This window comes from Streptomyces sp. NPDC093261 (assembly GCF_044753645.1).
GTDB lineage: Bacteria > Actinomycetota > Actinomycetes > Streptomycetales > Streptomycetaceae > Streptomyces.
The window spans coordinates 185,436-226,127 of record NZ_JBIVNO010000012.1; the positions used below are offsets into that span (position 1 = coordinate 185,436).

The 40,692-nt window shown below is 70.3% G+C and carries 43 protein-coding genes and 1 pseudogene (1 of these 44 cut by a window edge); 18 read left to right on the forward strand and 26 right to left on the reverse strand.

Annotated elements, in window-relative coordinates; translation table 11 throughout:
* Window positions 1-39 carry the start of an LLM class F420-dependent oxidoreductase gene (locus ACIP94_RS24800; protein WP_402429565.1) on the reverse strand. 918 nt of this gene lie to the left of the window's left edge, so 39 of the gene's 957 nt are visible here — the first part of the coding sequence; the start codon lies at window positions 37-39; its stop codon lies off the left edge, out of view.
* 29 nt (window positions 40-68) lie between these two features.
* On the opposite strand from ACIP94_RS24800, the gene ACIP94_RS24805 reads away from it, so the two are divergent.
* Window positions 69-275, forward strand: coding sequence for a hypothetical protein (locus ACIP94_RS24805; protein WP_402429568.1), 207 nt, complete (start codon window positions 69-71; stop codon window positions 273-275).
* Window positions 276-370: 95 nt separating this feature from the next.
* Here the strand turns inward: ACIP94_RS24805 and ACIP94_RS24810 are convergent, their stop codons facing one another.
* On the reverse strand, window positions 371-730 hold the full coding sequence (locus ACIP94_RS24810) for a hypothetical protein (protein WP_402429571.1): 360 nt from the start codon (window positions 728-730) through the stop codon (window positions 371-373).
* Window positions 731-776: 46 nt separating this feature from the next.
* Here ACIP94_RS24810 and ACIP94_RS24815 point away from each other — a divergent pair, with 46 nt between their 5' ends.
* Together ACIP94_RS24815 and ACIP94_RS24820 are read left to right on the forward strand one after the other, a co-directional pair.
* On the forward strand, window positions 777-1,553 hold the full coding sequence (locus ACIP94_RS24815) for a polysaccharide lyase family 7 protein (RefSeq protein WP_402429574.1): 777 nt from the start codon (window positions 777-779) through the stop codon (window positions 1,551-1,553).
* Between the two features lie 285 nt (window positions 1,554-1,838).
* Window positions 1,839-2,369 carry an MFS transporter gene (locus ACIP94_RS24820; RefSeq protein ID WP_402429577.1) on the forward strand — a complete coding sequence of 177 codons (531 nt, stop codon included), beginning with the start codon at window positions 1,839-1,841 and terminating at the stop codon, window positions 2,367-2,369.
* A gap of 502 nt (window positions 2,370-2,871) precedes the next feature.
* Here ACIP94_RS24820 and ACIP94_RS24825 read toward each other — a convergent pair.
* Together ACIP94_RS24825 and ACIP94_RS24830 are read right to left on the reverse strand one after the other, a co-directional pair.
* Window positions 2,872-4,749: a protein kinase gene (locus tag ACIP94_RS24825; RefSeq protein WP_402429579.1), complete on the reverse strand. Its 1,878-nt coding sequence runs from the start codon at window positions 4,747-4,749 to the stop codon at window positions 2,872-2,874.
* Between the two features lie 203 nt (window positions 4,750-4,952).
* Window positions 4,953-5,545: pseudogene (locus ACIP94_RS24830) on the reverse strand (alpha/beta fold hydrolase); the annotation flags it as partial.
* Window positions 5,546-5,761: 216 nt separating this feature from the next.
* On the opposite strand from ACIP94_RS24830, the gene ACIP94_RS24835 reads away from it, so the two are divergent.
* The gene (locus ACIP94_RS24835) at window positions 5,762-6,820 is read left to right on the forward strand and encodes an ABC transporter permease (protein WP_402429582.1); all 1,059 of its coding nucleotides are present in this window, start codon (window positions 5,762-5,764) and stop codon (window positions 6,818-6,820) included.
* A gap of 167 nt (window positions 6,821-6,987) precedes the next feature.
* On the opposite strand, the gene ACIP94_RS24840 is transcribed toward ACIP94_RS24835, so the two are convergent.
* From ACIP94_RS24840 to ACIP94_RS24870, 7 genes are all read right to left on the reverse strand, one after another.
* Window positions 6,988-7,668, reverse strand: a complete 681-nt coding sequence (locus ACIP94_RS24840; RefSeq protein WP_402429585.1) for a class I SAM-dependent methyltransferase — start codon at window positions 7,666-7,668, stop codon at window positions 6,988-6,990.
* A gap of 283 nt (window positions 7,669-7,951) precedes the next feature.
* Window positions 7,952-8,692 carry a DUF4142 domain-containing protein gene (locus tag ACIP94_RS24845; RefSeq protein ID WP_402429588.1) on the reverse strand — a complete coding sequence of 247 codons (741 nt, stop codon included), beginning with the start codon at window positions 8,690-8,692 and terminating at the stop codon, window positions 7,952-7,954.
* Window positions 8,693-9,122: 430 nt separating this feature from the next.
* Window positions 9,123-9,740 carry an NAD(P)H:quinone oxidoreductase gene (gene wrbA / locus ACIP94_RS24850; protein WP_402429709.1) on the reverse strand — a complete coding sequence of 206 codons (618 nt, stop codon included), beginning with the start codon at window positions 9,738-9,740 and terminating at the stop codon, window positions 9,123-9,125.
* A gap of 219 nt (window positions 9,741-9,959) precedes the next feature.
* Window positions 9,960-10,460, reverse strand: a complete 501-nt coding sequence (locus ACIP94_RS24855; RefSeq protein WP_402429712.1) for a YbfB/YjiJ family MFS transporter — start codon at window positions 10,458-10,460, stop codon at window positions 9,960-9,962.
* Between the two features lie 281 nt (window positions 10,461-10,741).
* The gene (locus ACIP94_RS24860; RefSeq protein ID WP_402429591.1) at window positions 10,742-11,125 is read right to left on the reverse strand and encodes a hypothetical protein; all 384 of its coding nucleotides are present in this window, start codon (window positions 11,123-11,125) and stop codon (window positions 10,742-10,744) included.
* A 311-nt stretch (window positions 11,126-11,436) separates the two neighbouring features.
* A complete protein-coding gene (locus ACIP94_RS24865; RefSeq protein ID WP_402429594.1) occupies window positions 11,437-11,745 on the reverse strand; it encodes a hypothetical protein in 309 nt (102 codons plus the stop codon).
* 288 nt (window positions 11,746-12,033) lie between these two features.
* Window positions 12,034-12,849, reverse strand: a complete 816-nt coding sequence (locus ACIP94_RS24870) for a TetR/AcrR family transcriptional regulator (protein WP_402429596.1) — start codon at window positions 12,847-12,849, stop codon at window positions 12,034-12,036.
* A 122-nt stretch (window positions 12,850-12,971) separates the two neighbouring features.
* Between ACIP94_RS24870 and ACIP94_RS24875 the strand changes: the two genes are divergently transcribed.
* Window positions 12,972-13,391, forward strand: coding sequence for a VOC family protein (locus ACIP94_RS24875; RefSeq protein WP_402429599.1), 420 nt, complete (start codon window positions 12,972-12,974; stop codon window positions 13,389-13,391).
* Between the two features lie 160 nt (window positions 13,392-13,551).
* Here ACIP94_RS24875 and ACIP94_RS24880 read toward each other — a convergent pair whose 3' ends face one another.
* Window positions 13,552-13,869 carry a hypothetical protein gene (locus ACIP94_RS24880; RefSeq protein WP_402429602.1) on the reverse strand — a complete coding sequence of 106 codons (318 nt, stop codon included), beginning with the start codon at window positions 13,867-13,869 and terminating at the stop codon, window positions 13,552-13,554.
* 86 nt (window positions 13,870-13,955) lie between these two features.
* The gene (locus ACIP94_RS24885; RefSeq protein ID WP_402429605.1) at window positions 13,956-15,434 is read right to left on the reverse strand and encodes a protein kinase; all 1,479 of its coding nucleotides are present in this window, start codon (window positions 15,432-15,434) and stop codon (window positions 13,956-13,958) included.
* A gap of 373 nt (window positions 15,435-15,807) precedes the next feature.
* Here ACIP94_RS24885 and ACIP94_RS24890 point away from each other — a divergent pair, with 373 nt between their 5' ends.
* Window positions 15,808-16,104 carry a hypothetical protein gene (locus tag ACIP94_RS24890; protein ID WP_402429608.1) on the forward strand — a complete coding sequence of 99 codons (297 nt, stop codon included), beginning with the start codon at window positions 15,808-15,810 and terminating at the stop codon, window positions 16,102-16,104.
* A gap of 157 nt (window positions 16,105-16,261) precedes the next feature.
* Here ACIP94_RS24890 and ACIP94_RS24895 read toward each other — a convergent pair whose 3' ends face one another.
* The 3 genes from ACIP94_RS24895 to ACIP94_RS24905 form a co-directional block, all read right to left on the reverse strand.
* Window positions 16,262-16,510, reverse strand: a complete 249-nt coding sequence (locus tag ACIP94_RS24895) for a hypothetical protein (protein ID WP_402429611.1) — start codon at window positions 16,508-16,510, stop codon at window positions 16,262-16,264.
* Complete coding sequence (locus ACIP94_RS24900) at window positions 16,497-16,811, reverse strand: DUF6400 family protein (RefSeq protein WP_402429614.1); 315 nt, start codon at window positions 16,809-16,811, stop codon at window positions 16,497-16,499. The genes ACIP94_RS24895 and ACIP94_RS24900 overlap by 14 nt, the downstream gene beginning before the upstream one ends.
* A 454-nt stretch (window positions 16,812-17,265) precedes the next feature.
* Entirely contained in the window at window positions 17,266-17,928 is a 663-nt protein-coding gene (locus ACIP94_RS24905; protein ID WP_402429617.1) for a hypothetical protein, read from the reverse strand.
* Window positions 17,929-18,169: 241 nt separating this feature from the next.
* Between ACIP94_RS24905 and ACIP94_RS24910 the strand changes: the two genes are divergently transcribed.
* The gene (locus ACIP94_RS24910; RefSeq protein ID WP_402429620.1) at window positions 18,170-18,676 is read left to right on the forward strand and encodes a methylated-DNA--[protein]-cysteine S-methyltransferase; all 507 of its coding nucleotides are present in this window, start codon (window positions 18,170-18,172) and stop codon (window positions 18,674-18,676) included.
* Between the two features lie 174 nt (window positions 18,677-18,850).
* On the forward strand, window positions 18,851-19,582 hold the full coding sequence (locus tag ACIP94_RS24915; RefSeq protein WP_402429623.1) for a 2OG-Fe(II) oxygenase: 732 nt from the start codon (window positions 18,851-18,853) through the stop codon (window positions 19,580-19,582).
* 83 nt (window positions 19,583-19,665) lie between these two features.
* Here ACIP94_RS24915 and ACIP94_RS24920 read toward each other — a convergent pair whose 3' ends face one another.
* The 5 genes from ACIP94_RS24920 to ACIP94_RS24940 form a co-directional block, all read right to left on the reverse strand.
* On the reverse strand, window positions 19,666-21,036 hold the full coding sequence (locus ACIP94_RS24920; RefSeq protein WP_402429626.1) for a VWA domain-containing protein: 1,371 nt from the start codon (window positions 21,034-21,036) through the stop codon (window positions 19,666-19,668).
* Complete coding sequence (locus ACIP94_RS24925) at window positions 21,033-21,890, reverse strand: AAA family ATPase (RefSeq protein ID WP_402429714.1); 858 nt, start codon at window positions 21,888-21,890, stop codon at window positions 21,033-21,035. The genes ACIP94_RS24920 and ACIP94_RS24925 overlap by 4 nt, the downstream gene beginning before the upstream one ends.
* Window positions 21,891-22,267: 377 nt before the next feature.
* Entirely contained in the window at window positions 22,268-23,446 is a 1,179-nt protein-coding gene (locus tag ACIP94_RS24930) for an anhydro-N-acetylmuramic acid kinase (RefSeq protein ID WP_402429629.1), read from the reverse strand.
* A 229-nt stretch (window positions 23,447-23,675) separates the two neighbouring features.
* Complete coding sequence (locus tag ACIP94_RS24935) at window positions 23,676-25,253, reverse strand: sodium:solute symporter (protein WP_402429632.1); 1,578 nt, start codon at window positions 25,251-25,253, stop codon at window positions 23,676-23,678.
* A gap of 2 nt (window positions 25,254-25,255) precedes the next feature.
* Window positions 25,256-26,260, reverse strand: a complete 1,005-nt coding sequence (locus ACIP94_RS24940) for an N-acetylglucosamine kinase (RefSeq protein WP_402429635.1) — start codon at window positions 26,258-26,260, stop codon at window positions 25,256-25,258.
* Window positions 26,261-26,473: 213 nt separating this feature from the next.
* On the opposite strand from ACIP94_RS24940, the gene ACIP94_RS24945 reads away from it, so the two are divergent.
* From ACIP94_RS24945 to ACIP94_RS24965, 5 genes are all read left to right on the forward strand, one after another.
* Complete coding sequence (locus ACIP94_RS24945) at window positions 26,474-27,421, forward strand: MurR/RpiR family transcriptional regulator (protein WP_402429638.1); 948 nt, start codon at window positions 26,474-26,476, stop codon at window positions 27,419-27,421.
* Window positions 27,422-27,477: 56 nt separating this feature from the next.
* Window positions 27,478-28,374 (forward strand): N-acetylmuramic acid 6-phosphate etherase, encoded by an 897-nt coding sequence (gene murQ, locus ACIP94_RS24950; RefSeq protein ID WP_402429641.1) that lies wholly within the window; start codon window positions 27,478-27,480, stop codon window positions 28,372-28,374.
* Window positions 28,375-28,627: 253 nt separating this feature from the next.
* Window positions 28,628-28,837: a ferredoxin gene (locus tag ACIP94_RS24955; protein ID WP_402429644.1), complete on the forward strand. Its 210-nt coding sequence runs from the start codon at window positions 28,628-28,630 to the stop codon at window positions 28,835-28,837.
* Entirely contained in the window at window positions 28,827-30,194 is a 1,368-nt protein-coding gene (locus tag ACIP94_RS24960) for an NAD(P)/FAD-dependent oxidoreductase (protein WP_402429647.1), read from the forward strand. The genes ACIP94_RS24955 and ACIP94_RS24960 overlap by 11 nt, the downstream gene beginning before the upstream one ends.
* 59 nt (window positions 30,195-30,253) lie before the next feature.
* The gene (locus tag ACIP94_RS24965; protein ID WP_402429650.1) at window positions 30,254-31,459 is read left to right on the forward strand and encodes a cytochrome P450; all 1,206 of its coding nucleotides are present in this window, start codon (window positions 30,254-30,256) and stop codon (window positions 31,457-31,459) included.
* Between the two features lie 294 nt (window positions 31,460-31,753).
* Here the strand turns inward: ACIP94_RS24965 and ACIP94_RS24970 are convergent, their stop codons facing one another.
* Window positions 31,754-32,362, reverse strand: coding sequence for a CGNR zinc finger domain-containing protein (locus ACIP94_RS24970; protein ID WP_402429653.1), 609 nt, complete (start codon window positions 32,360-32,362; stop codon window positions 31,754-31,756).
* Between the two features lie 86 nt (window positions 32,363-32,448).
* Here ACIP94_RS24970 and ACIP94_RS24975 point away from each other — a divergent pair, with 86 nt between their 5' ends.
* Both ACIP94_RS24975 and ACIP94_RS24980 read left to right on the forward strand, forming a co-directional pair.
* On the forward strand, window positions 32,449-33,246 hold the full coding sequence (locus tag ACIP94_RS24975; RefSeq protein WP_402429655.1) for an MBL fold metallo-hydrolase: 798 nt from the start codon (window positions 32,449-32,451) through the stop codon (window positions 33,244-33,246).
* A gap of 104 nt (window positions 33,247-33,350) precedes the next feature.
* Window positions 33,351-33,698, forward strand: coding sequence for a hypothetical protein (locus ACIP94_RS24980; RefSeq protein WP_402429658.1), 348 nt, complete (start codon window positions 33,351-33,353; stop codon window positions 33,696-33,698).
* Here ACIP94_RS24980 and ACIP94_RS24985 read toward each other — a convergent pair.
* Together ACIP94_RS24985 and ACIP94_RS24990 are read right to left on the reverse strand one after the other, a co-directional pair.
* Window positions 33,658-34,260 (reverse strand): TetR/AcrR family transcriptional regulator, encoded by a 603-nt coding sequence (locus ACIP94_RS24985; RefSeq protein ID WP_402429661.1) that lies wholly within the window; start codon window positions 34,258-34,260, stop codon window positions 33,658-33,660. The genes ACIP94_RS24980 and ACIP94_RS24985 overlap by 41 nt on opposite strands.
* 199 nt (window positions 34,261-34,459) lie before the next feature.
* The gene (locus tag ACIP94_RS24990; protein WP_402429664.1) at window positions 34,460-34,684 is read right to left on the reverse strand and encodes a hypothetical protein; all 225 of its coding nucleotides are present in this window, start codon (window positions 34,682-34,684) and stop codon (window positions 34,460-34,462) included.
* A 204-nt stretch (window positions 34,685-34,888) separates the two neighbouring features.
* Between ACIP94_RS24990 and msrA the strand changes: the two genes are divergently transcribed.
* The gene (gene msrA / locus ACIP94_RS24995; protein WP_402429667.1) at window positions 34,889-35,401 is read left to right on the forward strand and encodes a peptide-methionine (S)-S-oxide reductase MsrA; all 513 of its coding nucleotides are present in this window, start codon (window positions 34,889-34,891) and stop codon (window positions 35,399-35,401) included.
* Window positions 35,402-35,734: 333 nt separating this feature from the next.
* Here the strand turns inward: msrA and ACIP94_RS25000 are convergent, their stop codons facing one another.
* Window positions 35,735-36,286: a YciI family protein gene (locus ACIP94_RS25000; RefSeq protein WP_402429670.1), complete on the reverse strand. Its 552-nt coding sequence runs from the start codon at window positions 36,284-36,286 to the stop codon at window positions 35,735-35,737.
* Between the two features lie 98 nt (window positions 36,287-36,384).
* Here ACIP94_RS25000 and ACIP94_RS25005 point away from each other — a divergent pair, with 98 nt between their 5' ends.
* Together ACIP94_RS25005 and ACIP94_RS25010 are read left to right on the forward strand one after the other, a co-directional pair.
* The gene (locus ACIP94_RS25005; protein ID WP_402429673.1) at window positions 36,385-37,146 is read left to right on the forward strand and encodes a class I SAM-dependent methyltransferase; all 762 of its coding nucleotides are present in this window, start codon (window positions 36,385-36,387) and stop codon (window positions 37,144-37,146) included.
* A 330-nt stretch (window positions 37,147-37,476) separates the two neighbouring features.
* Window positions 37,477-39,057, forward strand: coding sequence for a carboxypeptidase-like regulatory domain-containing protein (locus ACIP94_RS25010; protein ID WP_402429676.1), 1,581 nt, complete (start codon window positions 37,477-37,479; stop codon window positions 39,055-39,057).
* A gap of 406 nt (window positions 39,058-39,463) precedes the next feature.
* Here the strand turns inward: ACIP94_RS25010 and ACIP94_RS25015 are convergent, their stop codons facing one another.
* Window positions 39,464-39,916 (reverse strand): winged helix-turn-helix domain-containing protein, encoded by a 453-nt coding sequence (locus ACIP94_RS25015; protein WP_402429679.1) that lies wholly within the window; start codon window positions 39,914-39,916, stop codon window positions 39,464-39,466.
* Between the last annotated feature and the right edge of the window lie 776 nt (window positions 39,917-40,692).

Below are 40,692 nucleotides of genomic sequence, written 5' to 3' on the forward strand. Positions count from 1 at the left end.
GTGTTCCTCGCATGACAGAAAGTATCCGAAGTCAGCCATTGCCCCTCCTGGTGGGCCGTGTCTCCAGCTTGGACCAGACGGCCGAGTACCCGCTGGGGGCCGGGATGTGCATGGTGTTGCCGACGGGTGGTGGGGTGCGTCTGCGGGGCGCCACCGTACGCGAACTGCCCTGGCAGGCGTGCGTACGGCTCTGCGCCGCCCGGCACCGTATCGACCTGCGCCCGGTGGTGGCGTCCTTCCGTGCGCTGGTGCTCGGCGGTGGGGTGGCGGGCTGAGCCCGCGTTCCGGCGTCCGCTTCCAGGAGGTGATCGTCCTCCTCGCGCGGGCCCGGAGCCTGTGCTGCGCCTCTTGACGTGTCTGGTTCAGACCTTTAAGTTCTCAGGTCAGTCAGCGATCCAAGAATGCGGCTGACATTCAGCCTATTGAACTCGAACGCCACGGCCACCTCCACCGTCATCGCGCGCGAAAGGCTGGAAAACGCCATGGCTGAGCGACCCTTCCACATCTCCGGGCGCTTCGCCGACGCCCGTGGGCTGCTACGGCTGTTCATCATGCTGACCGCGCTGCTGGGCCTGGCCTGGCGACTTCCCCCTACCACTTCGTCGCCCGCCACAGCGGCAAGTGCCTCAGCGCCGCGGCCACCCCCGACAACAGCATCCAGCTGACCCAACAGCATCCAGCTGACCCGGCGACGCTGCGACGGGTCCGGCGTGCAGAGCTTCCAGCTCACCGCGCAGTAATCCCCGACTCCTCCCACACCCCACGGAGGCCCCCACATGACGCGTTCCAGGCTCCTCGCGACCGCGACCGTCGCGGCTCTCGTCGGCACACTCGCAGCGCTCGGTACCGGCAGCGCGAACGCCGCGAACCCGAACGTCGCACCCGGCGGCAACTTCGACCTGTCGATATGGCAGCTCCAGGAGCCGGTCGGCTCCCCGGGATCGCCGACCACCATCCCCTCGTCCCGGCTCCAGGGTGCCAACGGCTATCAGGACGCGTACTTCTACACCGACACCCGCGACGGTGCCATGACCTTCTGGGCACCCGAGAAGGGCGTCACCACGCCCAACTCCAACTACGCCCGCTCGGAACTGCGGGAGATGAACCGCGACGGCAGCGCCGCGAACTGGTCGCTCAGCGGCACCCACCGCCTGAGCGCGACCCTGCGCGTGGTGTCCGTGACGTCCAACGTGTGCGTGGGGCAGATCCACCTCGGCACCGGGGGGTCGTCCACCAAGCCGCTTCTGGAGCTGTACTACCACGCCAACGGCGACATCCTCCTCGGCACCGAGAACTCGCCGTCCGGCGGTCAGACCCTGCACACGGTGGGGCATGTGTCGATCGGGAAGACCTGGAGTTACACCATCGGGGTCTCCGGAGGCAACACCATCGACCTGACCATCAACGGCAGCACCACCCACTACTCCATCCCCTCGTCCTTCAAGCCGTACAAGCAGTACTTCAAGGCCGGCTCCTACAACCAGTCCTCGTCGGACAGCACCACCAAGGGAGCCCGGGTCGCCTTCTACGGGCTGACCGTCTTCCACAGCTGATCCGGCACACGCACCGGCAGCAGGGCCGGCTCACCTGGAGGCGGAGCCTGCTGCCGGGCCCGACGCCCCACCGGCGACGGAATCTCCGTGGTGAGGAGGCCGTAGGCTCGGGGAGGTGCAGCATGTGGAACGCCGGCCGGCACTGACGCGGGGCACCGGCTGTGCGGCCCTCGTTCGGCGCGCGCGATCGGTCCGGAGCAGGTGTGCTGGTAGCGGGCATCATATTCCGGCGACCGCGCTTCGCCGCGGCGGTGCTGGGCGCCGTGGCGGTGTTCGTCGCGCTGAATGCGAGTCTTCTGCTCACAACCCTCCATCTCCAGCACGCCCGACGCCGCTCGCGGCGGGCATGGCGACCCTGCCCATGGCGCTGGGGCCACCGTGTGTGCGCCGTGGTCCGGAAATCTGGTGGGGCGCCTCGGACCACGACGCCCGCTGGTTCTCGCGGGCGGGTTCACCGCCGTCGGCGGTCTCTGCATGGCGAGTCCCGGGCGGCACACCAGCGTTCCGCTGCTCCTGGTGGCCTATCTGCTCCTCGGTATCGGCTTCGGCTTCGCCAACGCGCCGATCACCAACACCGCCGTCAGCGGCTGCCGCCTCCCGGGCCGGTGTGGGCGGGGCCATCACCTCAACGGCACGCCAGGTCGGCTCGGCGGTCGGTATCGCCATCGCGGGGGGCCTGGCCGCGGGCGTCGACCCCGCAGGACTCGCCGGGCGTCCCACCCCGGGTGGCTGCTGATGACCGCCTGCGGACTGTTTCCCTTCGCCGTGGCGCGCACCTCCGAGGCAACGACCCAACGGACCCGGAAGTCGGCCTGACGCACAGAACACAGACGCACGGCTCCACAAGCGGACGCACCGGTCAGCAGACAGACGCACCGATCAACAGACGAACGCACCACTCTCCGCCATGGCACGTCATCGAGCCATCGAGCACTGCACAACCCGCCCGATCGCGTACGCCCTCGCGGAGACGATCCTGTTTCCCGGCGGCTGCCGGGCCCTCGCGGCGAGCGCACTCGCCGTCGCCGCGACGGCCGCCATCCTGCTTCTGGTGCCCCCGGCGGCAGCCGCGCCGCCCACGGGCCGAGTTCAAGTCAGCCGCCCAGACGGCCACGACCACGGACCTGACCTCGTTCCGGACCCAGCACCGTATCGACGGCTGAACACGACGTCCTCTGGCTCCGTCCACAACAGCCGCTACTGTGACCTGAGTTGACCTGCGATCCAGCCAGGAGCCGGTGAAGAAGGAGGCCGGGTCGCCGCCTGCAACCGGCGGCGACCCGGATCAGCCCGTGTCGGCCTTCGTCGGGGCGGTCGCTCAGGAACGGTCCGCCGAGAACGTGGTGCAGTTCGGACCGTAGATCCGGCCGTCGAGGTGGTTCGGTGTGGACGTGTCGTAGGAGCCCTGGAGGTCCACCGTCAGATAGCCCGGCGGCTGGTTGATCCAGTGCGTCGCCCGCAGCGTCAGTACACCGTTCTGAACGGTACCCGCCATCGCGAACGAGCCACGCGGCACCTGGGGGTTGGAAGGAGCCGGATAGAACGCGAACACGGCCTCCGCGGTTCCGTCGTCGTGCTGCTCGATGGTGAGCACCAGGCCGGTGATGCCCTGGTTGCACACGTAGCTGCCGCTCCACTGCCCCGACAGGCCGACCACGTTCGCGGCGGGTGAGGACGGCGTGTCGTCGGGTGGACTGGTGGTGGGCGGGGACGGGGTGTCGTCGGGCGACGTGCCGGCGGGGGAGGACGGACTGTCCAACGGAGTCGGGGTGTCCTGGTACGGCGAGACATACGGCGACGAACCCGAGGACGAGTTCCCCGAATCCGAGCCGGACCCGCCACTGCCGAACAGGGCATCCGCCTGCCACGCCACGAGTCCGATCGCCAGCACAGCGGCGAGAACGGAGCCGATCACCGCCACCCGACGTCTCCGGGAGGAGCCCTCGAACGGTCCGGGCCTCCCTGGCACCGGCGTGGGCAGCATGCCGGGGAGTGGAGTTCCGGGCGGAGGGGCGTCGGCTCCCGCGCCGCTCGCCGCCATGTCCGGCACCAACGCGGTGGGCGTATAGGCCGGTGGCGGGGTCGGCGGAACCGGCCCGCGCATGGTGGGCGCCTGGTGGGCCGGAACGGAGCAGGCGCCGGATCCCGGAGATGACGGCGTACCGGCAGGCGGATGTCCGTCGTCCCCGGCCCCCGGCGACGGTAGAGGCCCGTCGGCCCCGGCCCCCGGCGTTTCGGGTGCGGTCGCCATGCCCCGGACCGGGGGTGACTTCGGCAGCGTCGCCGCTTCCCCTCCCGCCCCGTCCCGTGCCTCCCGGACCGTCGAGGCCACCGTCGGAGGAAGCCAGGACGCGTTGGTGAACAAGAGCGTCGTTCGGGCCGCGCCGGCCGCGTCCGTGAGTTCCGCGAGGAGCGCGCCGACGGGCGGCCGGGCCTCGGGGCGCTTGGCCAGGCAGCGCGCGACCAGCCCGCGTATCGTCTCGGGGACCGCGTCCAGGTCGGGATCGCCGTGGACGATGCGGTACATCAGTCCCTGGGCCGACCCGGTGCCGAAGGGCCCGGAGCCCGACGCGGTGAACGCGAGGACCGCGCCCAGCGCGAACACATCGCTCGCCGGCCCGACGGGTTCGCCGGTGAGCTGCTCCGGCGACATGAACCCGGGTGTCCCGATCACCACTCCGGTACGGGTGATCGCGCTCGCCTCGGTCGCCGTCGAGATGCCGAAGTCGATGACACGGGGGCCGTCGGCGGCGAGCAGCACGTTCGACGGCTTCAGATCACGGTGCACGAGCCCCGCCGCGTGGATCGCCTCCAGTGCCTCCGCGAGCCCCGCAGCCAAGGTCGTCACCGGACCGGCCTCCCAGGCCCCGTGCCGGGCGACGGCGGTGTCCAGCGAGATGCCCGGCACATACGCGGTGGCCAGCCATGGCGGGTCCGCCTCCGGATCGGCGTCCACCACGCCCGCCGTGAACACCCCGTTCACCCGGCGGGCGGCGGCGACCTCGCGCGCGAACCGCTGCCGGAACTCGCGGTCCTCGGCGAGCTCGGGCCGTACGACCTTCACGGCGACCGCCCGGCCGCCCTTGGACCGGGCCAGATAGACCCGCCCCATGCCGCCGGCCCCCAGCCGGCCCACCAGCCGGTAGGGCCCGACCCGGTCGGGATCCCCCACTCCCAGCGCGCGCAAAGCCTCCATACACAACCCCCCAAGGTCTCCTGCGTCTCCCCACGCAGGGTTCACATGATGGCGTCAGCAAGCGCTTGCGAGGCTTCGGCTTTCAACAGACCCGGGGGATACGCGGGAACTCGGTGACAGTCGAGTGGAGTTGCGGTAACCCGGACAGAGCCGAGCGGAGCGCATCCCACCAGCCTTCAGGTAGGAAACAAAAACAGTGCGAGTCACTCACAGCCTTCGGTGGCGAGGAACGGTCGCAGGAGGGCCAGCAGGGCGTCGGGACGGTCCGGCGGGATGATGTGCCCGCAGTCCTCAATGAGATGGCCGGTCAGATGCTCGGCGTACGGGCGCGGTTGACGTTCCAGTGCGCGTCCCACCGGGTTGGCTCCGATGGTGAGCGTGGGCACGTTCGGCCTGGCCGAGTCCACGGCGGACCGGGTCTGGCGGGCGGTGGACGGCAGCGCCCGGTAGGGGCCGAACGCACCCCGCAGCGCGTCGACTCCTTCGTAGGCTGCGACGATGGAGTCGTATACGTCCTGCCGCACCCCACGTCCGCGTGTGCCGCGGTCGAGAAACCATCTGACGTATGTCTCCTCATGACCCCCGAGCACGAATTCCGCCAAGTCGGGGGTTCGCCCTGAAAGCCGAACCACCACGGAGGACCGTCGGAGAGGAACTCCTCGGCACCGGGCAGGCGGCCCAAGAGCGACTCCATGACCACAAGGCGGCTCACGAGGTCGGATCTGCGCATGGCCGGCAGGAATGCGGGCGGGGTACCGACATCGATGCCCACGACCGCCGCGGAGGTCACGCCGAGCAAGGCGACGCCCTGGGGGCGTCGACGGCCATGCGGCGGTCGCCATGAGTCATCGAGTTGTGGCGCCGCCGCGGGCGGCGGGTCCGGCAGGGTCTACGGGAGGTGGCGTCGCCGTCGGCGCCGGCCGGCAGTGCAGACCATTCGGGCCTCGTTCGGGCAGTCCCGTACCCACGAGAATGAGAGGGGAGTTGTGGTGAATGACCTAGTCTATGCGCCATGTCCGAATTTCCGCATGGTGTGCATGGCTGGCCGCCCACCCGAGCGGCCCGCTGGGCCGCTTTTCGGGAATCCCCCTTCTTGCCCGCGACCGTGCTGGTGCTGATCGTCGCGGCCGTGGCCGGGCTGTTCGCCGGTTCCTACACCTATGCGATGGCCAACCCGACCCCGCACAGCATTCCCACCGCGGCCGTCGGCGCGTGGGACCAGGGCCAGGGCCGACGTTTCCTCGCCGGTATGGAGAAAATGCTGGCCACGTCCCTGAAACTGCACCCCTATGACAGCTATGGAGCGGCGAGGGAGGCCATGGACGACCAGAGGGTGTTCGCCGTGGTCGACGTCCCTTCCGCTGGCAACGCCCTCACTCTGGATGTGTCCAGCGCGTCCGGAGCATCCGTCGCTCAGGTGCTGGCGGAAACGGCGGTGCACGTCGGCAAGGCCACCGGAGTGCGGGTCACGGTTCGCGACGTCAAACCGCTGCAGCGAGGCGATCCACGGGGACTGGCGATCTTCTACATTTCCATCGCGGCCGTGATCATCGGTTTTGTGGGCGCCATCCAGTTGAATGTCCACGCGGGTGCGCTCAATCCACCGGAGCGCATCGCCTTCATCCTTGCCTACGCCCTGCTCGGCGGATTCGCGATCGCCGCGGTGGTGGACTGGCTGTTGGGCGCCCTGAAGCTGCCTTTCCTCGAGTCCTGGTCGATCCTGGCGCTGACGATGTTCGTGTCCGGCACGGTCTTCACGATGTTCAACACGCTGTGCGGGCGTTGGGCCATGCTGCCGACGTGGGGGCTGATGGTCGTGCTCGGCAACCCCTCCTCGGGAGGTGCCGTCTCCTGGCCGCTGCTGCCGTCTCCCCTCGGTGCCATCGGCCGTTGGCTGCCGCCCGGGGCCTCGGTGAACGCCCAGCACAACGCCGTCTACTTCGCCGGCCACCAGCACGCCTTCCCTTTTCTGGTGCTGGCCGGCTGGGCGGTTCTCTCCTGCACCGTCTTCTATGTCTGGCGGCACCGCCACCCCGGTGGCCGTCCAGCCCCGTCCCGTGCGGCGCCTTGATTGGTTCCGGTGGCTTGGCGAGGCCGGTTTCAGGCTTTGCCTGCTCGCGGGAACGCACCGGAGGCCACGGTCTCCTGACCATCGGGGATCCTGTTCCGAGTGCCTGTGATCAGGCCAGGGCACGGCCCGCAGCCGCGACCGGATCGTCCGCTCTTGCCCGGGCCGCCTCAGGGCGCGGGAACCGCGCGCACCCATGTCCGGTCGTCCGTCAGGTACTTGTCCACCATCAGGCCCACCCCTGCCAGCGCTTCCTCGAACTCTTCCTTGGTCAGTGGCCGGGAGAGGAACGTCTGTGTCCATGTGGCGTCCGGGAACTCATACTCCGCACGCACGGAGCGCACTCCGTCACCGACCGGCTCCGAGGACACAATCCGCACGGTGAGGCCGCTGGGGTCGACGCGTTCGCGAGGCAGGTTCGTATGCCTGTCCTCGCCCTCGCGCTGAATCAGTACACAGCCGCCTGGAGCGACATGCCGCCGACAGGCCCGCAGGAGTGCTCGCCGCACCGCGATGTCACCGGCGTGCACGAGGAACGACGCCAGCATCACCACGTCGAACGTCTCACCCAGATCGAGGTCCTCGATCGGACTGCGCACCGTGCGCGCCCCGCGGACACGCTCCAGCATCTCCGGCGACTCGTCCACCGCGGTGACCGTGAAACCCCGCTCCAGGAGTGGGTGGGTAACCCGGCCCACACCGCAGCCCAGCTCCAGAATGTGCGCACCTGGCGGCACCGCCGAGACGATGACATCCGGCTCGGGCCCGACCGGAAGCCGCGCATACAGCTCGACCGCGCAGCCGTCGGGGGTGATCGCGCCAGGTCCCGTCCCGTTGTGTCCTGCTCGCATCTTCAGGCCCATGCCGGTCCAACGAGTTGGATCCTACGACCGTTCCTGCCACACCGATCATGGACAGGTGTCTGAGCCAGTGGATTGACGCCCGCGCATCTGCAGCCCGCGGGAATGTGCCCTCCGCATCAGCGACTTCCTGCCGGTCCGCCCCTTGCCCCACCGCCTTCGAAACGCTGCGACACTCGACCGGAACCGACGGCGAGCAGGGCAAGGGCCTGGGGCGGTCCGCTCAACGGCCGGCGCGACGCTGCCTGGAGAGAGGGACAGCTCCCTGCGCCGATCAGCCGACCGCCGGACTGGGCGCCGGGGAGGCGGTGTTCACGTTCAGGTCCGGGCGGGGCGTGAGGACGACCATCGGTGCGCCCGGCTGAGGCGCGGGCGGGGTGAGCTGGTCCTTGGGCAGCTTCGGCGGGGTGCTCTGCTGGAAGAGGACCTGGTCGAAGTTGACCGTGCCGGTCTTCTCCAGCACCGTGATGTGGTCGAGGACCGTGTCGTTCGCCAGGTCCGCGAGCTGGCGGACCATGGTGTTCTTGGTGGTGGCGCGGATCTTCGCGATGACCGGGAAGATCTGGCCGTGGGTGACCCGCATGATGTTCGCGGCCGTGTTGTCGAACTCCTTGCCGTTCGCCGCCGCCGAGGTCGCCACGAACTGCTGCTGCTGCGGGGTCGCCTGGTTCGGCAGGGTGATGCCCAGGTCCGGGGCGATCTTGCGGCACATCTCGTCGAGTCCCGCGTGGCCGACGATCAGATGCTTGCCGGCCTCCCTCATCTCCGGCGTGGATCCCTTCTTCAACGCGATCTCACCCAGCGGGTACTCCCACAGCCCGGCGGAGCGCACCTTGACCACGAAGTCCCGGTCCGCTTCGGTCAGCGGGCCGTAACGGGTGTTGGCGATGACGCGGTCCGGGGAACCGGACGTCGTCTGGACGCCGAGCATGGCGGGGTAGGCGAGGGCGGTGAGGGTCAGACCCAGCGCACCCGCCACGAAGACGGTTCCTGCCATGTTCCGGGAGATGGGCATGCTGCCTCCAGGCGTGAGCGGCTTGCTACGCCAGGAAGTACGTACGGACTCGGCGGATGGATCACCGCTCCGAGCAAAACGTGCGGGCTGCTGCCGGCGACTCTATGTGGGCAGGCCGGCCCGGCGCCGGGAGGCGTCCGCGACGGCCGCCCAGGGGGGCATGAACGCCTACGGTTCTCGGGGCGATCGGGGCGGGAGCCGTGCTGGGCGCCGTAGTGCTGCCACGGGTCCGCCGACGCTGATCGAGCAGTCTGGCGCCGACCGTTGGAGGGATCCTCTTCGCGGCCGTGCCGACCGTGCTCGCGCTGGTGCGCATTCCGTGGGTCGTCGTGGTCGTCCTGGTGCTGTCCGGTGTCGCCCGGGTCGCGGTGCTGTCCACGCGCCGACAGGAAGGTGTTCCTGTCGGCGCGGATTCGGTGCGGAGGGCGGATCAGGCGGAGAGACCGGCCTTGAGGGCTGCGGCGATCTGGATGACGCGCTCGGCCTGGTGGCGGGCGGCGTTGCGGGTGTCGTCACCGATCGGGTTGTTGCCCTGGGCGTCCACGTGGGAGGTGCCGTAGGGGTTGCCGTCGACGAACTTCACCGGGTCGGTGTAACCGGGCGAGACGATGATGCCGCCGAAGTGGTGGATGGAGTTGTACAGCGCGAGCAGCGTGGACTCCTGGCCGCCGTGGGCGGTGGCGGTGGTGGCGAAGCCGCTGTAGACCTTGTTGGCGAGCTTGCCCTGGGCCCACAGGCCGCCGAGGGTGTCGATGAACTGCTTGAGCTGCGAGGCGATGTTGCCGAAGCGGGTCGGGGAACCGAAGATCACGGCGTCGGCCCACTCGACGTCGGCGGGGGTGGCCACCGGGATGCCGGCGCTGGCGGCGGCGTGCGCGGCCCACGCCTCGTTGGAGGCGATGGCCGCCTCGGGGGCCAGCTCCGCCGCCTTCAGCAGCCGCACCTCCGCGCCGGCCTTCTCTGCCGCCGCGCTGATCTCCTTGGCGATCTCGGCGCTGAAACCGGTCGAGGAGTAGTAGATGACCGCGAGCTTGACGGGGGAAGTCACGGGGGTGGTCTCCAATTCAGCAGTGGTGTCGGTGTTGCGACGGAAAAAGCCCATGGTGCTTGGGTAGCTTTCGTTTGAGCTGTACATCCCAGAACTCAAGAGGATGCGGTGTGCGCTTGCGGCGCATGGTTGAAGGCTAAACCACTCTCCCGAGTGGTGCAACATTCAACTGAATCGCAACTCGGTCATCCTTGAGGCCCAGGAGCGTGGAGGTCGCCGTCACCGACACCCCGAAGCCGCGCGGTCGGTGGTCGCGCAGCTGGAGGGCCAGGTGCTGTTCGCCAAGCTGTACAACGACACGGACCGGCTCGGCCTCCTGTGGGCCGACTGCCTGGCCCTGCTCGGCGGGCAGCCGAAGAGGCAGGGCGTGCCGGAGGCGTCTGGTGTACGACCGGCATCGCGTGGGGGAAATCGACGCCGAGCACGGCGGCGGCGCCCGCGGCGGCCAGGACCAGGGCCTGGTGGTAGCCGTGGTGGGGCAGGGGGGACCCCCGGTCCGGACACAGCGATGCCGGCGCCCACGCCACCGAAGGCCCAGCCGGTCAGATGGGCGGAGTGCTGCCTGAGGTGACCGAGGAGAGAGCTGACCGCGATGACGAAGATCAGGGCGCTGGTGACTCCGGCCGGCAGCCGGAGACCGAGCCACGCGGCGGCGCTGTCTACGGCGGGCATCCCCGCCGGAGTGGCGGTCGCTACGACGAGGCAGATGCGCAGGAGCATGGGGGAGCGGACCAGCGCGGGGACCAAGATGCCCTCACCCGCGCTGAGAGCCGTGGCATCCCAGGCAGTCACTCCTGAGGTCGGAATCGACGTCGGTCAGGACGTCACGGTCCACCGCGGTCGGCCCGGCCTTGGGATGGTCGAGGTGACAGCGGGCCTGCCGGGTCGGGATCGGCCTCGTATCGGGCTGTCTGCGGGCCGCGATGCGGTGGTTCCCCGCTGCCTGTCAGCGGGGAACCACGCGTGGTGTCGGGTCGGTTGAGGCGTGGTGTCGAGTCGGTTCAGGCCTGGGCGCAGATTGCGTACACGGTGATGCCGACGCTGGAGTAGTTGTTCTGCCGGCCCAGGCCGATCCAGCCGCTTCCACTGTCGGTCGGGAAGCTGCCGACCAGGATCGCGTCGTTGCCCTGGGCCTCGGCGCCACCGCCGATGGCCTTCTTGCCCGGCGGGCAGAAGACCGTGCGGCGCTGGAAGTTGGGCACATTGGCGACGGGGAGTCTGACGATCTGGTAGCCGTCCACGGCAGCGGCCCGTGCCGGCTGTGCCTTGCTTGCCGCAGCCTGGCCGGTGGCGGTCTCGCTGGTGGTGGCCTGGGCGGCCCATCCGGCTCCGGATGCCAGGGCCAGGACCAGTACGCCCGCGCCGATCGCCTGCTTGCCTCGCATGGGTGTCCTTTCGTCGCGTGGGGTTCCCGGAAGTGGAGCCCCTTCGCTGACGATCGTCGCGGCGTCAACAGGCCGTTGGGCGGCCAATCGCCCCAAACGCACCTATGGAGCGAATGAGAGGCAAAACGGCGTAGATGGGCGGACGTATGGCGAGGTGAGCGCGCGGCAATGGAGAGCGTGCGCTATGTGCGGTCCGTCATCCGCATCGCGGGTGGTGCGGGTGGTGCGGGTGGTGCGGGTGGTGCGGGTGGCGACTGTGGCGCCACTGGCGCCGGTTACGCGCCGACTGCGCCGCCAAACCGTTGGCGCGCCTACGGCCCTGTGGGTGCGAACAGCGCCAGCTGGTCCGCGATCCAGGGATCGGGTGCCGTCGGCCGCTTCGCAGCCGTGGGCCCGAAGAGCGCCAGTTGATCCGCGATCCAGGGATCGACGGGCCGGTGGCCGGCGCAGTGCTCGGCGGAGTGGTGGCTGGTGTGGGCTGTGGTGGTGGTCAGGGCGGAGGTGTGCCCGACCGTCTGAGGAGTGGCTGCCGTCGCGGATCCGCCGGTGGCCAAGAGAGTGCCTCCGACGGCTAGGCAGGCGATGCCAGTGGTAGCGATACGCCATGTCAGCTTCTTCATGATCTCCTCCTCGCGTAGCCCAGCTCGCTCAGTGGAGCGAGTCGCTCGAACGGCCGGGAAGGCAATGGCCCCGGTCGCCGTCTCGTAGAACCGGGTCGGACGGTACGCCTGCCCCACACTTCACATCTCACACACGGGCAGCGAAGGTGAGCGAACCCAAGCGTCGAGCGGCGGGCCTCCATGGCTCCGGCCATGGAGGTGCATGGCGTGACGCAGGAGGCGCGTGGGGCAGGGGTCGCGCGGGGCAGGGGGAGCGGGGCGGGGGGCGGGGCCAAATAAGGTTCTGGCCTATGGGGCACCGGTGCCCTGCCCCCTGCGTGATGGAACGGCTCCCTCCGCACCTCGGCGCTGGTCGATGAGCGCGGTGAGGGCGTCGAGGACGCGTTGCAGGCCGAAGGCGTAGGCGTGCTCGGGGTCGTAGGCACTGCCGTGTGCGGCGCCTGCCGCCGCTCCGACGCGCACGGCTGTGGGGTAGGCGTTCGCGTCGAGGACCTGCGCCAATAGCGGGGCGTTCGCCTCCCACCACTGTTGGTCGTTCATGGCACTGTCGTGCTGGGCGGCGCGGGCGTCGGCGGCTGCGCGGGCGCATGCCTGTACGAAGGTGAGGAGATAGGTCAGGCAGTCATCCATCTCGACGTCACTGAGCCCCAGGCCATCGAGCGCGGACAACTCGTGCTCGTACTTGGCCATCAGGCCCGGTCCGAGCGGAGGCCTGGCGGTGGAGACGGTCGCGGCCCAGGGGTGCCGTTCGAAGAGGGCCTTGTTCTCCTCGGCGACGGCGGTGACACGTTGGTGCCACGCCTGTCCGGTGGTGTCCGTACGGGGCATGCGGGCATAGGCGGCGTCGAGCATGAGGTCGAGCAGTTCGGCCTTGCCGGGGACGTAGGTGTACAGCGTCATCGGCACCACGCCGAGTTCCTGGGCCACTCGGCGCATGGTCACCGAGTCCAGGCCTTCTGCGTCGGCGATAGCGGTGGCCGCCTCGACCACCGCGTCCACGCTCAGCCCGCGTCGTGGGCCTCGGCGGCGGTCGGCGCTGGACTGGCGCCACAGCAGCTGCAGGGTACGGGCGGGGTCGCCCGCGCTGGTTCGTTCCGTCGGCACGGGGCAATTCTCTCGTACCAAATCTCTGTACGTTGTATTGTGTACGGCGTACAGAGAGACGCGGACGCGCCGGGAACCGCGTCGTGCCGCTCTTCTGAGATGAATCACCTTGAAGGAGTCCCGTGAGGATCGCTTCCAGCGCCGTGTCGCTCAACGTCGACGACGTCCCCGGCTCCGCCGCCTTCTTGGTCCAGCACTTCGGCTTCCGGGAGGAGATGTGCGCCGACGGGTTCGCGTCCCTGACGCGCGACGACGTCGGTATGAACGTCATCTTTCTGCGGCGAGGGCTGGCGACCCTCCCGGCGGACCAGCGCGAGGACCACGCCGCGGGTCTGATCCTCGCCTTCGTCGTCGACGACCTCGAAGGCGAGCTGGCACGCCTGCGCGCCGAAGGCGTCACGATCACCATGCCGTTGACCGAAGAGGAGTGGGGCGAGCGCGCCTTCCAGGTCCGCGATCCCAACGGCGTCATCGTGCAACTGGTCGACTGGAACGCGACCACGAAGGCTGAGCCGAGCGGATCCGGCGCCCCGCACGCATGACCTCCCGGCGCGGGATACCGGCGCGGGATGCCGTCCGCCCCCTACCGCTCCCCGCCCTTCCTACCGCTCCCGCCCTTCCTACCGCTTCTACGAGGCCGGCGGCCCTGTTGTGGCCGCGTGACTCCCTCGGGCCCCGATCACCCGGTGACCGGTCCGGACCTCAGATCTCGGAATCGATGCCGGTGATCACCGCCGGCCCCAGGGGCGCGCTGGTCGCGTCCAGCCCGACGGCACGCAGAGCGGTGCTCGCAAGGTGCCGGGCGTCCTGTTCGGCGTGGGGTCCGCTGTTCGCCTCTACGGTGAGGCGGATGGCGAAGGTGCCGTCCTCGTTGACGGTGAGGACGTCCAGATCCTCCTCGTCTCCCCTCTGGGTACGGTGGGGGTCAGCCGGACGCAGCGCTCGGACCAGTTCAGACCTCTGACCTGCTTCGATCGGATCGGTGAAGGTGCCGGGCACGGTAATCACGTACGTCGTCATGTCCTTCCTTCCCTCGGATACGACACCGAGTACCCCGGTTCGGGGCCTACCGTGCCCTCGACGCCGCTTCCATGCCCATGGATGGCTCAGCGTGGCCGTGAGCCTGCTGCGAGGCGGTGCCACGTTGACAGGCGGTCGCCCGGTACTGCCCGCCTCGCATCGGCCCGGCGGCGCACGAGTCCCACGGCCTCCCACACCATGGCGGCACCCGCCACCAACGACAGAAGCAGGTAGAAGACGAACAGCTTGCGCAGGTCGTCGAGGAAATACCAGATCGATGCCGTGGCGCTGAACCAGAAGGCGACCAGTGAGCCGGCGCCGCGCCCTCGGCTGCGGGCAGCGCTGACGAGGCAGCAGGCGGCGGTCAGCGCCAGCAGGGCTGCGATAGCGACGTACGAGCGGTCCCAGCCCTCGTTGGCGCGCCGCAGTTCCGAGTTGACCGCTACGGCCTCGGCCACCGGCCCCCAGCCCACCGCGCACGACACGCGTGCTGACCATGGCAGCGTCACCAGGCCCAACAGGGCCGCCGTGAGGGCGATTCGGCCGAAGTGGTCGGTCTCCACCAATGCGCCACGCGCGCACAGCACCGACAGCAGGCATCCGAGCAGGGCCAAGGCGCCCTGCGCTGAGGGGCGCAAGGATATGCGGAACCGGTCCCGGAGAGGGGTTCGACCGTCGAGGCGCGTGGCCGAAGCGACAGGGGCGGCGGCCTGAACCGTCGGCATGGCCGCCTGCGCGAGGGCGTCGGTGAGAGCCGCACGCATCTGCCCGGCGTCGGCGAACCGTTCCTCCGGGTCCTTGCGCAAGGCGCGTTGGATCACGGCCTCGACGGCCGGCGGCACCTGCGGCCGGAGCCGCGAGACCGGCTCGGGTTCGGCGAGCAAGTGCTGATGCATGACGGCGAACGGCGACGCGCCACGGAACGGCGGCTGCCCGGTGAGCAGTTCATGCAGCAGGCACCCCATCGCGTACAGATCGGCCCGGTGGTCGATCTCGGCCCCGTTGATCTGCTCGGGGGACAGGTACGCGGGAGTGCCTATGGCCGCGCCGCTGCCGGTGATGCGGGTGGCGGCCTCGGTGAATGCCTTCGCGATGCCGAAGTCGAGGACCTTCACGGTGTCGGGTCCGGCAAGCATGATGTTGGAGGGCTTGATGTCCCTGTGCACGATTCCGCGCTCGTGGCTGTGGCACAGCGCGTCCAGCACCGCGCACGCCGCCGTGACCGCCTCGGCGACGGGCAGTGGCCCGTCGCGCAGGGCCTCGGCGAGGGTGGTGCCCTCCACGTACTCCATGACCAGGTAGGGCCGTGGGCCGTCCGGGTCCGGCTCCTCGCCGACGTCGTGGATGGTGGCCACCGCCGGGTGGTTCAAGGCGGCCGCCGCGTGTGCCTCCCGCCGGAAGCGGGCCCGCGACTGAGGATCGTGGGCCAGCCCCGGGGAGAGCAGCTTCACCGCGACGGTACGGCGCAGCCGCTGGTCCACCCCCCGATGGACCGTGCCCATGCCGCCCTGTCCGAGCCTCTCGATCAGCTCGTACCGGCCGCCGAGGACCATCTCCCGCCCCACTCGCGCCTCCCCGTGAATCGCGCACCCCGACGCAGCTTACGGTGCGCGCAGGCGATGGCCCGCGCCGACCGCGCCCACGGAGGCTCATCCTTCGCCCGCGCCGCCGAGCCGGATGGCCCCGCCGGATCGGTCGCCCGGGGGTTTGTTGCATGCGGTGATAGGAGGGTGCGCAACAACCAGCCGCATCCGAAGCTCTGTTACGCGGCCGGGCACAGCACCGCTCGGTCGTCGCGCCGACTGGCCCGGACCCTTTGCGTGGCAGGGCCAGGTCGCATCCACTCATCGAACAAGGGCGGGAAACCCAACCATGAACGTACGCAGGAGCCTTGCAGCCGTTTCCGTCGCTACTGCGGTATGCCTCGGCGGGGCTGTCATGGCCACTCCCGCGCAGGCCGGCACCAACGGCCAGCAGGTCGCCGTCTCCACCTGGCACTCGGACAAGGCCCGGGTCTGCGGCTACAACCAGCACAACAAGTACGCCTGCACCCCCTGGTTCCGCACGCCCGGCAGCGGCTATTACGGCGCCCCCGGATACTGGTTCGCAGGCACAGTCCTGATCACCGGCGTGAACGAAGTCACCGGCCATGCCTACAAGGCCACGTGCGGCGTTCCCAAGTCGCAGTCCGGAAACTGGACCTACTGCGACGGACGCAGCCACAAGACGCTGTAGGGGGCCAGCCGGCCCGGCGGAGGTCTCACCGCACTCAGCACCGGGAGGTGCGGCCGCGAGAGTTCCGATACCTCGTGGGTGGTATGGGCCCGGGGTGACGGAGATCTTGGTCGAAACGGAACGCGGCGACATCGAAGGCGCCTGAGTGATGACGTGATCAGCGGGCCTGGCGATGTCCCGGATCGTTCACGCGGGTGGCTCCGAAACCGGACTCGTGTGTCCAGATGTGGGTGCACGAGGGGCACTGCAGGTGGAGCAGGCTGCCCGTGTTGGAGAGGAGGTAGCGCCAGTGCTCGCTGCATGCACGCCGCTCCTCGCACGCGGCGCACCCCTCCCTGTCGTTGCAGTTCGGGCAGGCCACCCAGGCGCGGCGGCCGATGTCGGCATGAGGGTCAAGAGGCAGCACTGCCGTCCCCTCTCCTGGGCAGCACGCCGGCCGCGACCAGGTCGTCGTACAGGCGCTGCTGCTCCTCGCTCAGGTGCGAGTAGAGCATGTCGCGCGCCTTGTCCTCGTCGTGCAGCACCGCGACGGGATCCCAGTCGGGGCCGAGAGCGGCGAGGACATGGGTGCGGCGCAGAGCCTCGTGCGACGTCAGGTCGACGCTGAAGTCGGCGAGCGACGTGCTGTCCGGGCGGTCCGCCGCGGGCCTACCCTCGGCGGCGGGTTCGTCCGGATCATTGGGAAGAGTGGGGCCATGGGGGGACATATGGCAGAACTTAGGTAGCCCTTGCTGGGTGAGGCAAGAGCGGGTGGGGCAAGTCACAGCAGACCGGCAAGCACATGGCAACCCTGCGTACCCCCGTCGTAACGGTACGCCAGTAGTGGTCGCATTCCACGCGCGGCTTCGGCATCGCCGCGACGGAGGGCAACCTTCTGATGCCCCTGCGGAAGGGCGAGGTGATCCTCCCCGCCATGGCTCCAGGCGACCGTTGTGACCGCCACGTCGTCCATGTGCACAGGCGGCTCGACCATGTGTGGGGAGCGAGCGAGCGCTGAACGGCGAAACCAGGTCTACGGCGGTCACTCCGGTACCCGATCATGCGCAGGACCACGTCCGGCGAATGGTCCAGCGGCCAGGGGCGTCGCCCCGAGGGCTCCTGAGGCCGGCCTGACACCGGTCGGGACCGAAACGGCTGCTGCGATCCCGTGCGGACGTTCTTCTACGGCCTCCTGTCAGCGCGGGGCGTGCCGTCCCAGCGCCACTTGGCAAGGCGTGGCCGACCGGGGAGTTCCGCGCGGCCGGTGGCCCAGAGGAGGGTCGGCCAGCGGTCGGTGTCGGTCGGGGCGTCGGGGAAGAGCCGGGCCAGCACGCGATCGCACAGGCAGGCGGGCGGCGTCCAGTCCATGCCCAGCCCCTCGGCGACATCGTGGGTGTGCACCAGGGTCTCGACGACGCCCATCGCGGCGAAGCCCTCGGGATCGGCCGCGCCGAAGATGTGGTGTGCCCGGACCGTGGACGGCGTGGTGCGGACGATTGCGGACAGCAAGCCGCCGCCGGCATCCAGTACTTGGAGGAGACCGGCTGGGCCGGCCTCGCGGTCCGCGAAGACAGCGTTCGCCGGGCCGCCCGGCCTCTTGCGGCTCCATGCGAAGGGGACGTGGGTGGCCGGTGGAGGGTCCGCCGGGCTCAGTTGGACGGCGTAGGAGAACAGGTCGTCGGTGAGGTGCTCGACGGTTTCCCAGCAGTCCCACTCCAGGGAACCGGCCTTGACGCTCCAGTCTGCCGAGTCCGCTTCGCGCAGAGCGGTCAGCGCCAAGCGGACGGCATAGTCCACGTCGGCCGCGGTGACCGGTCCGCTCGTCGATCCCTGTGCTTCCGCCATGCCGGGACCGTACCAACAACCACCTGATACCGGGGAACCGGTTTTCGAGTCCGTGGTGAGCTTGGATGCAGATGGTTCCGTCGGTGTCCGCCTGCCCTCCCGGACGCGCCCGCACCGCCCGCAGAGCGGCGTCCGAATCCCGCCGGACGTCGCCGCCGGCAAGCCGCACAGTGGATGGCGAAGAGACCAAGGATGACCTCTTGGGATCTGTATGGGCACTTCCTGAAAGGACACCGGACCGATGACGGTCTACACGACGATGGCCAGCCCGCTGGGCGAACTGCTGCTGACGGGCGAGGAGTCGGATACGGCCAAGGGCGGCACCGCGCTCGCTTCGCTGTCCGTGCCCGGTCAGAAGCGCGGGGCCGTCGTCCAGAACGGGTGGATCGAGGAGCCGGAGGCGTTCGCCGAGATCGTCGCCCAGCTCCGCTCGTACTTCGACGGCACACTGACCCGCTTCGACATCGAGTACGCCCCCAGCGGCTCCGACTTCCAGCGGCGGGTGTGGACGGCACTGGAGGCCATCCCCTACGGCACCACCCTCACATACGGTGACATCGCCCTGAAGATCGGCGCGCCGAGGGCCGCGGTGCGGGCCGTGGGCACGGCCATCGGCGCGAACCCGCTGCTGGTCGTGCGTCCCTGCCACCGTGTGATCGGCGCCGGAGGTGCGCTGACCGGCTACGCGGGCGGCCTGGAGCGCAAGCAGCAGCTCCTGGACCTGGAGCGCGGGCAGCAGACCGCCTGAAGGACGTCACCCCGGTTCCGCGACACCGGCCAGACCTTCCGGTGCGAGGGGAGCCGGGGCCGGCACGCATGAAGGATCCAATGATGCAAGGCAATCAAGGAGATCCAGGAGATCCAGGAGATCCAGGAGATCCAGGAAATCCAGGAATCAAGGGACCGCGAGGAATCCCTCACCATGATCGAGACTACCCGGCTCACGGGCCCGGTCGCCGACCGGATCGCCGGGCAGGACTGGACGGCCCTGACCGGTGAACTCAACGAGCATGGCAACGCGCTCACCGGCAGGCTCCTCACTCCGGCCGAGTGTCGCGCGATCGCCGCTCTCTACGACGAGCCGACCCACTTCCGTACCACCGTCGACATGGCCCGCCACCGTTTCGGCTCCGGCCAGTACCGCTACTTCACCCACGAACTCCCGTGTTTGGTAGGTGAGTTGCGCGAGGCGTTCTACCCTCGTCTGCTGCCCGTCGCCCGGGACTGGGCCGGCAAGCTCGACAAGTCCGCGCCCTGGCCGGACACCCTTCAGGAGTGGCTGGAGCAGTGCCACGCGGCGGGGCAGGCCAAGTCCGCGCAGATCCTGCTGCGTTACGGCCTCGGCGACTGGAACGCCCTGCACCGGGACGTGTTCGGCGAGATGCTCTTCCCGCTCCAGGTCGTCATCGGCCTCGATCAGCCCGGTGTCGACTTCACCGGCGGCGAGTTCCTGATGACCGAACAGCGCCCGCGCGCGCAGTCGCGCGGCTCATCCACGACTCTGCCGCAGGGCCACGGCCTGGTCTTCACCACCCGGGACCGGCCGGTCGCGACCAGGCGGGGCTGGTCGAACGGGCCGATGCGGCATGGCGTGAGCACGGTCCGCTCCGGCCGTCGGCACACCCTCGGCCTCGTCTTCCACGACGCGGCATGACACCCGCCACCACCCCGTCAGACTGTCGGCCTGCCCGGACCTACACGGGCCCACCGCCTCAACTCCTCAGGACACAGGCCCGTTCAGACCGGAAGCAGCCGGGAGATCAGCGCGCTGAGCTGTCTTGCGTTGCGGCACTCGTACATCGCGACGACATCGGCGTAATCCGGTGCGGCCGAGTCACCCGTGCCCCACTGGGAGCGCGGCTCGGGGTTCAGCCAGTAGACGCGGCGGGCTCGCTGGGCGATGTGCCGTACGGCCGGCAGGTTCGGGTCGCCCATGTTGGTGCGGGCGTCGCCCAGGATGAGAACGGTGGTGCGCGAGCCCACCGCGTCGGGGTATCGCTCGGTGAACTCGCCGAATGTGGTTCCGTAGTCGCTGCTGTCGTGCCAGCCCGTCAGTCTCGCTTCCGAGCGGATCCGGGCGCTCAGCGCGCCGGGATCGGCAGCGCCGTGCACCAGTATCCGGGTCACTTCGTCGATCTGGTTGACGAAGGCGAACACCCGCACCTTGCTGAACTGGTCGTGCAGTGCTTGCACCAGCAGCATCGTGAAGTCCGAGAATCCCGACACCGAGCCCGAGACATCGCACAGCAGCACCAGTTCGGGCCGGACGGGACGGCGTCGGCGCAGCACGGGCCGTATCGGTACACCACCCGTCGACAGCGACGCGCGCAGTGTGCGCCGAAGGTCGATGGTGCCGCGGGCGGCACGTCGGCGGCGTGCGGCGAGCCGGGTGGCCAGCTTGCGTGCGAGCGGCTGAACGACCCTGCGCAGCTCGGCGAGTTGCTCCCGCCCGGCGTACAGGAAATCGACGCGGTCGGCGGTGGGGGCCACCGCTCGTTGCGCGATCTCGTCCCGGCCGCGCCGCTCGGCGACACGGCGCCGCGCCTCCGTGGCGACCTGGGCACGGAAGACCTCGATACGCCGGCGGATCTCGTCCTCGAGCAGCCGGTCGGTGAACCCCGCCACGTCCTGTTGGGCCCGGATGCTGTCGCGGACCCGCGCCATCAGCGTCTGCGGCCGGAGCCGGTCGAGCGTCTGGTACGACGACCAGCCGTCCGACCCCGGCGACGACCCGTACCCGCCGAAGCCGTCCACCGCCTCCACCGCCAGCCGGGCCATGGCCGCTCGATCGTCGGTGGCGAGAGCGGCCGCGAGCCGGTTGCGCAGTTCCTCGCGGTCCCCAGGGGCTTCCCCGGTTCGGACCCCGACGCGAGCCGGAAAGTACACATCGAAGACGGCATCGAACACCCGCCGCTGGCCCTCGTTGTGCAGAAGCGTAGCCGCCAGCCCCTCGCGCAGCAGCTCGCGGTCCGCCAGGCCGAGTGTCTCCGCCGCCCGCGCGGCGTCCACGGTCTCGCCGGTGCCGATCCGTATGCCGTGCGCACGCAGCGCGCCGACCAGACCGGTCAGCCGCCCGGTGACACCGGTGGATGGCGCGGAGGCGCTCACACGGCGTCCAGGTCGAGCTTTGTCGCGGCCTTCACGACGTCCTCCTGATGTTTGAGGACCACGCCGAGGGTCTCGCGGACGACGCTCTCGTCGAGGGTGCCGGCGTCGAGCGCCAACAGGGTGCGCGCCCAGTCGATGGTCTCGGCGACCGAGGGGACCTTGCGCAGGTCCATCTCGCGCAGCGCCCTGACCACCCGCACCAGGGACTCGGCCAGCAGTGCGTCGATGCCCGGCACCTTGAGGCGGACGATACGGCGCTCCAGCTCCTCGTCGGGGAAGCCGATGTGCAGGAAGAGGCAGCGGCGGCGCAGTGCCTCCGACAGCTCGCGGCTCGCGTTCGAGGTGAGGACCACGAAAGGGCGCCGGGTCGCCGCGACCGTTCCCAACTCGGGGACGGTGACCTGGAAATCGCTGAGCACCTCCAGGAGCAGGCCCTCCACCTCGACGTCCGCCTTGTCGGTCTCGTCGATCAGCAGCACCTTCGGCTCGCTCCCGCGGATGGCGGTCAACAGCGGACGCGCCAGCAGGAACTCCTCGCTGAAGATGTCCGTGCGCGTCTCGTCCCATCTCTCGTCACGGCCCGCGCTGATGCGCAGCAACTGCTTGGCGTGGTTCCACTCGTACAACGCCCTCGACTCGTCGATGCCTTCGTAACACTGCAGCCGGATCAGCCGTGCGTCCGCGACCTGCGCGACGGCCTTGGCGAGTTCGGTCTTGCCGACTCCGGCGGGGCCCTCCACCAGGAGCGGCTTGCCGAGCCGGTCGGCCAGGAACACCGTCGTGGCGACAGCGGGTGACGCCAGATAGCCGGTTTCGGCGAGGCGCGCGGAAACCTCGTCGACGGATGCGAACAGCAACGGAGCCTCCAGCCGGGCACGGGACAGGTGCAGCTCACTATCTAAGCGCTTGCTCATCGCTGTGTCACGTGTGAGAGGTGCCATGCGCGCGGCAGCCGCTCGCCCTGCCCTGTCCGGCGGTGCAACGGAGTCCCGCCGGTCGGCAAGCGGCGGGACTCCGTGTGGACTGGGGCAGCGACGACTGACCGATCACCAGGCCGGCGCACCCGGCCAGGAGCTCGGCCAGGCCGGCGCACCCGGCCAGGAGCTCGGCCAGGCCGGCGCACCCGGCCAGGAGCTCGGCCAGGCCGGGAGGGGCCGGGGCGGGCGGTCGGCGTGGCGGAGGAGGTGACGGCGGCGGTGCTCATGAGTCCTCGGTACGGGGACGGGGGCGGTCAGTGGACGGCGGCGGTGATCCGCAACAGGCGCGGCGGCCGCGCGGCGGGCTCGGGCAGACGCAGCGGCGACAGACCGGGGGTGATGCTGCCCAGCAGCGCGGCCCGGCGGGCTCCCGTACCCGAGGGAAGAGCGCCGGGCAGGCCGTTCACGGTCAGAAAGCCCAGCACGGCGAAGGCCAGCGCCTCCTTCGCGTCCGACGGCAGACCCAGCTCGTCGCTGGGGCGCAGGGCCACACCGGGCAGTTCCTCGGCGATCATGCGCGTCAGCACCGGATTGCGCAGGCCGCCACCGGACACCACCAGGCTCGTGACCCCGTGGGCGCGGCAGGCGTCCGCCACCGTGACGGCGGTCAGCCTGGTCAGGGTGGCAAGGACGTCGTCCGTGGCGGGCGTGGGCACCGCGGCAAGCACCCGCAGCAGATACGGCAGGTGGAAGTGCTCTTTTCCGGTGCTCTTCGGTGCGGGTCTGCGGTAGTACGGATCGTCGAGGAGCGCCGTGAGCAGGTCGGGGCTGACGCGGCCGGCACCCGCACGGCGACCGTCCTCGTCGTAGGCCGCTGCGCCGTCGGTGAAGTGGCGTACGGCGGCGTCCAGCAGCGCGTTGGCGGGACCGGTGTCGAAAGCCAGGGGCTCCGCGCCCGGCGCGACGACCGTGACATTCGCGATGCCGCCCAGGTTCAGCGCCGCCGGAACACCCGGCAGCCCCCGTAGCAGGAGGGTGTCGGTCATGGCGACCAGCGGTGCTCCCTGCCCGCCGGCCGCCACATCGCGGCTGCGCAGGTCGGAGACGACCGGGAGCCCGGTGGCCTCGGCGATCCAGGCGGGCCGGCCCAGTTGGAGAGTGCCACGGACGGAGCCGTTCTCCACCCAGTGGTGCAGAGTCTGGCCGTGGGACACCACCAGGTCCGCGGCGCTGTCGCACAGTTCGCTCAGGGCGCGCGCGGCGGCGACGGCGAAGGCCTGCCCGATGCCGGTGTCCAGCGCGCACACGGCCTGGGTGGTCGTCGTGGCGGGCGGCAGCGTGGCGGTGATGAGGTCGCGCAGTTCGTCCGGGTAGGGGACGGAGAGGTGGCCGAGCGACCGCATGCGCAGGGTGTCGCCTTCCAAGGTGAGGTCGGTGGCGGCCGCTTCGATGGCGTCGTACGAGGTGCCCGACATGAGGCCGATCACGCGCATGGCTGCTCCGGGGTGAGGATCGCGGGGATGGACGGGTGCTCCGGGTGCGACGACGGGTCGCTGCGTCGGGTGCGTCGGGTCGCCGGGTGCGACGACGGGTCGCTGCGCCGGGTGCTCCGGGTGAGACGACGGGTCGCTGCGACGGGTGCCAGTGCGACGGATGCGCCGGATGCGACGGGTGCCCGAGTGCGGGGCCGCGCCGGTGGGCGGCCCCGCACCCCGGGCGTTGTCACTCCCGGCCGGCGCCCGCCGCCACGCGGCCCGGCCCGGTACCGGACTCCGGCTCACCGCCGGGCAGGGGGATCTCGTGCACCTGCGGGACGCGGTGGAACAGGCTCAAAACACCGCCGACCACCAGAGTGATCACCACGCCGATCGGCACGAGCCACTGGGCCGCGATCGCGGTGGGCACCGTCGCCCCGGCCACCGTGACGTCGATCTTGACATCGCGCACGATGTAGGTCATCACCGCCACCGTCACCACGAAGGCCACGATGGAGTCGACCTCGTTGGCCCGCTTGACAAGCCGCCCCAGCAGGAACGCGCCGAGCAGCGCGCCGTAGGTGTAGCCCGCGATCGTCAGGCCGGTCAGGTACACATTGCCGGTGCCGGCGCTGAACGCACACGCGAAGACGGCCATCAGCACGGCCCACACCAGCGTCATCACCCGGGCCAGCTTGAGCAGCGACTCCTGGGAGGGCGTGCTGCGGAAGAAGCTGTGGATGATGTCGGCGACCGTGGAGTTCGACATGGAGTTCAGCGCCGAGGACAGCGAGCCCATCGCGGCCCCGAGGATGCCGGCCACCAGCAGGCCGGAGATCACCACGGGCAGCCCGTGCAGGATGAAGTTCGGGTAGAGGTTGTCGGCGCTGGTCAGGCCCAGCCGCTTGAAGTCCTTGCCCTGGTTGTACGACCACAGCAGGGCGCCGACGAGGGAGAAGGCGGCGAACTGGAGGGTGACGAAGACACCGGAGGCGATCATGGCCTTCTGGCCGTCGCGCAGTGAGCGGGTGGCCAGGACACGCTGGACGATCAGCTGGTCGGAGCCGTGGCTGGCCATCGCGAAGATGGCGCCGCCGATGATTGCGGTGGGCAGGGCGAACGGGCTGGTGAGGACGTGCGCCAGGTCGAAGTTGGTGTCGAAGAGCTTGAAGTGGCCGCTGTGCAGGGCGCCGGCGAAGCCGTCGCCGCCGACGTGGCCGGACAGCACGGCGATGGCGAGGATCGCGCCTCCCAGGTACAGGCCCATCTGGATGGCGTCCGTCCAGATGACCGCCTTGATGCCGCCGAGGTAGGTGTAGACGACGGTGATCAGCGTGAGGACGATGATGATGACGCGATAGCTCGCGTGCACCCCGAACTCGTCGAGCAGCAGCTTGATCGGGATCGAGGAGGCGAACAACCGGACGCCCTCGGCGAGGAGCCGGGTGAAGACGAACGTCACCGAGGCGAGCCCCTGCAGCCTGAGCCCGAATCTGCTGCCCAGGTACTGGTAGGCGCTGACGAAGCCGCCCCGCTTGTACAGGGGGATCAGCACGGTGGCCACCACGACGCGGCCGATCACATAGCCGAGGGCCAGTTCGACATTGCCGAAGCCCTGGCCGCTGTAGGCACCGCCGGGCACGCTGATGACGGTGAGCACGCTGGTCTCGGTGGCGACCACGGAGAACGAGACGGTCCACCACGGCATGTGGCCTTCGCCGACGAAGTAGTCCTTCGCCGTCTTCTGCCGTCCGGCCAGGCGCAGTCCGAGCACCGCGATGGCGACCAGATAGACGACGATCACCACGAGGTCGAGTTGGCGCACGCTCACTCCTGAGAGTCGGCCGGCGGTGTCACCGGCGGGGTGGGGACAGTGGGCAGGGGTGTCGTCCGCCGTACGCGGACGACATGGGGTTCGTGCGGTGCCGAGGCGTTCAGCGCCAGCAGACGCGCGCCGTCCAGAGGGGCCCCGAGCGGGGGCCGCAGATGAAGGGGGCGCGGGGAGCCGGTGAGGGCGTCGCGCAGTGGGCCGAGGAGCGGTTCACCGAGGCCGGTGAGCCCGCCGGTGACCGTGACGGGGAGGGCGCCGCCGCCGATCCGGCGGGCGGCGGTGAGCGCGGCCTCGCCGAGCGCGCCGGCGGCTTCCCGGATGATCGCCGAGGCGGCGGCATCACCCGCGGCGGCGGCACGGGCCACGTCCGGGGCGAAGGACGCGGCGGTGCGGGCGGGGTTGCCGTCGCGCCCGAGGGCCGAGGGCAGCCGGTCGGGTTCGCCGAAGCGCTCGACGGCGGCGGCCAGCAGCGCGGTGTCCGGTCCGCGTCCGTCGTGGGCGCGCAGCGCGGCCCGCAGGCCCGCCGCGCCGATCCAGGCGCCGCTGCCCTCGTCACCGAGCCAGGGGCCCCAGCCGTCCACGCGGGCGTACGATCCGTCGTCCCCGATACCGATGGCGACGGAGCCGGTGCCGATCGCGAGGACCACGCCGGTACGGCCGCCGAGGGCCCCCGCGTGGGCGGTGACGGCGTCGCTGGTGACAGCCACCTCGTCCGCGGGCAGGTCGTCCAGGAGCAGGGCGGCCAGCTCGCGGGCCGCCTCCGGTGCGGCGGCCGCCCCCGCGGCGCCCACGCAGACCGCCGCCAGCCGGTGCGAGGGTTCCCGCTCCAGGAGCGGCAGGACCGCGGCGCGCACGGCGGTACGGGCCGATGCCACTCCGTTGTCGGCGGCGAGCCCGGGTGCACCGGGCACCTCGTGGAACTCCTGGGCGGGCGGGTCGCCGTACCACAGCACGGCACGGCAGCCGGTCTTGCCGAGGTCCACCGCCACTGCTGCTGTCATGGGGCACGCCTTCGTGTCTCCAGGGATCCGGCGCGTCGGGCGGTCACAGGACGGCCGTTGGGCCGGTGACCGGTGCGGATCGCGGTCCAGCGAGTATCCGAAGGCCGAATCTGAATGTCAATAAGTAACTTCCTGCAGATCATTACGTAAATTTTTGACGCGCCACCGGAGTGTGATTAATGTGTCGCCCACCCACCCAGGAGGGAACGGCCCATGGCCCGCCAGGAACGACCCCGCACACCGCCCCGGCCGGCGGAGGACACCACACCCGCCGCGATCCTGGCGCGCATCCGGGCGGCGCTGCCCACCCTGGCCCCCTCGGAACGGCGCGTCGCCGACGCGGTCCTGGGGGATCCGGCGCAGGCCTCGGAGTTGTCCATCAGCGCCCTCGGCAAACGGGCCGACACCTCGGTGGCCACGGTGATGCGCTTCTGCCGGGCCATAGGCATCGCCAACTACCCTCAGCTGCGCCTCGCGCTGGCCGCGGCTGCCGCCCGCGAGCACGCCCTCGGCGGCGAACGCCCGGCGCCGGGCACCGACATCAGCGCCACCGACACGCTGGACGAGATCGTCAAGAAGATCATCTACAACGAGGTGCGCGCCCTGGAGGACTCCGGGACCGGGCTGGACCTCCAGGTGCTGGGCCGCGCGGTGGACGCCATGGCGGGCGCCCGGCGGATCGACATCTTCGGCGTCGGTGCCAGTGGATTCGTCGGCCAGGACCTGCACCAGAAGCTGCACCGGATCGGCCACATGGCCTTCATCTGGACCGACCGGCATGCCGCCCTCACCGCCGCCGCCCTCCTCGGGCCCGGCGACGTCGCCGTGGCCATCTCCCACTCCGGGGAGACCGAGGACACCCTCGAGCCCCTCCAAGCCGCCGCCGAACGCGGCGCCACCACCATCGCCCTCACCAACGTCCCGCGCTCCACCCTCGCGGAGAGCGCGGACCTGGTGCTGACGACCTGTGCCCGGGAGACTCCCTTCCGCTCGGGCGCGACCGTCAGCCGCATCGCACAACTCGCGCTCATCGACTGCCTGTTCGTCGGCGTGGCGCAGCGTTCCTTCGAGTCCACGACCGCGGCGCTCGAGAAGACCTACGGGGCCATCCAGCGCCGCAGACGCCCGCAGTCGCAGCGCCGCACACCGTCCGGCGACTGACCGCCGTCCCTGCCTCCCCCTCAGCACCACCCGAGTACCGAAAGGACGACCGCGCCGTGGACCTCAGCACCCTGGGCACCGAGACCCGCAACGAGCGGACCGCCGAGCTGGACCGCATGCCGGTCTCCGAACTGCTCTCGGTCATGAACGCCGAGGACCAGACCGTCGCTCTCGCGGTACGTGACGCCCTCCCGGAGATCGGGGCCGCCGTCGAGGCGATCACCGAGTCGCTGCGGCGGGGCGGACGGCTGATCTACATCGGCGCCGGCACCAGCGGCCGCATCGGCCTGCTCGACGCCGTCGAGTGCCCGCCCACCTTCGGCACCTCCCCCGAGCAGGTGGTGGGCCTGCTCTCCGGCGGCCCGGGCGCCTTCGTGGTCGCGGTCGAAGGGGCCGAGGACGAACCCGCGAGGGCGGTCGTCGACCTCGACGAGATCGGCGTGGACGACAAGGACACGGTCGTCGGCCTCGCCGCCAGCGGCCGTACCCCCTATGTCGTCGGGGGCCTGAAGCACGCCGCCGCCAAGGGGGCCGTCACGGTGTCGGTCGCCTGCAACCGCGACGCGGTCATCAGCCGCTACGCCGACATCCCGATCGAGGTCCCCACCGGCCCCGAGGTCCTCACCGGGTCCACCCGGCTCAAGGGCGGCACCGCCGAGAAGATGGTCTGCAACATGCTCTCGACCGCCTCGATGGTGCGCCTGGGCAAGGTCTACGGGAACCTCATGGTCGACGTCCGGGCCAGCAACGACAAGCTCGTCGACCGTGCCCACCGCATGGTCGTCCAAGCCACCGGCGCCGACGCCGACACGGCCGCGGAGGCTCTGCGGACGGCCGGCGGCCACGCCAAGATCGCCATCGTCATGCTCCTCACCCGTTCCACCGCCGAGGAGGCCGCCAGGGCCCTGGAGCGGGCCGCCGGCAGCACTCGCGCCGCCATCGCGGACCTCTGACCCGTTGCCGTTCCTCCCTCATTCGATCGAGCCTCGGACGGACCACCTCACGAAGGACGACGTCACCGGCTCTCAGGCGTCCGGACAGGCGGCCCCGTGCCAGGCCGGCCCGGAGGCGTCCGTCCCGCTTTCTCCTGCCCGCGCACCCCTGCCCCCGCCCCGCCCCGCCTCCGGCGTCGTGGCCGGGCGGGGGTCCGACTCTTCCCTCACTCTGTAAAGGAGGAGGGGACGAGACAACGGAGGGAGCGGCGGGATGCAGATCGTTGTCGACCTCACGCTCTGCCAGGGCTATGCGCAGTGCGTGTTCCTGGCGCCGGAGGTGTTCCGGCTGCACGGGGAGGAGTCGTTGCTGTACTCGCCGAAGGTCCCCGACGACCAGTTGGAGCGCGTACGCCAGGCCGCGGCTGCGTGCCCCGTCCAGGCCATCCTCGTCGGCGAGGAGGTGAGCCCGGGTGACCGATGACCTGCGCAAGGGCCGGATCGTCATCGTCGGCGCGTCCCTGGCCGGGCTGAGGGCCGCCGAGACGCTGCGCGAGGGGGGCTTCACCGGCTCACTGACCGTTGTCGGGGATGAGGCCTACCCGCCCTACGACAGACCGCCGCTGTCCAAGCAGGTGCTGCTCGGCCAGGTGGCGGCGCACGCCACCGGGCTGCCGATGCGCCGGGACCCGGAGGCCGAGTGGCGGCTGGGGGTGCGGGCCACCGGTCTGGACCCCATGGGCAAACGGGTGCTGCTGGCCGACGGGGACACACTGCCGTTCGACCGGCTGCTCATCGCCACCGGGACCCGGGCGCGGCCCTGGCCCAACCCCGAGGAGGGCGCCCTGGACGGGGTGTTCACCCTGCGCACCCGTGATGACGGCGCGGGGCTGGCCGAGCGGCTGGCTGCCGGACCGCGCCGGGTGCTGGTGATCGGCGGGGGCTTCACCGGCTCGGAGATCGCCTCTGCCTGCCGGGAACGGGGCCTGGAGGTGACGGTCGCCGAACGCGGCCCCGGCCCTCTGGTGGGGGCGCTCGGCGGAACGCTGTCGAAGCTGGCCGGCGGGATGCACCGGCGCCACGGGGTGGATCTGCGGTGCGGGGTGACGGTCACCACCCTGCGCGGCGACGGCAGCGGACGGTTCGTCGGCGCGGAGCTGTCCGACGGCAGCAGCGTCGAGGCGGACGTGTGCGTCGTGGCATTGGGGGCGGTGCGCAACGTCGAGTGGCTGGCGGACTCCGGTCTTGCGGCGGGTCCGCGCGGGGTCGCCTGCGACGCCGGGTGCCGGGCCTTCAACATGTACGGGATCGTCACCGACGACGTCTTCGTGGCCGGTGACGTCTCCCGCTTCCCGCACCCCTTGTTCGAGTACCAGATGCTCTCCCTGGAGCACTGGGGCAACGCCGTCGCGCAGGCCGAGGTGGCGGCCCACAACATGGTCAACCCGGGCCCGCTGAGGCGTCCCCACCTTGCCGTGCCGATATTCTGGTCGAGCCAGTTCGGGCTCAACATCAAGTCCGTGGGCGTCCCCTCCTTCTCGGACCAGGTGGTCATCGCACAAGGCTCGCTGGAGACCCGCCGCCTGGCGATGGTGTACGGCTACCGGGGCCGGGTCACCGCCGCTGTCACCGTCAACATGGCCAAGTCGCTCGAGTACTACCAGCACCTGATCGAGACCGCCGCTCCGTTCCCGCCCGCCCCCGGCGCGGCGGACCGTTCGGTGGCGGCCGAAGTCCCGCTTCCCTCCGACGTGCCGGACCCGAAGGGACTCTCCCACGGCCCCACCGTCGCGCTCACCGGCTACCTGCCGGACCGCCGCCTGACCGTGGTGCAGCCCTGAGGCTGACCGTGGTGCGTCCCCGTGGCTGCCCCCTTCACCCGTCCCCGAGGAGTCACATCATGACCGCGGACACCCTGCTGGAACGGATCACCGACTACGCCAACCGCCCCGACCCCTACCCGCTGTACGAGGAACTCCGCGAAGCCGGGCCCGTGGTGCGACAGGCGGACGGCAGCCATCTGATCGGCACGTACCACCACATCGTCGCTCTGCTTCACGATCCGCGGATCAGCGCCGATCCCCGAAACCGTCCGGCCTTCTCGAGCGCTGCGGAAGGCGCGCAGTTGCCCTTCCTACGGCTCGACGACCCCGAGCACCAGAGACTGCGCACCCTGGCCATGCGGCCGTTCGGTCCACCGCACAGTCCCGGCCGGATCGACGCCATGCGTGGCCAGATCGCCGACACCACCAAGGAACTGCTCGAGGCGCTCCGGGGCCGCAAGCAGGTCGACATCGTCGACGACTTCGCCTACCCGCTGCCCGTCACGGTCATCTGCCGACTGCTCGGTGTGCCGCGCGAGGACGAACCGCGGTTCCGGCAGTGGACGGACGTGATCGTCGCGTCTGCCGACGTCAGGCCCGAAGAGGACACCACCGAACGGGACCGCGCGGGCCAACAGGCGCGTGCCGAGATGGGCCGGTACCTGGTGCACCTCGCTGAACAGCGCCGCGGCCGTCCCGATGACGACATACTGTCCGCCCTCATCAACGAGCCGGACCCGGCCCTGCGGCTCACTCTCGAGGAACTCGCGGAAACCGCCGTCCTGTTGCTCATCGCCGGACACGAGACCACGGTCAACCTGATCGCCAACGGGGTCCTCACCCTGCTGCGCCGGCCCGACCAGCTGGACCGGCTGCGGCGCGAGCCCGACCTGCTGCCCAGCGCGGTGGAGGAACTTCTGCGCTACGAGCCCCCGGTCCACATGCGAGAACGCATCCCCCTCGCCGACGTCGACGTCGCCGGGACCACCCTTCCCGCGGGCAGCTCCGTCGTGCTCGCGTTGGCCTCGGGCAACCGTGACCCCAAGCGGTTCCACGAACCCGATCGGTTCGACCCCGCCCGTGTGGACAACCAGCACCTGGGCTTCGGCAGCGGCATCCACCTCTGCTTCGGCGCACCGCTCGCCCGTATCGAAGCCCAGACCGCACTCGGCGCACTGATCCCCCATCTCGGCACCGCGACCCTGGTCCAGGACCCGCCCCCCTACCGACAGAACGCCATGCTCCGCGGTCCCCGTCACCTGGAGATCCAACAGCCCGGCTGACTCGGCACCGGCGTGCAATGAGTGCGGAGCCAACGGCTTCCACCACTTCAGGCCCCGGCGGACCCCTCCCCACCCGCCCCCCGCGGACACACCCCACCGGCGGCCCGCAGCTCGGTTTCGGGCCTACCGATACGAGCGGTCGGCCGACGCCCCCGGCCGTTTCACCCTCCGGCTTCTCCTTGCACCCGGCGCGCAGCAGTCGCTGTGGGCTCGGCGTTCCGCGGCGCGCCGATCGGGCCCCGCACCCGATCAGCGCGTCCATCGCCCACTGGCGGCGCGGCCGGCGGCCGGCGGTCACCGGGCGGTGCGATGGCGGGCGTAGTGGCGGGCGACGCGGGCGCGGTCACCGCAGCGGGCGGAGCACCACTGCCGCTTCGCGTGCCGGCGTAGGAACAGACGGATGCAGTCGTCCGCCGCGCATGCGGCGAGCGACGTGGCGGGGGAGCCGCACAGCAGGGCGAGCGCGTCCGTGGCGAGCGCGGTCAAGGCGCGGGTGACGGGATCAGGTGACTGAGGGCGGTCCTCACGCTCGGGCTGTCCGGGAGCGGGCCACCGCAGCGAAGGAACGTTGGGGGCGGCGCGCAACGCGGCGTTGAGTACCTCGACGGCTTCCGGTGACGGTGTGGCGCCGTCGATGGCCGCGGTCAGCAGGGTGCGTATGGCCGAACGCAGTTGCCGGACGTCGCCGTCGCGCGTCGCATCGAAGTCCGCCTCCTGCGGGATCAGATCGTGCTGGTGCAGCCAATGCGCGACGGCGCCCGGGTCCGGCAGCGCGTCGTCCGGCAGGCCGCGGCGCAGGGTGCGGGTGTTCGCCAGGGCGAGTGCCACCGAGTCCGTCTCTCCGGGAGCGGGAGGCAGGGGCCGGACGGCGGTGGCAGTGGGCTGTGTCGGCTTCCTTTCCATAGAGCTAATGGTATCGGTTGACAGTATCCATTAGAAGTGGCTAGCTTCGGCGCACTCGTTGATCACTCCCAGCAAAGGAGTCAGCTGTGCAGACCCCGGAACAGACCCCGTTCGGCGTGCGCATCCGCGCAGTCGGAGGGCCCACCGCAGTCATCGAGATCGGTGGCCTGAGGCTGCTCACCGACCCCACCTTCGATGAGCCGGGCTCCTACACGGCCCCCTCCGGCTCCGTACTCACGAAGACCATCGGCCCCGCCATGGGGCCGGACGAGACAGGCCGCGTCGACGCCGTCCTGCTGTCCCACGACCAGCACGCCGACAACCTCGACGAAGCCGGCCGGGCCTTTCTGCCGGCTGTCCCCCTGGTCCTGACTACCCCGAGCGGTGCCGGACGGCTGGCCGGCAACGCCCATCCGCTGGCGCCGTGGGATCACATCGACCTCGAGCGTCCCGGTGGCGCCGCGCCGCTGACCGTCACCGGTGTGCCCGCCCGTCATGGGCCGGTCGGCTGCGAACCGGTGTGCGGGGACGTCACCGGGTTCGTCCTTACCGCGCCTGACCTGCCCACCGTGTACGTCAGCGGGGACAACGCGTCCCTGGATGCCGTACGGCGGACAGCCGACCGCTTCGGGCCGGTGGACATCGCCCTGATCTTCGCCGGCGCCGCCCGCACCGGTGCCCTCGACGGCGCTCTGCTGACCCTCGACAGCAACCGGACCGCCCAGGCCGCCCAGATCCTCGAGGCCCGCCACGCCGTGCCCCTGCACTTCAACAGCTGGCGCCACTTCACCGAAGGCGATCAGGAACTGCGCGGCGCCTTCGCCCGAGCCGGACTCTCCGAGGGGCTGACCGTACTGTCACCGGGAGACACCGCCGAGTTCTAGAACATTTCTAGAACGCGCACCGGCCACCGGTACCGGGGCGCTGGTGCGGCATCTACGGGACACGCCCGGCGGCACGGCACCGCACGCCCAAGGAGGTCCTCCTCGTGCCGGTCCGGAACCGCGGCTTCGCCTCGACCGGCTCGCTGTCGGAGGCCCCGGGCCACCAGCGCTTCGGCCTCAAGTACCGCTTCCGCAGGGGTGCATCCGGTCTCCTCGGCGGGGACGTCCCGCCCGTCGACTCGGCCGCCACCGCCTCTTCCCTCGGCGCGGACGTCCCGCACGCCGCGTCGGTCGACGCATCCCGTACGGCGATGGAGAAGGCGAAGGCCGCCGACCACACCACCGTCGCCCATGTCGAGACCGACCTGTACGGGCCCCATCCGCCCGGCCGCGGCCGGTGGGACGTATCGGTCAGCGCGCGCCCTGGTGCGGTCGGCGTAGTCCTGCGATGAGGAGTTCGACCAGGCGACGTGCGTCGTAGCGGGGATCGTGCTCGGCGCCGATGCAGAGATTCCCGACGCCGCGCATGAGCTCGTAGGCATCCACGTCGGAGCGGACCTCGCCCGCGGCGGCTGCGGCTTCGAGCAACCGGGTGCACACCGGCACGAGGCGGTCGAGGAAGTAGGCGTGCAGTGTGTCGAAGCCGGCGTCGTCGGATTGCAGCACGGCAGCGAGTCCGTGCTTGGTGACCAGGAAATCAACGAAGAGGTTGATCCATCGCCCCAGCGCGGCGTGGGGAGTTGGGCAGCTCGCCAGGAGGGCTGGACCGGCCTCGGCGCACGCTTCGATCTGGTGCCGGTAGACGGCGATGATGAGATCCGCTCGCGTCGGGAAGTGGCGGTAGATCGTTCCCATTCCGACGCCGGCCTTGGCCGCGATGTCACGTACGGGCGCTTCCACGCCTGAGGCGACGAACACCGCGGCGGCCGCGTCGAGCAGCGTCTCCTTGTTGCGCCGGGCGTCTGCCCGCTTGGACCGCGCCGCGCGCCCTGCGCCCTCGTCGCTGTCGTCCACCGCGCCGCTCCCTCCGCTACCGAGCCTGCCGGCCAGAAGAACTTCCGTCTCGTATCGGAGTGATGTTCCGTTTGTTCATCATGCCAGAGCAGGGGCTCGGCAACCAACCACGCGTTGTCCCGCCCCTGCCGCCGCCCTCCGCAGCTCGACGAAGCGTCTCTTTCAGGGCGTATCCCGCCGGCGGACCACCGAATCCGGGTCACGGCCGCTCGTGACCGCGCACGCCCACCACTGGCCCGCGCACGGTCGCCGCCGACTGCCGCCTGCCAAGCGGAGCGCTGTTCTGTACCGTTTCGGGAACGATGCTCCGCTTACTGAGGTCGGCTGACGCCACGAAACCGGCGGCGACCTGGGTCGCGTCGACGCCGACCACGTCAACCGCGAACAATCGGAAGGAGGATCTTTCAATGAGCGAATCAGTCATGGCGATCACGGATGTGGCCACAAGTGCGCCCCCCACTCCAGTGGTCTCGACGAAGCCGGTGATGCTGCCGGCTCCGGGTCGTGGTGAAGCTCCAGGAATTCCTGGGCGCCCTTGCGCGCTGACAAGAATGAGCACTGGGATGCAGGCGGCATGCGTGCCGGGCACTCCGGGTGACCGAGGCGAGAGACATGTGGAGGGGCCGAAATGGCAGCGCAGACGCAGAGGGCCGTGCTGGCGGGCGGATGCTTCTGGGGGATGCAGGACCTGATCCGCCGGCTCCCGGGCGTGGAGGCGACCCGGGTCGGATACACCGGCGGTGACGTGCCGAACGCGACGTACCGTAACCACGGCACCCACGCGGAGGCCATCGAGATCCTCTTCGATCCCGAGAAGACCGACTATCGCAGGATCTTGGAGTTCTTCTTCCAGATCCACGACCCGAGCACCAGGAACCGCCAGGGCAACGACATCGGTCTGAGCTACCGCTCGGCGATCTACTACGTGGATGACGAGCAGAAGCGGATCGCCGAGGACACCATCGCGGATGTGGACGCCTCCGGACTGTGGCCGGGCAAGGTCGTCACCGAGGTGCAGCCGGTCGGCCCCTTCTGGGAGGCCGAGCCCGAGCACCAGGACTACCTGCAGCGTTATCCCGACGGCTACACCTGCCACTTCCCGCGCCCGGGATGGCGGCTGCCCGCCCGCGCCGAGGGCTGACCTCGCGAGGCGGCCCGCCGCGCAATCGGGTGACCGAGGTTCCTTCCGGGTGCGTGCCGGATGCACCCGGGCCCTCCCGCCCGCGGGCCGCCGCGTGAAGTCCACACGATGACCTCGGAAGGCACCGGCGGCCACGACGCTGAGATCGCCGCTTCCTGACCGCCTGCGGCGTCAGCGTCGAGCCTGTCCCGGCAAGGGGTGAGCTGCGGGGCGAGGCGGTGGGGCTGTCGCGCCTGGTCGTCGATGTACGGCGGCCAGGCCCTGCACGGGCTCACTCGGCCATGTGCGAACGCGGGCTTCCTGATCAAGCAGGCCCGGCCGGACGTCCTCGGGTCATGACGGCCGCCCGCCGAACTGCCAGTTGTGTACCTCGATGTCGGCGTACCGGTCCGAGGTCAGAATGGCGCGTGCCGTGTCCGGGTCGGGCGCCCGGACCAACACCGCCGTACCCAGCCAGGTGGCGCCGTCGTCGGACAGCAGCGGCCCGTATGCGATCAGCTCGTCCCCGTCGGGGGGTACGGCGAGGTCGGTGGCCTGTCCGGAGCCGAGGCCGAGCACCAGGTACCGATTGCCGCCGGTCCGGCCGCCGGGGAAGTCCCACATGGTGCGCCCCAGAGTGTTGTGCCACCGTCGCAGCAGTACGTCCCGGTACACGCCGGCCTGGTAGTTCGGCTCATCGAAGGCGAACGCGCGGGCGGCGACGGGATCGGGCAGGTCGACGATGTGCACGCTACCGGTGGGTGTGTCGCCGTCGTCGGCGAGGGTCGGGCCGCGGGCGATCATCTCCTTCGCGTACCGGTCCATGTAAGCCCAGTGTTCTTCCAGCAGCTCGTCTCGCAGCGCTACGGAGCCGGCCCGGTCGCGGTGGTGGCAGAGGAACTCCATGTCCACAGCGTCTCATCAGGGAGCTGGTGCTGTGACCGGAAACGATCACAGGGTTGGTGGTGGTCGAGGGTTTGGTGCGGGGAGGTGATGATGAGGGTATGACCATCAACTCTCGCGCCCAGTCGTTCGATGTAGCCGCGGCTCAGTACGCGGCGAGTCGGCCTTCGTATCCAGCCTTGCTCTTTGACCACATCGAGGAGTTCGCAGGCTGTCGCTTGGCGGGTGCCCGGGTCGCTGATGTCGGCGCGGGTACCGGAATCGCCAGCGTGCTGCTGCGGGAGCGAGGGGCTGATGTGATTGCTGTCGAGCCGGGTGAGGCCATGGCTGGTGAGTTCCACCAGGCGCTCCCGGGGGTGCCGATCGTAAGGGGTGACGGTAATGCGCTGCCGCTGGCCGAGGCTTCCTGCGACCTCATCACGTATGCCCAGTCCTGGCAGTGGACCGATCCCGGCCGGTCTGTCCCTGAGGCGTTGCGCGTCCTGCGAGCGGGCGGTGCCTTGGCGATCTGGTGGAACACCACGGCCTTCGACGTGCCGTGGATCCGCGAGCAGCACGGGCGTATTGCGCACTACTGCGGGGTGAAGCCAAGGTCTGCGGTGCGTCCTTCGGACAGTGATGCTATCCGGCTGGCGGGGCTGACGGGGCTGCGAGTTGAGCGTTGTCAGGTGCGCTGGAGCCGCACCGTCTCTTTGGACATGCATCTTGCCAACATTGGCAGCCGGTCGGCATTCCTCGTCCTTGAAGTGGCTGACCGTCAGGCGTTTTTCGTCGACGAGCGTGAGCGGCTGGGCAGGATTTTTCCCAGCGAGGAAGTGGAAGAGACCTACCTGGTTGATCTCCTCGTCGCGCTCCGTCCCTGACGTTGCGAAGAGCGTCCCGGCGCTGCCGACCAGGCTCCGGTGATCGCGGTGGCCAGAGTGCCGGCGGCGAGCGGTACGATGCGCTGCCGATCTGCGCATGACAGATCTACGACTCACTGTCCGGGGGACCACTTCGTGAGACCACGCCTGTTCATCTCCGCCTCGGTCGCGGCCGGATTCCTCGCCACGCTGACCCTCCCGGCCCAGGCTTTGGCCGGGACCTCAGTGCCAGGCCCTACGCCCCTGGCCACCGCCGACACACCAGCGGCCGGCTCCGCTGGAGCGCCGACGGCCAGTGACGACCCCGCTCCGCCGGACGGACAGGGGCCGGTGACACTCACCCAACGCGTTCCCGGTCTGCCCTGGGCAACCGCCCACCCCTTCGACTACGGCGATGACCACGCACACTTCGACATCACCGCCTGGCCATCCGGCGACGGCGCAACAGTCACATCGGTCACCGCCCGCTTCTATCCGCTGAACGCGCCCGCGGACGCAGCGCCCGTGCTCACCGTGACCGACCTCGAGTATCTGAACTCGGGCGTGTGGCGGTCGCCGACCCCTGTCGTACTGCCCGCCTTCGGTGCCTACCGGGTTGCGCTGGACGTACGCGACGACCACGGCTACGACGTCACGCTGCCCAAAGCCGGGACAGTGGAGTACCAGCAGATCGTCCACTTCAGCGCATACAAGCAGAGCGTCCCGCCGGACTTCGACTTCGACCACCGGACCGTCACCGTCCACGGCGCCCTCACCCTGACCGACCCGGGCACAGGCCAGGTCAGCCCTTTCTCAGGCGCCACCGTGTCCGTCTACAACAACAGCGCCGGCTACTCGCGGACGGCGACGACGGCAGCCGACGGCACCTTCACGATCTCGCTCGACGCCGAGGGGGCGATCCAGACCACCGGCGAATACGAGCCCGGCCGGGAGGACAGCTGGACCCACACGCACGCGTATGCGTACCTCTCTCGTCCGGACTATCCCACGTCCGAGCCCACGCGGATCCGGCTGACCTCTCCTCCGGACGTCAACGTTCCCGCCGGCGGCTCGGCCACCGTGACCGGTGTGGTGGAGCGCAAGGTCGGCGGCGGCTGGGTCCCGGCCCCGAAAACCGTCGTCAGCCTGTCGGAGGCACAGACCGGCCACGTTCCCTACGTCTCCGACGATCAGGGAGAACTCAGCATCCCGGTCTCCCAGGCCGGCGCCTTCCAGCTCGCCGTTCAGGCGACGGACTTCCTCCAGCAGAGCCCAGCCGAAGACATCCACGTCCACATCCCCCAGCCCGGAGCCCAGTTCACCGGCCTCGGCATCTCCCAGGACGCCACAGGACACGGCCGAATCACCGGCCACCTCACCCTGGGACAGGCCGGCCCCCCGCCCACCGGCACCACCGTCCAGGTGCAGTATTCCGCCGACGGCAGGACGTGGCGTAACGCGGCGACCACCACAGTCGGACGCCAGGGCCTCAGCAGGGACCAATTTCTCTGCGACGTCCGCCAGGGCAGCAGCGCCAATGGCTACTGGCGCGTCTCCTTCCTCGGTAACCGCGACTGGCTGCCCGTCACCACCAAGGCCGTGTACCTGTGGCGTACCCCCACCCGAATCACCGGCGGCAAGCCGAGCACCATGCACCCGGCCCCCAACCAGAAGCTGTCCTTTTCCGGGAGCCTCCAGCAGTCCTCTGCGGGAGCCTGGCACGGCTACGGCCACGCCATCGTGCAACTGTGGTTCCAACCAACCGGCAGCAAGACCTGGCGCCTGATGTCCACGGCCACCACGGACTCCCGCGGCCAGTACAGCCTCGGTGCCAAGGACCCTCGTAGCGGCACCTGGTATGTGGCCTACCAGTCTCCCGATACCCACCACCTCGATTCCGCGAGCGTCCACACCTGGGTCGGCGTCAAGTAGCCCGATCCGCCGCCGCGCTTGACGCCGTCCGTCCGTCGGCGCGGACCTGCCCCCCCCGGGGCGAGCCCGCGCCCGCGTCGGCGGGCGCTCTTGCGGACCAGAGGAGGATCCGGCGACGTGAAGTCCGGGAACAGGCTTCGGCAATCGTCGGCGCGGGCGCGTTGCCGACGGCACGCTTGAAGTCGGGGCAGTCGACCGTCGGCTCGTGGTCGCAGACGGCGGCGTGACGGAGGCTGCCCCGGAGCCCCATGAGCCGGCCGATCTGCTCGTCGAGGTCTCGGGCCCGTCCACGTGCTCGCCGCCGAACTCGACGCCGCACTCTCCGGGGCGCCCAGTTTGCGCCATCACCCGGCTCACCGGGCTGGCCGGCCACTGGAAGAGCGGGCCGACGATGCCGAAGCCCACGTTACGGCGGGTGCTGCGCTGGATCGTAGGCGTAGCCGACCTGGCGGATCGTGACGATGACAGCCCGGTGTGCCGTCCCGAGCTTGTGGCGAAGCCTGGCAATGTGAACGTCCACCGTGCGGGCGTCGCCGATGGCGGGTTCTCCCCATACCTCGTTGATCAGCTGTGCGCGGCCGTAGACGCGTCGGGGACGTGCGACGAGGTGGGCGAGGATCTCGAACTCCAGGTAGGTCAGAGCAAGGAGTCGGCCGTCAACCGATGCGGTACGCCGCTCCCGATCGATGGTGATGCCCCGCGTCGGCGGTGTGGACCTCGGCTGAGGTTCCGGGACGAGGGGCGCGATGCCCTGCGTCGGCCTCGGATCCGGCGGCTGGTTGCGGCGACATCCAACGGGCTGCCGGTACAGGCAGGTTCGGTGGACGGCGTGCCGCGCACGGGGGTAGTGGACCAGCATTGCTCTCCTTATCGGTCGATGAGGGTCACCAGTTGGCGGCGTGCCCAATGGCGGAGGCGATGGGTACCCGCTCGTGCTCTCGCCGGGTGCGTAGCCGCGGAGTCATCACTGACGACGGGGGAGTGACCGGAGTCGCCGGTGGCAGTCGGGTGCGGTTCGCGAAGGGCCATGACGGAACATTATAGCAAGTGGTTTTCATTTTCATCTTGAGCCTGGGCTGGTGTTCCCTCCTGTCCCGGGTGGCGCGGGAGGCGTCGCCCTCTCCGCGTTGCTGCCCCCCTCCCCGGGTCGGCCTCCCGGTACGGACCGGGTTACGGGGCCGAGTTGAGCCCCGAGCCCCGGTCCCGTTCTGCGCCCGAGCCCGAGCCCGTGCGCCGGCCGGTCGCGGCCAGCCCCTCGGCGCCGCCACCCGCCGGCTTCCTTGCCGACGCCACTACCAGTACCGCCCTCCTCATCGCCTGCCTCGGCGCACTCCTCTCCCTCACCTCAGGACTGGCCACCTCGCTGCGCCGGGCTGAGCTCCCCAACGCCCCGGCAGCCGAAGCCGCTCCCGCGGCGCCCGGCCGCCCTCCGACGGGGCGTTCGACCGGTCAGATCCCGGCATGACCACGGAAACCCGCCCCCATGGCGTCGCTGATCGGGGACGCATGAGGATCCGGCCGGCCGCGGACGATTCGGCGGCCCTAGTGATCTGGTCTTGAGTTCACGTTTCGCCACGTGAGTCGTCGTTCGTTTCAGATTGCAGTCTGGGCGGTGACAGCGGCCAGTCGGCTGCG

What these genes read in the sequence shown, in the direction of transcription:
- ACIP94_RS24815 (WP_402429574.1), top strand. Translation starts at nt 777, where the DNA reads ATGACGCGTTCCAGGCTCCTCGCGACCGCGACCGTCGCGGCTCTCGTC.
- ACIP94_RS24820 (WP_402429577.1), top strand. Translation starts at nt 1,839, where the DNA reads ATGCGAGTCTTCTGCTCACAACCCTCCATCTCCAGCACGCCCGACGCC.
- ACIP94_RS24825 (WP_402429579.1), bottom strand. Translation starts at nt 4,749, where the DNA reads ATGGAGGCTTTGCGCGCGCTGGGAGTGGGGGATCCCGACCGGGTCGGG.
- ACIP94_RS24835 (WP_402429582.1), top strand. Translation starts at nt 5,762, where the DNA reads ATGTCCGAATTTCCGCATGGTGTGCATGGCTGGCCGCCCACCCGAGCG.
- ACIP94_RS24840 (WP_402429585.1), bottom strand. Translation starts at nt 7,668, where the DNA reads ATGCGAGCAGGACACAACGGGACGGGACCTGGCGCGATCACCCCCGAC.
- ACIP94_RS24845 (WP_402429588.1), bottom strand. Translation starts at nt 8,692, where the DNA reads ATGCCCATCTCCCGGAACATGGCAGGAACCGTCTTCGTGGCGGGTGCG.
- ACIP94_RS24855 (WP_402429712.1), bottom strand. Translation starts at nt 10,460, where the DNA reads ATGCTCCTGCGCATCTGCCTCGTCGTAGCGACCGCCACTCCGGCGGGG.
- ACIP94_RS24860 (WP_402429591.1), bottom strand. Translation starts at nt 11,125, where the DNA reads ATGCGAGGCAAGCAGGCGATCGGCGCGGGCGTACTGGTCCTGGCCCTG.
- ACIP94_RS24865 (WP_402429594.1), bottom strand. Translation starts at nt 11,745, where the DNA reads ATGAAGAAGCTGACATGGCGTATCGCTACCACTGGCATCGCCTGCCTA.
- ACIP94_RS24880 (WP_402429602.1), bottom strand. Translation starts at nt 13,869, where the DNA reads ATGACGACGTACGTGATTACCGTGCCCGGCACCTTCACCGATCCGATC.
- ACIP94_RS24890 (WP_402429608.1), top strand. Translation starts at nt 15,808, where the DNA reads ATGGCCACTCCCGCGCAGGCCGGCACCAACGGCCAGCAGGTCGCCGTC.
- ACIP94_RS24900 (WP_402429614.1), bottom strand. Translation starts at nt 16,811, where the DNA reads ATGTCCCCCCATGGCCCCACTCTTCCCAATGATCCGGACGAACCCGCC.
- ACIP94_RS24905 (WP_402429617.1), bottom strand. Translation starts at nt 17,928, where the DNA reads ATGGCGGAAGCACAGGGATCGACGAGCGGACCGGTCACCGCGGCCGAC.
- ACIP94_RS24910 (WP_402429620.1), top strand. Translation starts at nt 18,170, where the DNA reads ATGACGGTCTACACGACGATGGCCAGCCCGCTGGGCGAACTGCTGCTG.
- ACIP94_RS24915 (WP_402429623.1), top strand. Translation starts at nt 18,851, where the DNA reads ATGATCGAGACTACCCGGCTCACGGGCCCGGTCGCCGACCGGATCGCC.
- ACIP94_RS24930 (WP_402429629.1), bottom strand. Translation starts at nt 23,446, where the DNA reads ATGCGCGTGATCGGCCTCATGTCGGGCACCTCGTACGACGCCATCGAA.
- ACIP94_RS24940 (WP_402429635.1), bottom strand. Translation starts at nt 26,260, where the DNA reads ATGACAGCAGCAGTGGCGGTGGACCTCGGCAAGACCGGCTGCCGTGCC.
- ACIP94_RS24945 (WP_402429638.1), top strand. Translation starts at nt 26,474, where the DNA reads ATGGCCCGCCAGGAACGACCCCGCACACCGCCCCGGCCGGCGGAGGAC.
- ACIP94_RS24955 (WP_402429644.1), top strand. Translation starts at nt 28,628, where the DNA reads ATGCAGATCGTTGTCGACCTCACGCTCTGCCAGGGCTATGCGCAGTGC.
- ACIP94_RS24965 (WP_402429650.1), top strand. Translation starts at nt 30,254, where the DNA reads ATGACCGCGGACACCCTGCTGGAACGGATCACCGACTACGCCAACCGC.
- ACIP94_RS24970 (WP_402429653.1), bottom strand. Translation starts at nt 32,362, where the DNA reads ATGGAAAGGAAGCCGACACAGCCCACTGCCACCGCCGTCCGGCCCCTG.
- ACIP94_RS24990 (WP_402429664.1), bottom strand. Translation starts at nt 34,684, where the DNA reads ATGACTGATTCGCTCATTGAAAGATCCTCCTTCCGATTGTTCGCGGTT.
- msrA (WP_402429667.1), top strand. Translation starts at nt 34,889, where the DNA reads ATGGCAGCGCAGACGCAGAGGGCCGTGCTGGCGGGCGGATGCTTCTGG.
- ACIP94_RS25000 (WP_402429670.1), bottom strand. Translation starts at nt 36,286, where the DNA reads ATGGAGTTCCTCTGCCACCACCGCGACCGGGCCGGCTCCGTAGCGCTG.
- ACIP94_RS25005 (WP_402429673.1), top strand. Translation starts at nt 36,385, where the DNA reads ATGACCATCAACTCTCGCGCCCAGTCGTTCGATGTAGCCGCGGCTCAG.
- ACIP94_RS25015 (WP_402429679.1), bottom strand. Translation starts at nt 39,916, where the DNA reads ATGCTGGTCCACTACCCCCGTGCGCGGCACGCCGTCCACCGAACCTGC.